The 56,352-nt window shown below is 67.8% G+C and carries 51 protein-coding genes (1 of these 51 only partly in view); 23 read left to right on the top strand and 28 right to left on the bottom strand.

What is annotated here, in order from left to right; genetic code table 11:
• The 8 genes from ACK4S9_RS08710 to ACK4S9_RS08675 all read right to left on the bottom strand — a co-directional run.
• Positions 1-509 carry the start of a tripartite tricarboxylate transporter permease gene (locus tag ACK4S9_RS08710; RefSeq protein WP_409724260.1) on the bottom strand. It extends 994 nt beyond the left edge of the window, so 509 of the gene's 1,503 nt are visible here — the first part of the coding sequence; its start codon is at positions 507-509; its stop codon lies off the left edge, out of view.
• Positions 510-512: 3 nt separating this feature from the next.
• Complete coding sequence (locus ACK4S9_RS08705) at positions 513-989, bottom strand: tripartite tricarboxylate transporter TctB family protein (protein ID WP_409724257.1); 477 nt, start codon at positions 987-989, stop codon at positions 513-515.
• A 90-nt stretch (positions 990-1,079) separates the two neighbouring features.
• The gene (locus ACK4S9_RS08700) at positions 1,080-2,057 is read right to left on the bottom strand and encodes a tripartite tricarboxylate transporter substrate binding protein BugD (protein WP_409724255.1); all 978 of its coding nucleotides are present in this window, start codon (positions 2,055-2,057) and stop codon (positions 1,080-1,082) included.
• Positions 2,058-2,273: 216 nt separating this feature from the next.
• The gene (locus tag ACK4S9_RS08695; protein ID WP_409724252.1) at positions 2,274-4,595 is read right to left on the bottom strand and encodes a xanthine dehydrogenase family protein molybdopterin-binding subunit; all 2,322 of its coding nucleotides are present in this window, start codon (positions 4,593-4,595) and stop codon (positions 2,274-2,276) included.
• Complete coding sequence (locus tag ACK4S9_RS08690) at positions 4,592-5,623, bottom strand: FAD binding domain-containing protein (protein WP_409724249.1); 1,032 nt, start codon at positions 5,621-5,623, stop codon at positions 4,592-4,594. Before ACK4S9_RS08690 ends, ACK4S9_RS08695 begins: the two co-directional genes overlap by 4 nt.
• Positions 5,620-6,147 (bottom strand): (2Fe-2S)-binding protein, encoded by a 528-nt coding sequence (locus tag ACK4S9_RS08685; RefSeq protein ID WP_409724246.1) that lies wholly within the window; start codon positions 6,145-6,147, stop codon positions 5,620-5,622. The genes ACK4S9_RS08690 and ACK4S9_RS08685 overlap by 4 nt, the downstream gene beginning before the upstream one ends.
• A gap of 90 nt (positions 6,148-6,237) precedes the next feature.
• On the bottom strand, positions 6,238-7,023 hold the full coding sequence (locus ACK4S9_RS08680) for a DUF2145 domain-containing protein (RefSeq protein WP_409724244.1): 786 nt from the start codon (positions 7,021-7,023) through the stop codon (positions 6,238-6,240).
• Entirely contained in the window at positions 7,020-7,436 is a 417-nt protein-coding gene (locus ACK4S9_RS08675) for a hypothetical protein (protein WP_409724241.1), read from the bottom strand. Before ACK4S9_RS08675 ends, ACK4S9_RS08680 begins: the two co-directional genes overlap by 4 nt.
• A gap of 187 nt (positions 7,437-7,623) precedes the next feature.
• On the opposite strand from ACK4S9_RS08675, the gene ACK4S9_RS08670 reads away from it, so the two are divergent.
• Positions 7,624-9,402 (top strand): ABCB family ABC transporter ATP-binding protein/permease, encoded by a 1,779-nt coding sequence (locus ACK4S9_RS08670; RefSeq protein ID WP_409724238.1) that lies wholly within the window; start codon positions 7,624-7,626, stop codon positions 9,400-9,402.
• Positions 9,403-9,844: 442 nt separating this feature from the next.
• Here the strand turns inward: ACK4S9_RS08670 and purU are convergent, their stop codons facing one another.
• The 5 genes from purU to ACK4S9_RS08645 form a co-directional block, all read right to left on the bottom strand.
• Complete coding sequence (gene purU, locus ACK4S9_RS08665) at positions 9,845-10,750, bottom strand: formyltetrahydrofolate deformylase (protein WP_409724235.1); 906 nt, start codon at positions 10,748-10,750, stop codon at positions 9,845-9,847.
• Between the two features lie 176 nt (positions 10,751-10,926).
• Positions 10,927-11,298 carry a response regulator gene (locus tag ACK4S9_RS08660; RefSeq protein WP_409724232.1) on the bottom strand — a complete coding sequence of 124 codons (372 nt, stop codon included), beginning with the start codon at positions 11,296-11,298 and terminating at the stop codon, positions 10,927-10,929.
• An 8-nt stretch (positions 11,299-11,306) separates the two neighbouring features.
• Positions 11,307-11,459, bottom strand: coding sequence for a hypothetical protein (locus ACK4S9_RS08655; protein WP_409724229.1), 153 nt, complete (start codon positions 11,457-11,459; stop codon positions 11,307-11,309).
• A gap of 111 nt (positions 11,460-11,570) precedes the next feature.
• The gene (locus tag ACK4S9_RS08650; RefSeq protein ID WP_409724226.1) at positions 11,571-12,317 is read right to left on the bottom strand and encodes a LytR/AlgR family response regulator transcription factor; all 747 of its coding nucleotides are present in this window, start codon (positions 12,315-12,317) and stop codon (positions 11,571-11,573) included.
• Positions 12,314-13,516: a sensor histidine kinase gene (locus tag ACK4S9_RS08645; RefSeq protein WP_409724223.1), complete on the bottom strand. Its 1,203-nt coding sequence runs from the start codon at positions 13,514-13,516 to the stop codon at positions 12,314-12,316. Before ACK4S9_RS08645 ends, ACK4S9_RS08650 begins: the two co-directional genes overlap by 4 nt.
• Before the next feature lie 164 nt (positions 13,517-13,680).
• On the opposite strand from ACK4S9_RS08645, the gene ACK4S9_RS08640 reads away from it, so the two are divergent.
• Positions 13,681-14,235 carry a GNAT family N-acetyltransferase gene (locus ACK4S9_RS08640; RefSeq protein WP_409724220.1) on the top strand — a complete coding sequence of 185 codons (555 nt, stop codon included), beginning with the start codon at positions 13,681-13,683 and terminating at the stop codon, positions 14,233-14,235.
• On the opposite strand, the gene ACK4S9_RS08635 is transcribed toward ACK4S9_RS08640, so the two are convergent.
• The 3 genes from ACK4S9_RS08635 to ACK4S9_RS08625 form a co-directional block, all read right to left on the bottom strand.
• A complete protein-coding gene (locus tag ACK4S9_RS08635) occupies positions 14,201-14,653 on the bottom strand; it encodes a hypothetical protein (protein WP_409724217.1) in 453 nt (150 codons plus the stop codon). The two genes, ACK4S9_RS08640 and ACK4S9_RS08635, sit on opposite strands and share 35 nt — an antisense overlap.
• 57 nt (positions 14,654-14,710) lie before the next feature.
• Positions 14,711-16,591 (bottom strand): putative bifunctional diguanylate cyclase/phosphodiesterase, encoded by a 1,881-nt coding sequence (locus ACK4S9_RS08630; RefSeq protein WP_409724214.1) that lies wholly within the window; start codon positions 16,589-16,591, stop codon positions 14,711-14,713.
• 101 nt (positions 16,592-16,692) lie between these two features.
• Positions 16,693-17,214 carry an ankyrin repeat domain-containing protein gene (locus ACK4S9_RS08625; RefSeq protein WP_409724211.1) on the bottom strand — a complete coding sequence of 174 codons (522 nt, stop codon included), beginning with the start codon at positions 17,212-17,214 and terminating at the stop codon, positions 16,693-16,695.
• Between the two features lie 236 nt (positions 17,215-17,450).
• Between ACK4S9_RS08625 and ACK4S9_RS08620 the strand changes: the two genes are divergently transcribed.
• Positions 17,451-18,152 carry a pirin family protein gene (locus ACK4S9_RS08620; RefSeq protein ID WP_409724209.1) on the top strand — a complete coding sequence of 234 codons (702 nt, stop codon included), beginning with the start codon at positions 17,451-17,453 and terminating at the stop codon, positions 18,150-18,152.
• 15 nt (positions 18,153-18,167) lie between these two features.
• On the opposite strand, the gene ACK4S9_RS08615 is transcribed toward ACK4S9_RS08620, so the two are convergent.
• Positions 18,168-19,121: a LysR substrate-binding domain-containing protein gene (locus tag ACK4S9_RS08615; RefSeq protein WP_409724206.1), complete on the bottom strand. Its 954-nt coding sequence runs from the start codon at positions 19,119-19,121 to the stop codon at positions 18,168-18,170.
• A gap of 163 nt (positions 19,122-19,284) precedes the next feature.
• Here ACK4S9_RS08615 and ACK4S9_RS08610 point away from each other — a divergent pair, with 163 nt between their 5' ends.
• The 3 genes from ACK4S9_RS08610 to ACK4S9_RS08600 all read left to right on the top strand — a co-directional run bounded on the left by ACK4S9_RS08610 (position 19,285) and on the right by ACK4S9_RS08600 (position 24,021).
• Positions 19,285-19,887: a DedA family protein gene (locus tag ACK4S9_RS08610; protein ID WP_409724204.1), complete on the top strand. Its 603-nt coding sequence runs from the start codon at positions 19,285-19,287 to the stop codon at positions 19,885-19,887.
• Positions 19,888-19,985: 98 nt separating this feature from the next.
• Positions 19,986-21,119, top strand: coding sequence for a hypothetical protein (locus ACK4S9_RS08605; RefSeq protein WP_409724201.1), 1,134 nt, complete (start codon positions 19,986-19,988; stop codon positions 21,117-21,119).
• A 1,057-nt stretch (positions 21,120-22,176) separates the two neighbouring features.
• Positions 22,177-24,021 (top strand): family 43 glycosylhydrolase, encoded by a 1,845-nt coding sequence (locus ACK4S9_RS08600; protein WP_409724198.1) that lies wholly within the window; start codon positions 22,177-22,179, stop codon positions 24,019-24,021.
• On the opposite strand, the gene ACK4S9_RS08595 is transcribed toward ACK4S9_RS08600, so the two are convergent.
• A complete protein-coding gene (locus ACK4S9_RS08595) occupies positions 23,944-24,945 on the bottom strand; it encodes a DMT family transporter (protein ID WP_409724195.1) in 1,002 nt (333 codons plus the stop codon). The genes ACK4S9_RS08600 and ACK4S9_RS08595 overlap by 78 nt on opposite strands.
• 135 nt (positions 24,946-25,080) lie before the next feature.
• On the opposite strand from ACK4S9_RS08595, the gene ACK4S9_RS08590 reads away from it, so the two are divergent.
• The 7 genes from ACK4S9_RS08590 (at position 25,081) to ACK4S9_RS08560 (ending at position 34,240) form a co-directional block, all read left to right on the top strand.
• A complete protein-coding gene (locus ACK4S9_RS08590; protein WP_409724192.1) occupies positions 25,081-26,376 on the top strand; it encodes an extracellular solute-binding protein in 1,296 nt (431 codons plus the stop codon).
• Between the two features lie 9 nt (positions 26,377-26,385).
• The gene (locus ACK4S9_RS08585) at positions 26,386-27,270 is read left to right on the top strand and encodes a carbohydrate ABC transporter permease (protein ID WP_409724189.1); all 885 of its coding nucleotides are present in this window, start codon (positions 26,386-26,388) and stop codon (positions 27,268-27,270) included.
• Positions 27,267-28,112: a carbohydrate ABC transporter permease gene (locus ACK4S9_RS08580; protein ID WP_409724186.1), complete on the top strand. Its 846-nt coding sequence runs from the start codon at positions 27,267-27,269 to the stop codon at positions 28,110-28,112. The genes ACK4S9_RS08585 and ACK4S9_RS08580 overlap by 4 nt, the downstream gene beginning before the upstream one ends.
• Before the next feature lie 26 nt (positions 28,113-28,138).
• A complete protein-coding gene (locus ACK4S9_RS08575; protein ID WP_409724183.1) occupies positions 28,139-29,245 on the top strand; it encodes an ABC transporter ATP-binding protein in 1,107 nt (368 codons plus the stop codon).
• Positions 29,242-30,291 carry a LacI family DNA-binding transcriptional regulator gene (locus tag ACK4S9_RS08570; RefSeq protein ID WP_409724181.1) on the top strand — a complete coding sequence of 350 codons (1,050 nt, stop codon included), beginning with the start codon at positions 29,242-29,244 and terminating at the stop codon, positions 30,289-30,291. The genes ACK4S9_RS08575 and ACK4S9_RS08570 overlap by 4 nt, the downstream gene beginning before the upstream one ends.
• Before the next feature lie 64 nt (positions 30,292-30,355).
• On the top strand, positions 30,356-33,256 hold the full coding sequence (locus ACK4S9_RS08565; protein ID WP_409724177.1) for a TonB-dependent receptor: 2,901 nt from the start codon (positions 30,356-30,358) through the stop codon (positions 33,254-33,256).
• Positions 33,257-33,265: 9 nt separating this feature from the next.
• Positions 33,266-34,240, top strand: coding sequence for a glycoside hydrolase family 43 protein (locus tag ACK4S9_RS08560; protein ID WP_409724175.1), 975 nt, complete (start codon positions 33,266-33,268; stop codon positions 34,238-34,240).
• An 11-nt stretch (positions 34,241-34,251) separates the two neighbouring features.
• Here the strand turns inward: ACK4S9_RS08560 and ACK4S9_RS08555 are convergent, their stop codons facing one another.
• Complete coding sequence (locus ACK4S9_RS08555; RefSeq protein WP_409724172.1) at positions 34,252-36,507, bottom strand: ATP-binding protein; 2,256 nt, start codon at positions 36,505-36,507, stop codon at positions 34,252-34,254.
• A gap of 106 nt (positions 36,508-36,613) precedes the next feature.
• Positions 36,614-39,406 carry an EAL domain-containing protein gene (locus ACK4S9_RS08550; protein WP_409724169.1) on the bottom strand — a complete coding sequence of 931 codons (2,793 nt, stop codon included), beginning with the start codon at positions 39,404-39,406 and terminating at the stop codon, positions 36,614-36,616.
• 484 nt (positions 39,407-39,890) lie between these two features.
• On the opposite strand from ACK4S9_RS08550, the gene ACK4S9_RS08545 reads away from it, so the two are divergent.
• Positions 39,891-40,328, top strand: a complete 438-nt coding sequence (locus tag ACK4S9_RS08545) for a hypothetical protein (protein ID WP_409724166.1) — start codon at positions 39,891-39,893, stop codon at positions 40,326-40,328.
• Between the two features lie 7 nt (positions 40,329-40,335).
• Here ACK4S9_RS08545 and ACK4S9_RS08540 read toward each other — a convergent pair whose 3' ends face one another.
• Positions 40,336-40,902: a GNAT family N-acetyltransferase gene (locus tag ACK4S9_RS08540; protein ID WP_409724163.1), complete on the bottom strand. Its 567-nt coding sequence runs from the start codon at positions 40,900-40,902 to the stop codon at positions 40,336-40,338.
• A 72-nt stretch (positions 40,903-40,974) separates the two neighbouring features.
• On the opposite strand from ACK4S9_RS08540, the gene ACK4S9_RS08535 reads away from it, so the two are divergent.
• From ACK4S9_RS08535 to ACK4S9_RS08520, 4 genes are all read left to right on the top strand, one after another.
• Entirely contained in the window at positions 40,975-41,607 is a 633-nt protein-coding gene (locus ACK4S9_RS08535; protein WP_409724160.1) for a TetR/AcrR family transcriptional regulator, read from the top strand.
• A gap of 240 nt (positions 41,608-41,847) precedes the next feature.
• Positions 41,848-42,072: a DUF4236 domain-containing protein gene (locus ACK4S9_RS08530; protein ID WP_409724157.1), complete on the top strand. Its 225-nt coding sequence runs from the start codon at positions 41,848-41,850 to the stop codon at positions 42,070-42,072.
• Between the two features lie 80 nt (positions 42,073-42,152).
• Complete coding sequence (locus tag ACK4S9_RS08525) at positions 42,153-43,037, top strand: DUF4236 domain-containing protein (RefSeq protein ID WP_409724154.1); 885 nt, start codon at positions 42,153-42,155, stop codon at positions 43,035-43,037.
• A gap of 58 nt (positions 43,038-43,095) precedes the next feature.
• Positions 43,096-43,446 (top strand): hypothetical protein, encoded by a 351-nt coding sequence (locus ACK4S9_RS08520; RefSeq protein ID WP_409724152.1) that lies wholly within the window; start codon positions 43,096-43,098, stop codon positions 43,444-43,446.
• Between the two features lie 332 nt (positions 43,447-43,778).
• Here the strand turns inward: ACK4S9_RS08520 and ACK4S9_RS08515 are convergent, their stop codons facing one another.
• From ACK4S9_RS08515 to ACK4S9_RS08490, 6 genes are all read right to left on the bottom strand, one after another.
• Positions 43,779-44,285, bottom strand: a complete 507-nt coding sequence (locus ACK4S9_RS08515; protein ID WP_409724149.1) for an outer membrane beta-barrel protein — start codon at positions 44,283-44,285, stop codon at positions 43,779-43,781.
• A gap of 13 nt (positions 44,286-44,298) precedes the next feature.
• On the bottom strand, positions 44,299-44,820 hold the full coding sequence (locus ACK4S9_RS08510; RefSeq protein ID WP_409724146.1) for an outer membrane beta-barrel protein: 522 nt from the start codon (positions 44,818-44,820) through the stop codon (positions 44,299-44,301).
• A gap of 237 nt (positions 44,821-45,057) precedes the next feature.
• On the bottom strand, positions 45,058-46,470 hold the full coding sequence (lpdA, locus tag ACK4S9_RS08505; protein ID WP_409724143.1) for a dihydrolipoyl dehydrogenase: 1,413 nt from the start codon (positions 46,468-46,470) through the stop codon (positions 45,058-45,060).
• Between the two features lie 4 nt (positions 46,471-46,474).
• A complete protein-coding gene (locus ACK4S9_RS08500) occupies positions 46,475-47,824 on the bottom strand; it encodes a dihydrolipoamide acetyltransferase family protein (protein ID WP_409724141.1) in 1,350 nt (449 codons plus the stop codon).
• Between the two features lies 1 nt (position 47,825).
• Complete coding sequence (locus tag ACK4S9_RS08495) at positions 47,826-48,875, bottom strand: alpha-ketoacid dehydrogenase subunit beta (RefSeq protein WP_409724139.1); 1,050 nt, start codon at positions 48,873-48,875, stop codon at positions 47,826-47,828.
• A 2-nt stretch (positions 48,876-48,877) separates the two neighbouring features.
• Complete coding sequence (locus ACK4S9_RS08490; protein ID WP_409724136.1) at positions 48,878-50,110, bottom strand: 3-methyl-2-oxobutanoate dehydrogenase (2-methylpropanoyl-transferring) subunit alpha; 1,233 nt, start codon at positions 50,108-50,110, stop codon at positions 48,878-48,880.
• Between the two features lie 244 nt (positions 50,111-50,354).
• Between ACK4S9_RS08490 and ACK4S9_RS08485 the strand changes: the two genes are divergently transcribed.
• Positions 50,355-51,935, top strand: a complete 1,581-nt coding sequence (locus tag ACK4S9_RS08485; protein WP_409724133.1) for an EAL domain-containing protein — start codon at positions 50,355-50,357, stop codon at positions 51,933-51,935.
• Here ACK4S9_RS08485 and hcaR read toward each other — a convergent pair.
• Positions 51,932-52,846 carry a DNA-binding transcriptional regulator HcaR gene (hcaR, locus tag ACK4S9_RS08480; RefSeq protein ID WP_409724130.1) on the bottom strand — a complete coding sequence of 305 codons (915 nt, stop codon included), beginning with the start codon at positions 52,844-52,846 and terminating at the stop codon, positions 51,932-51,934. The two genes, ACK4S9_RS08485 and hcaR, sit on opposite strands and share 4 nt — an antisense overlap.
• 136 nt (positions 52,847-52,982) lie before the next feature.
• Between hcaR and hcaE the strand changes: the two genes are divergently transcribed.
• From hcaE to hcaB, 4 genes are read left to right on the top strand one after another with little or no spacing between them, the layout of a single operon-like run.
• Complete coding sequence (gene hcaE, locus ACK4S9_RS08475; RefSeq protein WP_409724127.1) at positions 52,983-54,347, top strand: 3-phenylpropionate/cinnamic acid dioxygenase subunit alpha; 1,365 nt, start codon at positions 52,983-52,985, stop codon at positions 54,345-54,347.
• On the top strand, positions 54,340-54,876 hold the full coding sequence (gene hcaF, locus ACK4S9_RS08470) for a 3-phenylpropionate/cinnamic acid dioxygenase subunit beta (protein ID WP_409724124.1): 537 nt from the start codon (positions 54,340-54,342) through the stop codon (positions 54,874-54,876). Before hcaE ends, hcaF begins: the two co-directional genes overlap by 8 nt.
• A 5-nt stretch (positions 54,877-54,881) precedes the next feature.
• On the top strand, positions 54,882-55,202 hold the full coding sequence (hcaC, locus tag ACK4S9_RS08465) for a 3-phenylpropionate/cinnamic acid dioxygenase ferredoxin subunit (protein ID WP_027863998.1): 321 nt from the start codon (positions 54,882-54,884) through the stop codon (positions 55,200-55,202).
• On the top strand, positions 55,202-56,032 hold the full coding sequence (hcaB, locus tag ACK4S9_RS08460) for a 3-phenylpropionate-dihydrodiol/cinnamic acid-dihydrodiol dehydrogenase (RefSeq protein WP_409724120.1): 831 nt from the start codon (positions 55,202-55,204) through the stop codon (positions 56,030-56,032). Before hcaC ends, hcaB begins: the two co-directional genes overlap by 1 nt.
• The last annotated feature ends 320 nt before the right edge of the window (positions 56,033-56,352 follow it).

Below are 56,352 nucleotides of genomic sequence, written 5' to 3'. Positions count from 1 at the left end.
ATCGCGTTGAGCAGAGAACCGCTGGCCAGCACCACCGAGGCCACCAGGCCCAGCACCATCAGCGAGAAATACTCGGCCGGGCCGAATTTCAGCGCCAGGTCGGCCAGCGGCGGCGCGAACAGGGCCAGCAGGATGGTGGCCACCGTGCCGGCGAAGAAGGAGCCGATCGCCGCGGTGGCGAGCGCCTTGCCGGCCTGGCCGTTCCTGGCCATCTTGTAGCCGTCCAGGGCGGTCACGACCGAGGACGATTCGCCGGGCAGATTGACCAGGATCGCGGTGGTCGAGCCGCCGTACTGGGCGCCGTAGTAGATACCCGCCAGCATGATCAGCGCCGACACCGGCGGCAGGCCGAAGGTCGCCGGCAGCAGCATGGCGATGGTGGCGATCGGGCCCAGGCCCGGCAGCACGCCGACCGCGGTGCCGACAAAAACGCCGATCAGGCAGTAGAACAGGTTGGTCAGGGTGAAGGCCGTTTCCAGGCCCAGTCCCAGGTTGGTGAAGATCTCCATGTCTTACATCCCTCCCAGCCAGGGTCCGACGACCGGCATCGGCAGGCCGAGCAACTTGACGAACAGCAGCACGGCGAAGATGGACAGGCCGACCGCGAGCAGAAGCGAGCCCTTCAGGCTGAACTGCTTGCTGGCGAAGGAGCTGAGCATGACCAGCACGAAGGCGGCGGCGGCCAGGCCGGCCCCGCGCATCAGGACGCCGAACAGGATCACCGCGCCCAGGATGATGACGATGTCCTTGATGTGGAAGGTGCCGATCGCGTCATGCGCCTCGGAGCGGCGGCCGATGAAGGCGCGGATGATGCCGGCCAGGCCCACGACGGACAGCAGGCCGCCCAGGACGGTCGGGAAATAGCCCGGACCCATGCGGCCAGCGCTGCCCATTTCGTTGTCCCCGATGAGGACGATGGCGGCGATGCCGAAACACAGGAAGATAATGCCGATCCAGAAATTCTTCGGATGGCGGACGATGGAAGCCACTGCGAACCCCTTGTTGCTTGTTGTTGTGTGATAACGAAACGGCTGCGCGGGACGCATCCCCGCGCAGCCGGCCGCGTCCGTGCTGCGCGGTCAGTCGGCGTACTGGCCGGCCTTGGTGATGATCGGGCCCCAGCGGTCGATCTCGGCTTTCAGGTGGGTACGCAGGGCTTCCGGCGTAGCGCGCTTGTCCGCCACCGGCTCGGTGCCGAGGTCGGCGAAGCGCTGCTTGACGGTCGGGTCTTTCAGTGCGGTGCGCAGGGCGTTCGACAGGGTGTCGATGACCGGCTTCGGCGTGCCCTTCGGCGCATACATGCCGTGCCACACGGCCACTTCGAAGCCCGGCAGGCCGGCTTCGCTCATGGTCGGCACGTTCGGCATCGAGGCCAGGCGCCCCTTGGTGGTCACGCCGTAGACCTTGACCTTGCCGCTCTTGATCTGGCTGGTGGTGTTGGTGGTCTGGTCGCACATCAGGTCGACCTGGCCGCCCAGCATGTCGTTCATGGCCGGGCCGGTGCCCTTGTAGGGAACGGTGGTCAGGTCGACGCCGATGGCGGTCTGGAACAGCATGCCGCACAGGTGCGAGGCCGAACCCAGGCCGGCATTGGCATAGGTGACCTTGCTCTTGTTGGCCTTCACGTAGGCCAGCAGTTCCTTGAAGTCCTTGGCCGGGAAGTCCTTCTTGGCGATCAGGGTCATCGGCACGTCGGTGACCAGGCCGATCGGTTCGAAGTCGCCCATCGCGTTGTAGCTCAGCTTGCGGTACAGGGCCGGCGCGGTCGAGTGGCCGATGTGGTGCAGGAAGATGGTGTAGCCGTCGGGAGCGGCCTTGGCCACGCGCGCCGCACCGATGGTGCCGCCGGCGCCGCCGACGTTCTCGATGATGATCTGCTGCTTCAGGGTGTTGCCCATCGACTGGGCCACCAGGCGCGCCACGGTGTCGGTCGGTCCGCCGGCGGCGAAGGGCACGATCATGGTGATGGTCTTGGTGGGGTAGTTCTGGGCGTGCGCTGCGAACGCCGCGCCGACCAGGGCGATGGCCGCGACGCTGCGCAGGAAGGTGGTTTTCATGGTGTCGTCCTCTAAACTCGTTGAGCCAGGTTTTTAGTATGGGCGATGCAGGAACACACTCGAGAAGCCGGGACGCAGGCCACAAGCCGGCAGGCCTGCGCACGCCGAGCATGTGCATACGCAGGCTTTGTTGTACCAGTAAATAGACGGGTTAGCAACTACGTGGAAACCCGTAGAGCATGGCGGAACAGTAGTTGTTCGTTAGGAAATGACCCCCTATCTAGCCTGGGCCGGCTCCGGCACCGGTATCTCGTGTTCGCCCAGCAGCAGCTTGTCCGGGGTGATCGGGGTGCCGCGCAGGCGCCTGCCGGTGGCGTGGAAGATCGCGTTGCTGATCGCCGCCGCCACCGACACGATGCCGATTTCGCCCACGCCCTTGGCGCCGAGCTGCTCGCTGACGATGCGGTCCTCCTCGTCCGCGAAGATCACCTCGATATCGTGCACGTCCGCGTTCACCGCCACGTGGTATTCGGCGTAGTTGTGGTTCATGAAGCGCCCGAAGCGGTGGTCGGTGAAGCTTTCCTCGTGCAGCGCCTGGCTGATTCCCCACACCACGCCGCCGACCACCTGGCTGGCGGCGGTCTTGGCGCTGATGATGCGGCCGGCCGCCACGGCGCTCACCACGCGCGTCACGCGCACGATGCCGAGCTTCTCGTTGACCCGCACCTCGCAGAACACGGCCGAGTGCACGGCGCGGGTGTACTTGCGCTGCTTGAGCAGCGAGGGCTTCATGAAGAACTTTTCCTCGACCCGGTCGACGCCGGCCGCATCGAGCACCTCGCGCAGCTGCACCGCGGTCTCGCTCCGGTTGCGCAGGCGTACGGTGCCGTCGGCGAATTCCAGGTCCTGGGTGCGCGCCCTGGCGAGCGGCGAACCAGGCATGTTCTTCGCCATCTTGATCAGGGTTTTTTTCAGCTTGTCGCAGGCGCCCTGCACGCCGCCGCCGACCGTCGTCACGTGCGAGGAGCCCCCCTCGACCGGCGCGAAGGGCAGGGTCGAGTCGCCCAGCTGGAAAGTGACCCGTTCCATGGGCAGGCCCAGCGCTTCCGCCGCGATCATCGACATGACCGTATAGGTGCCGGTGCCGATGTCCGAGGCCGCGCTGCTCACCACCAGGCGTCCGTCCGCATGCAGCACGGCGCTGACCCGGGCCAGCATCACCAGGGAATCCCACATGCCGGTGGCCATGCCCCAGCCGACCAGCTCCTCGCCGTCGCGCATCGAACGCGGTTCGATCGGCCTGTCTTGCCAGCCGAAGCGTGCGGCCCCCTTGTCGTAGCACTGGCTCAGCTCCTTGGTCGAATAAGGCTTGTCCTCGAGCGGATTGCGGTCGGCATAGTTCAGGCGCCGGAATTCCAGCGGGTCCATGCGCAGCTTGTAGGCCAGTTCGTCCATCGCCACCTCCAGGGCGTGCATGCCGTGCGCCGCGCCGGGAGCGCGCATGTCGATCGGCGAATGGCGGTCGTGGGCCACCAGCTTGTAGCCCAGCTTGATGTTGTCGCAGGCGTACAGCTGGCCCGACCAGTTGACCACCACCTCGACATAGTCTTCCAGGCGCGAGGTCTCGTGGATGGCCTCGTGCACGATGGCCTGCAGCTTGCCCTCGCTGTTGGCGGCCAGCTTGACCTTCTGCCAGGTCTCGGGGCGGTGCCCGAAGCTGAACATCTGCTGGCGCGTCAAGACCACCCGCACCGAGCATTTGAGCTTGAGCGCCGCCATCACCGCCAGTGGCAACTGGTACTGGGGGCGCAGGCCGGACCCGAAGGCGCCGCCCACGTAGGGGTTGCGCACCGTGACCTTCTCCTTCTTGATCCCGAAGGCGCGCGACACGTACCAGCGGTTGTTCTGCGAGCTCTGGGTCTTCTCGTAGATGGTCAGGTGGCCGTCCTCGCCATACACCACGGTGGTGGCGTGCATCTCCATCGGGTTGTGGTGCTCGACGCCGTGGTAGAACTGCGATTCGATCCTGACCTCGGCCTGTTCATAGGCCTTGTCGGCGTCGCCCGTGGAGCTGGGCGGCGTGAAGCCGGCCTTCAGGGCGCGCGGCTTGTAGGCCTGGTCGAGCGAGGCCAGCAGGTTGGTCTCGTGCGCTTCCTCCTCGTAGCCGACCTCCACCAGCCGGGCCGCGTGGCGCGCCGCCTCGAAGGTGTCGGCGATCACCAGGGCCACAGGCTGGCCGCTGTAGAAGATGCGGTCGCTGAACAGGGGGCGGAAGGGCGAGCCGCCCGGGGCCGTCATGTCCTTGTAGGCCAGGTCCCAGGAACGGACCTTGGGCCGGTTCAGGTGGGTGAGCACCTCCACCACGCCGGGGGTGGCCAGGGCGGCGCGGGTATCGATGCGCGTGATGCGCCCGCGGGCGATGGTGCCGCTCACCACCACGCCGTAGCGCAGGTCCGCGGCCTCGTGTTCGGCCGCGTATTTGGCCGCTCCCGTCACCTTGGCGCGGCCGTCGACGCGCGATACCGGCATGCCGCTGCGGACCCGGCCGGTGCCCTCGGGCGCGCTCGGGGTGCGCAGTTCTGGAATCAGGTCGCTCATGTGCGTTCTCCTCGCTGTTCTCCGCTCGCGTACCGGGTGCCGCGCGCGGCGGTGCTCAAGGCCTGCTCGATGGCATTGCGCGCCAGCGTGAGCTTGTAGTCGTTCTGGCCGTAGCCCCGCGCGCCGCGCAGCACGATGTCGGCGGCGGCGCCGAAGGCCTCCAGGCCGGGCGTCTTGCCTTCGAGCGAAGCCTCGGCTTCCTCGACCCGCCACGGCTTGTGGGCGACGCCGCCCAGCGCGATGCGCGCGGCGCGGATTTTTCCGTCCTTGCCGCCTTCGAGGTCGAGCGCGGCGGCCACCGACACCAGCGCGAACGCATAGGAGAGGCGCTCGCGCACCTTCAGGTAGGTAGAGTGACCGGCGAAGCGGACCGCCTCGGGCAGCGTGATGTGGGTGAGCAGCTCGCCCGGTTCGAGCGTAGTGTCGAGCTCGGGGTGCTCGCCCGGCAGGCGGTGGAAGTCGGCGAACGGGATCTGGCGCTCGCCGTTCTGGGAGCGCACGTGGACCACGGCGTCGAGGGCGCGCAGGGCCACGCACATGTCGGACGGGTGGGTGGCGATGCAGTGCTCGCTGGTGCCGAGGATCGCGTGCAGGCGGTTCAAGCCGTCCTTGGCTGGGCAGCCGCTGCCCGGCTCGCGCTTGTTGCAGGGCGTGCCGACGTCGTAGAAGTAGTAGCAGCGGGTGCGCTGCAGCAGGTTGCCGCCGTTGGTGGCCATGTTGCGCAGCTGCGGCGAGGCGCCGGCCAGGATCGCGGCGCTCAGCAGCGGGTAGCGTTCGCGCACCAGCGGGTGGTAGGCGGTGTCGGCGTTGCGGGCCAGGGCGCCCAGGCGCAGGCCGCCGCCGTCCGCTTCTTCCACCTGGTCGAGTCCGAGGCCGTTGATGTCGACCAGCTCGCCAGGCTGCATCACGCCTTCCTTCATCAGGTCGAGCAGGTTGGTGCCGCCCGCGATCGGACGCACGCCCGGCATTGCCAGGCGGGCCAGCGCGGCGTCCACGTCGCTGGCCTGGGTAAAGGTGAACGGGTTCATGCGAGCACCGGACCGGTCGTGAAGGGCTTTTCGCCTTCGCCGGGCTTGCCCTCGATCCCCATCACCTGCATCACCGCCTGGGTGATCTGGGGGTAGGCGCCGCAGCGGCACAGGTTGCCGCTCATGAGTTCGCGCACGTCGTCGACGCTCCTGGCCTGGCCCTCGGCGATCAGCCCGGCCGCGGAACACAACTGGCCGGGAGTGCAGTAGCCGCACTGGAAGGCGTCGCACTCGATGAAGGCCTGCTGCAGCGGATGCAGTTCCTCGCCCTTGGCCAGCCCCTCGACCGTGGTCACCTCGTGGCCGTTGTGCATCACCGCCAGGCTCAGGCAGGAATTGATGCGCTTGCCGTCCAGTAATACCGTGCAGGCGCCGCATTGCCCGTGGTCGCATCCTTTCTTGGTGCCGGTGAGGCCCGCGCGTTCGCGCAGCAGGTCGAGCAGCGTCACCCAGGCGCCGACCGCAAATTCGCGGTCCTGGCCATTGATGCGCAGCCGGATCGGGTATTCCTGGTAGTGGTCCATGGCCGTCCTTTCGTGTGCGAAGCTGCTACCTTAACCGCCGGCCCGATCCCGTTCGGTTAGTTCACACACGTAGATTCGCGCGCGAGCGCTTCAATCGATGGTCAAGGTACGGGCCTGCGGGTCGACCATGCGCAGCATGCGCAGCACGGCATCGGTGCTCACCGTGTCGATTTTCCCGGCCATGCGGCGCTCGAAGGGATGGTCGTCGAAGGCGACGTTGGCCCGGAACATGCGCGCGCCCAGGCGCACCGCCGCCGGCACCTCGACCGTGGGCGGCTGGTAACCGATCGAACGCAGCCATGTCTGCGCCTCCGCCCGGGTTTCGACCTGCCCGGGCGGGGCCGCGGCGGCGGCCAGCAGTTCGAGCACCCACTGGTTCGAGTTCTGGTACCTGGTCGCGTACACATACGACAGCATGTTGTAGTTCGGCTCGTGCAGGCGGAGCAGCGTGCGGGCGGCCGCCAGTTGCGCCAGCCTGGCCTGCAACTCGGGGCCGGGAATTGCCAGCTGGGCTTCGTGGCGGTACAGGTCGGTGAGGAAGAAGTTGCCCATGCCCTCGTCGTACAGGCTCGAGACCGCGCTGCCGCAGTCGTTCAGCGCGTGCACGACGGTCCAGCGGCCTTTCGGATGGTCGCGCACCGCGATTCCCATGTGCGAATAGCGCAGGCGGTAGCGGCTCAGGTCCTGGCCGGCGCGCGCGACCAGGGCGACCCGGGCGCCGCTGGCCTCCAGGGCCTGCACGGTGCGCTGGGCCAGGTCCATCGACAGCACGACTTCGTGCGCGGCCAGCGGACGCTCCTCGCAGGACTGGCCGGCCCGGCTTGGCGCGGCCGCGGCCAATGCCAGCAGGGCGGCGGCGACCAGACGCAGGCTCATGAGCCTGCCCTCGAATGGTGCAGCAGGGCCTTGCCGGCCTCGTTCGGGAGGAAGGCCAGGGCCTTGCCCGACATCACCAGCACGTAGCCGGTCGACGCCGTCACCACCTCCAGGGCGCTGCCGGCGGCGAGCGAAACGCCGGCGGCGCCCCGGCCGGACAGGCGCAGCGTGGCGCGGCTGGCGTCGGCCGCGCTCTCGAGCACCACTTCGAGGCCGTCACCGACCGTCCTGACGCTGGCCACCACGACGCTGCCCGTTGCGGCCAGGGTCAGGATGGAGCCGCCGACGACGACGCCGGACAGGTTGGCGCCGGCATGCGACAGTTCCGACTGGCCGGCATGGCCCGCGTGAGCGGCTGCTTGGCCGGCGCTGCAGGCCAGGCCGAGCAGGGCAAGGAGGACGAGACGTTTCATGTTGATCTCCGGTATGAAGGTGGACGCATCGTGCTGGACCGCCGGGCTGCGCGCAAGCACGGCGCGCGCAGTAGCGCCGGCCGGGCTTTCCGGTATCGGGCGGCGATACCGGGGCCTGCTCGAGTCGGGCCGGAACGTTGTGGCTGCGCGCCCGGTCCAATTCCCATCGGGGTGCGGGAGATGCGCGATGGCGGCCGATGATGGGGAAGCGGGGCGGAGCGTCCGGATCGGCGCCGAACTGTGGCAGGTGCTGGGCCGGCACCGCTGGCGCATCGTGGCGGCGGTCGTGCTGCTGCTGGTGGCCAAGCTGGCCACCGTTGCGGTGCCGCTGCTGCTCAAGCGGATCATCGACGCCTTTTCGCAAGTAAACCTGCCGGCGACCTTGCCGCTGTACCTGCTGGTGGGCTACGCGCTGCTGCGCTTCTCGTCCACCCTGTTCAACGAGTGGCGCGATCTGCTGTTCGTGCGGGTGACCCTGGCGGCGGTCTCGGCCTACGCGCAGAAGACCTTCTCCCACCTGCACGCGCTGGGGCCGCGTTTCCACGCGCAGCGCAAGCTCGGCAGCCTGCTGCCCGACATCGACCGCGGCACCAGCGGCATCGCCTTCCTGCTCGGGGTCGGCCTGTTCACGATCGTGCCGACCCTGGTCGAGATCGGGTTGGTGCTGGCGATCATGCTGAGCCGCTATGCGGCGGGTTTCGCCGGCATCATCCTGGCGACCTTCCTGGTCTACGCCGGCTTCACGCTGGTGTTCACGGCGCGCCGCGTGGTCTACCAGCGGCGCGTCAACAAGCTCGACTCCACCGCCAAGGGACGGCTGGCGGACAGCCTGATCAATTACGACACGGTCAAGTATTTCAGCGGCGAGGCGCGCGAGGCCGAACGCTTCGCCGCCATCATGGACGACTGGCGCGAGGCCGGCCGCGCCAACCAGCGCGCCCTGTTCACCCTGCACGTGGGGCAGAGCGCGGTCATCGCCCTGGGCGTGGCCGCCATCATGGTGCTGGCCGGCCAGGCCGTGCTGGCCCGCAGCATGGGCGTGGGCGACCTGGTCCTGATCAATGCCTACGCGCTGCAGGTCTGCCTGCCGCTGAACGCGCTCGGCTTCGTCTACCGCGAAGCGCGCGACGCCTGGGTGAACGCCGAGCGCCTGTTCGAATTGCTGCGCGAGCGTCCCGAGATCCCCGATCCGCCCGGCGCGCCGCCCTTGCGTCCCAGTCGCGGCGAAGTCGTGTTCGAACACGTCAGCTTCCACTACGAAGCGGCGCGCCCGGTGCTGGTCGACGTCAGCCTGCGCATCGCGCCGGGAACCACCCTGGCGGTGGTCGGGCGCAGCGGTTCGGGCAAGTCGACGCTGGCGCGCCTTCTGCTGCGCTACTACGACCCGGCCAGTGGCCGCATCCTGGTGGACGGCCAGGACATCCGCCAGTGCCAGGCGGCCAGCGTGCGCATGGCGATCGGCGTGGTGCCGCAGGAGACGGCGCTGTTCAACGACACCATCGGCAACAACATCGCCTATGGACGCAGCGGCAGCACGCGCGAGGACGTGGTGGCCGCCTGCCGCGCCGCTCACCTGGACGAGGTGATCGATTCGCTGCCGGCCAAGTACGACACCCCGGTGGGCGAGCGCGGAGTGAACCTGTCGGGCGGGGAAAAGCAGCGCATCGCGATTGCTCGCGCGGTGCTCAAGGATCCGCCCATCCTGATCTTCGACGAGGCCACCTCGGCGCTCGACGCCGACTCGGAACACGCGATCACGCGCGAACTCGACCGGCTGTCGCGGGACCGCACCACCCTGGTGATCGCGCACCGCCTGTCGACCATCGTGGGCGCGCACAGCATCGTGGTGATGGACCGCGGCCGCATCGTCGAGCAGGGCAGCCACGCCGAACTGCTGCGCCGCAAGGGGGCGTATGCGCGGCTGTGGCTGCTGCAGCAGCGCATGGACAAGGATGCGGGGCGCTGAGATGCCGATACAAGCAGCTCGCGGCCGCAAGACCGTCGCCCCGGCGAAGGCCGGGGCCCAGGTTTGCGTGCAATGCCGTGAAACTGAAGCAGTAGGCCGCGCAATGGAACTGGTCCCGGCCTGCGCCCACTGCTGTCCGGGATAATTTCATCTAGCCGGAAATCGTCGTTCCCGCGTAGGCGGGAACCCAATTTTGGGTGAAATATCCTGGCCTGCGATAGCGGCCCGCAACAGGATTGGGTTCCGGCCTTCGCCGGAAGTCGTAGGCGCCAGTGGCGCGTACGACGAGTTAAGTGCTTAAAGTTTGCTTGTTGGATACGCTTACACCGCCGCCGTTTCCCTAAACCCCTATTAATGTAGAGTTAGCGATTATCCCGGACAGCAGTGGGCCTGCGCCGGGACGACGTGCAAGCGCTATGGCTTATTCAGGCCAAACCGCTGGTCACGGCCCCCGAAACACAATCGTCTTGTTCCCATGCAGGAAAACCCGGCGCTCGATGTGGAACTTCACCGCCGCGGCCAGCGCCATGCATTCGTTGTCGCGACCCACGCGCACCAGCTGCTCGGGACGGAAGTTGTGGTCGACCCGGGTGACGATCTGCTCGATGATCGGGCCTTCGTCCAGGTCCGGCGTCACGTAGTGGGCGGTGGCGCCGATCAGCTTGACGCCGCGGTCGAAAGCCTGGTGGTAGGGCTTGGCGCCCTTGAAGCCGGGCAGGAAGGAGTGGTGGATGTTGATGCAGCGGCCCGTCAGCCGGCGCGCCAGCTCGTCGGACAGGATCTGCATGTAGCGCGCCAGGATCACCAGCTCGGCGCCGGTCTCCTCGACCACTTCCAGCAGCCGCGCTTCCTGCTGGGCCTTGTTTTCCCTGGTCACCGGCAGGAAGATGAAGCGGATCCCTTCGCGCTCGACCATGGGACGCAGGTCGAGGTGGTTCGACACCACCGCCATGATCGACATGTTCAGTTCGCCGTTGCGGCGGCGGTAGAGCAGATCGTCGAGGCAGTGGTCGTCCTTCGACACCATGATCACGGTCTTGACCGGGACCAAAGGGTCGTGGATCTTCCATTGCATCTGGAGCCGGGCGGCGCAGCCTTCGCCGAATTGCTCGCGAATGTTCTCGATGCTCGGCGAGCCGGCCTGCAGCCGGAACACGGCACGCATGTAGAAGCGCTCGGTGGAATCATCGTCGAACTGTTCCAGCGCGCAGATGTAGCAGTCGCGCTCGGCCAGGAAAGTGGCGACGGCGGCGACGATGCCGATGCCGGCGCGGCAGCTGGCATTGAGGATGTATTCGGTCGCGTGCGGCGGCCGGGCGCGTTCGTTCGGAGTCGAGTTCGGGGTCATGCGTTCGTCCTGTTCTTGCGGCGATGGAGCGGTAGGTAGTGTGGCGCCTGCGCTGTTGCGGACGGCATGGCCGGCAGTGCGAGGGGTGGCCGCATGCCGGGGGACGCCGCCGTGCAAGCCTTGTGGACGATGCAGACGTTGTTATTCTATCAGCATGGCGGATGCGGGCTGCGCCGTCAAGAAGCGCACGTCTGCCCAGGGAGCAGCGCCAGCGCCACCGCGTCGACCAGGTCCTGCGGCGGCAAGGGCTTGTTCAGCACACGCACATTGGCCGCCACCGGCCCGACTTCGGCGCCGTAGCCGGTCACGACCAGGGCCGGCAGCCCGGGATGGCGCGCGCGCAAGCCGGCGATCAGGCTGGCGCCGGTCATGCCCGGCATGCGGAAATCGGTGACGAGCATGTCGACGCCCCCGGCGCTGCCGATGGCCAGCGCAACGTTCGGATCGACCACCGCCGTCACCCGGTAGCCGGCCCGTTCCAGGTAGCGCTTGAAGACGTACACGATGGCCTCTTCGTCGTCGACCAGAAGGATGTGCTTCGCCCTCATGGCTCGCGTCAGCCCTCGTGGGTGAAGCCCGTTGCCGGGTTCACGCGTTTCTCGACCTTCAGGGCCAGATGCCCGCCGTCGATCCCGCCCCGCCAGTGGCGGATGATCGGGTCGCCGAGCGGCAGGCATTCCCGTTCGTCCTTGCTGCTGCCCGTTGTCATGCGCCTCCCTGTTCAAGACGAAGGCTCGCGCCCATGTGTGAATTATATAACAGAGGCAATTTTACAAGTCCAGAAATGACGAGATCGCGGCCTCCCCCGGGCTTGCCCCGGTTACTCGCGGAACAGGTGGGTGAAGGTCCGGCTCACCGCCAGTTTTTCGGCGCAGCCGCGCAGCAGCACCTGCATGCGTTCGGCATCGAGCCGCTCGACGGCCGCGATGGCGCCGACGTTCACCAGGGTGGCGCGGTGGATCTGCCAGAAGCGGTCGCGGTCGAGCCCTCCCAGCAGGTCCTTCAGCGGGATGCGCACCAGCGCTTCCGAATCCGGCAGCACCACCCGGGTGTACTTGGTGTCGGACTGGAAGAACAGCACCTCGTCGACGTCGATCAGGCGGATCTGCTTGCCGACCGTGGCCTTGATCCACTTCATCTTCTCGGTGCGGGCGCCGGGCAGGGCGGTCTTGAGGTGGCGCAGCAGGTCGCCCAGGTCGGCCGGCGGCTGCTTCAGCTTGGCGCGGATGCGGGCGAGCGCCCGTTCCATGCGGTCTTGCTGCACCGGCTTGAGCAGGTAGTCGACCGCGCCGGCATCGAAGGCTTCGACCGCATACTGGTCGTAGGCGGTGACGAAGACCACGTGGGCACCGTCACCGATGCGCTCGGCCACTTCCAGCCCGGACAGGCCGGGCATGCGGATATCCAGGAACACGACTTCCGGCTCGTGCTCGAGAAAGCCGTCCCAGGCATCGTTGCCGTTCTCGGCCTGCAGCACCACCTCGGCCTCGGGCCAGCATGTGGCCAGCATCCCGGCCAGGCGCTCGCGCATCAAGGGTTCGTCTTCGGCGATCAGGACGCGGGTCATGCGCTCTCCTTGCTGGACGGGGGAATCGAGAGTTCGGCGACCAGGCCCGGCTCGGCGTCGCGCAGCGCCAGGCCGGCGCGTTCGCCGTAGGCCAGTTCGAGCCGGCGCCGCACGTTCTCCAGGCCGGCGCCATTGCCCGGCGTGGCGCTCATCCCGACGCCGCCGTCGTGGACGCGGATGCGCACGCTGTCGCCATCCGCTTCGGCGCTCACGCGGATCCGGCCACCGCGCAGGGAGGGTTCGATGCCGTGCTTGATCGCGTTCTCCACCAGCGTCAGCACGATCATGCTCGGCACCTCGCGCTGAGCCAGCGCGTCGGGCAGGTCCAGTTCGAAGCGCAAGCGGGCGCCCATGCGCGCCTGCATCACGCGCAGGTAGGCGTCGATGGTGGCGAATTCGCTTTTCAGGCAGACCTGCTCGCAGCGCATGTCGCTGAAGCTGGCGCGCAGGAAGGCGATCAGGTCGGCCGTGAGCGCGGCGGCGCGCGGCGCGCCGTCGGCGGCAAGTTGCTGCACCGCGCCCAGCGTGTTGAACAGGAAGTGCGGCTCGATCTGGGCGCGCAGCATGCGCAGTTTCGATTCGCTCAGTTCGCGCGCCAGGCGTTCGCGCTCGGCGTCGCGCTGCAGCTGTTCCATGAGCGCGGCGTGCTGGCGGCGGCGGTACAGCCCCAGCATCAGCAGCGGGACGCCGGCCAGCACCCCGACCAGCGCCACCAATGGGACGATGCGCATCAGCTTGGGCATCTGCTCGGCCAAAGGCCGCGCGTCGCCCAGCGCAAGGCCGACGAATGCGCCTGCCACGCCGCACAGCACGCCGATCATGAAGCGGCGCACGTTCATGGAAGCCTGGCCGGAATTGAACCAGACACCGATGGCGCCCGCGAGCAGGCCGAATCCGGCCATGTTGGCCGCGACGATCGGGGCGATCCAGGTGCCCTTGCCGAGGATCAGCTCCATCAGCACGCCAATCAGCGTGAAGACGGCGGCGAGCTTGGCGATCGCGAGCCAGAGACGCCGGCCGCGGTAGGTCAGCGAGAAGTCGAGCAACTGCCGGCGGTCCACCGGCGACATCGCCGCGATGTTGTCCGCGAGCTTGCGCCGGTAGCCCGGCGCCACCTGCGCAGCCAGCTCCGGCCGCTCCAGGATGGCCAGGTGTTCACGTTCGAGGTCCTGGTACCAGTCGATGATCTTGCGCCACATGCTGTTCTCCTTGCTGTTCAATATAAGGCAATGTGGCAAGTCTAGGAAAGCCGTCCATGGCGTGAAAGTGCGGGGCGACGAACGACGAGGGTGGGACGACGAACGACGAACGACGAGGCGCCCGGCGGCGTGCTACCATCCCCGGTTTTCATTCGCCCGACATCATGCAGTTCGCATATCGCCACGACATCCGCGCCATGCGCCCGGCCGACCTCGACGCCATCCTCGCCGTGCAGGCGGCCTGCTATCCGCCCGCGATGCAGGAAGCGGCCGGGGTGGTGCTGGCGCGCATGGCGCAAGCCGGCGACAGCTGCGTCCTGGCAGAAGACGGGGAAGGGGTGTGCGCCTACCTGTTCGCCTACCCGAGCAGGCTGGGCAAGGTGACGCCGCTGGGCGCGCAGTTCGACCCTGCCGCGCACGCCGACACGCTCTACCTGCACGACCTGGCGGTGGCGCCGCGTGCGCACGGCCGCGCCCTGGCCCGCAGCCTGGTCGGCCACCTGCTGGCGCAGGCGCGCCGGCAGGGATTGAGCTCGTCGGCGCTGGTGTCGGTGCAGGACACCGCCGCCTTCTGGTCGCGCCTCGGCTACCGGGCAGCCGAGGCGCAAGGGCCGGCGGCGCGCGCCGCCCTGGCCAGCTATCCGGGCCAGGCGCGCTACATGGTGCGCGCCCTCGACCCCGACATTACTGGACCCGGCGCACCTTCGCCGAACTGTTAGTTCCTTCCACCTTCAGGAACAGGGTGCCGAACACGTTGCGCTCGATGCTGACCCTGGGGTTGCGCATCGGCGCCAGCACGGCTTCGCTGCCGTCGACGATGCGCCAGACCTGGCCGTTGGCGAGGCGGATCTGCGAAGACGGGCCCCAGCCCTGGAAGTCGCCGGCGATGGTCGAGCTGATCGACTGCGGCTCCGATTCGCGCTGCTTCTTCGCTTCGATGCCGAAGTTCTCTTCCCTGCTGCGGGCCGGGGCCGCCGCCGGCGCGGCCGCCACCTGCGGCCGGGCGCCGACCTGGATCGCGTCGTAGCAGGCCAGGCGCGCGCCGGTGTCGGCGAGCGTGCGGCATTTGAGTATGGAAGCATCGTCGGCCAGTGCGGCGCCGGACAGCAGCAGCAGGGAGAGGGGCAGGGCTTTCATCGTCATCCTTTGGTGTGGTTACGCAACCGTGGGATTATATCGGCAAGCGTGCCCCGCTCATGCCCTGGTCGGATCGGCCGCATAGCGGCGGATAAAGGCGGCGCAATCCCGGGCTTCCAGCGGCCGCGAATAATAGTATCCCTGGATCTGGTCGCACTCCGCCTTGCGCAAGGCCGCCACCTGGTCGGCCGTCTCGACGCCTTCGGCGACCACGGTCAGTTGCAGGCGGTGCGCCATCGCGACGATCGCCTGCACGATGGCGGACGACTCGGCGCTGTGCGCCATGTCCTGCACAAAGGACTTGTCGATCTTGAGCTTGTCGAGCGGCAGGCGGCGCAGGTAGCCGAAACTCGAATAGCCGGTGCCGAAATCGTCGATGCTCAGCATGACGCCGAGTTCGCCCAGGCCGCGCATCACGACCACGCTGCGTTCCGGGTCGGCCATCGACACGCTTTCGGTCAGTTCCAGTTCCAGCAAGCCGGGCGCGAGTTTCGCCTCGTCCAGCAGGCCGCCGACCGTGGCGACCACGTCGCTTTGCAGGAACTGGCGCGCCGACAGGTTGACCGCCACCGGCACCGGCGGCAGGCCCTCGGCGCGCCAGGCGGCCAGCTGGGCGACCGCGCTGCGCAGCACCCACTCGCCGATCGGCACGATCATCCCGCTCTCTTCGGCGATCGGGATGAACTCGTCGGGCGCGATCAGGCCGAAATCCGGATGGCGCCAGCGCACCAGGGCCTCGAAGCCGGCCAGGCTGCTGCCGCGCAGGTCGGCTTTCGGCTGGTACAGCACCAGCAGTTCGTCCTGGGCGATGGCGCGCCGCAGGTGGCTTTCCAGGGTGAGATGGCGCCCGTGCTCGGTGCGCAGTTCGGGCTTGAAGCGTACGATCGCGCCGCGGCCCTGGGCCTTGGCATGGCGCATCGCGGTGACGGCGTTGTTGAGCAGCGCATCGGCGTCGTCGCCGTCCTGCGGCAGCAAGGTGGTGCCGATGCTGCAGGTGAGGGCGATCTCGCCGTCCGGCGTCGGGATCGCGCGATTGCTCGCTGCCATGATGCGGTCGAGCGCGCGCTCCGGTTCGGGATGCTCGCCGCGCGCATGCAGCAGCACCAGGAATTCGTCGCTGCCGGCGCGCGCCAGCATGTCGCCTTCGCGCAGCAGCGACTGCAGGCTGGTCGCCAGGCCCACCAGGATCTCGTCGCCGGCCCGGTGGCCGAGCGTCTCGTTGAAGCGCTTGAAGCGGTCGATGTTGATGCAGGCCACCAGGGCCGGCGTGCCGTCCTGGCGCCAGCCGGCGATGCTGCGCTGGATGGCGCGCAGCATCGCCTGGCGGTTCGGCAGCCCGGTGAGCAGGTCGTGGGCAACCAGCCACGCCAGTTCGCCCGTGGCCGGGGTGCGGCCAGGCGCCTGCGCGGCGTCCTGCAGTCGCTCGCTCAGGGATTGGGCGGCCATCGCGAGCTGTCGATGGTAGACCAGTTGCTCGACCATGCGGGCCAGGTCGCGCAAGGCGTCGAGTTCGCCGGGGTCGAGATGGCGCGGCTTGCTGTCGATGACGCACAGGGTGCCGATCTTCTTGCGGTCGACGGAATACAGCTGCACGCCGGCATAGAAGCGCAGCTGCATCGAGCCGGTGACGAGCGGATTGTCGACGAAGCGGGCGTCCTGGGCCGCGTCCGGCACCACCATTGGTTCGTCGGAGAGGATCGCATGGCCGCAGAAGGAGATGTCGCGCGGCGTTTCGCAGGCGTCCAGGCCGGTGCGCGACTTGAACCACTGGCGGTCCCTGTCGATCAGCGACACCAGGGCGATCGGCACGCCGAGCAGGCGCGCCGCGATGCGGGTGATGCGGTCGAAGGTCTCTTCGGGCGCGCTGCCGAGCAGCCGGGTGGCGTGCAGGGCGGCGAGCCGCTGTGCTTCATCGAGCGGAATGCGTGGTCGTTCCATTGTGTCTGCCGTGCCGAACCGATGGGTTCCTTGAATGTATTACGCCAGAACCGGAGGCAGTTTGCAATCTTGCCACACGCAAACGAACGCGACCGTCGGAGTCAGCCCAGGTCGGCCAGCAGGGCCGCCGTGTCCTGCGCGCCCATGCGCCGCGCCGCCGCCAGGGCGCTGATGCCATCGGCGTCGAGCGCGTGCGGGTCGGCGCCGCGCGCCAGCAGCAGGCGGGCGATGTCGAGCCGGTTGAACATGGCGGCGAACATCAGCGCATTCTTGCCGTTCGGGCCGGCGCTGGCGACCCTGGCGCCATGGTCCAGCAGCAGGGTAGCCACCGCGAGATCGCCCTTGAAGGCGGCCCCGGCGAGCGGGGTCTGGCCGGCATCGTTCATCAGTTCCGGGTCGGCGCCGTGCTCGAGCAGGACGCGCGCGGTGTCGGCATGGCCGTGGTAGCAGGCCAGCATCAGGAGGCTGTCGCCCCGCTCGTTGCGCAGGTTCGGCGGCAGGCCCTGTGCCAGCAACGTGCCCAGGGCCGCGGTGTCGCCGGCACGCGCGTGCTGGAACACCGTTCGCACGAAGGCGAGCGTTGCCTCGTCCAGCGTGTTCGGGTCGGGTCGGGCGGTGTCCATCGTCGGCTCCAGGATCATCTTGCCACGATTAGACCACATGGGAGAAACGCCCGGTGCACGCCCGTCCTCCAATGTTCGAAAATTTCGATGATTAGGCGGCAAATTACTCGTTTTTCGACGGCTTCCCGAGGGCGCATAATGGCTCCATCGCATCGAACAACTGCGGCGCAAGCCTTCACGGCACAGGACGTCGACAATCGAAGGGTTCGATGACAACCCAACACAAGGAGCATGCCATGCTGAACGTACGTAAAAGCAATGAACGCGGCGCCGCCAGCTTCGGCTGGCTGACATCCCTGCACAGCTTCTCGTTCGGACACTACCACGACCTGAAGCACATGGGCTTCGGACCGCTGCGCGTCATCAACGAGGACCGGGTCGCGCCGGGGCGCGGCTTCGATGCGCACGGCCACCGCAACATGGAAATCATCTCCTACGTGCTGGAAGGCGCGCTCGAGCACAAGGACAGCATGGGCAACGGATCGGTGCTGCGCTACGGCGACGTGCAGCGCATGAGCGCGGGCAGCGGCGTGGTCCACAGCGAGTACAACCACTCGAAGGATGAGGGCGTGCACTTCCTGCAGATCTGGATCGAGCCGAACACCGCCGACGAGCCGCCGGGCTACGAGGAAAAGCACTTCGATGCCGCCTCCAAGGAGGGCCGCCTGCGCCTGATCGCGTCGAACGACGGGCGCGAGGGTTCGGTGTCGTTGCGCCAGGATGCGTCGATCCACGCCACCATCATGGACGGCGACGATGCCCTGAGCCATCCGCTGGCGGCGGGCCGCCAGGCCTATGTCCACGTGATCCGCGGCCGCGCCACGGTCAACGGCGTGCAGTTGCAGGGCGGAGACGCGGTCAAGATCAGCGCCGAGGACGCGGTGCGCCTCGAGGGTGCCGATGCGGCCGAGATCCTGGTCTTCGACCTGCCGGGTTGACCGGCCAGGACAGGGCTAGGTCGAACGGCCGGCTTGCCGCTTCATCTGTGCTTCATGGCAGTGGCGCGCGATCAGGCGGGGCAGCGGCGGGTGCTCGCGCATGCGCTTGAGCCACCAGGCCAGGGCCGCGCCTTGCTCGCCGCTGCGCCAGGCCAGGTAGAAGGTCTCGTCCGGTTTCGGCTCGACCACCGGCTTCTCCACCAGTAGCCCGGCCTCGATGGCGGGCCGGGCCCAGGATTCGGGCAGGAAGCCGAAGCCGGTCCCGCGCAGCTGGAAGGCGAACTTGGACTCCATGTCCGGCACCGCCAGCGTGTCCTGGCCAAACGACAGGCCCACCGTGCGCGGGCCGAGCTGGCGCGCCGAATCCGACACCGCGACCGCACGGTAGTCGAGCAGGTCGGCCTTCTCCAGGGGACGGTCGATGGCGGCGAGCGGGTGGAAGGGTGCCACCGCGAACACGAAGCAGATGGTTCCCAAGGGCTCCGCGGTATAGCCGCCGCCCGAGGGGCCTTCGCCGGCCGCGCCCACCAGCAGGTCGACCCGGCGGTCCAGCAGGGCGTCCCAGGTGCCGGACAGGACTTCGCTCACCAGGCGCAGCCGGGTCTGGTCGGCCACTTGGTAGAAGGCTTCGATGTCGGGCTGCAGGGCGCTCGGCGCAAGCATCGAATCCATGCCGATCGCCAGTTCGGTCTCCCAGCCGGAAGCGACGCGGCGCACGCGCGACTCCAGGTCGCCGGCGGCGCGCAGCAGATAGCGGCCTTCCTTGAGCAGTTCCTTGCCGGCCGCCGTCAGGGCCACCTTCGGGCCGAAGCGGTCGAACAGGCGCACGCCCAGGTCCTCTTCGAGCTTGGCCACCGTGTAGGAGATGGTGGAGGGGACGCGGAACAAGTCTTTCGCGGCGCCGGCGAAGGAGCCCTTGCGGGCGATGGTTTCGACGATCTCGAGTGCGTCCAGGCTGAGCTTCAGCAATTACGGTCCTTTGTCCTGTTGTCGAAAATCCAGCAGCGGATCTTGCGCATGGTACCGGAGCGGCCCGGCCGGCGCCACGTGCCGGTGCCGGCTGGCTGGCGAGCGCTAGCGTTCTTGACAACATGCTAGGGTGGCATCCGTACCCCTCAACGAGCGATCCGCCATGTTCGAATTCATTACCGACTTCCTGGGAAAGAGCGGCTATATCGGGGTTTTCCTGCTGATGGCCGTCGAAAACATCTTTCCGCCGATTCCTTCCGAGCTGATCATGCCCTTTGCCGGCTTCGTCGTCGCACGTGGCGACTTGAACCTGGTCGGCGTGCTGGTCGCCGGCACCGCCGGTTCGATCGCGGGCGCCTTGCCCTGGTACTGGGGCGCGCGCAAGTATGGCAAGGAAAGACTGAAATCATTCGCCGACCGGCATGCGCGCTGGATGACGGTCGGCAGCGAGGACATCGACAAGGCGATTGCCGCCTTCGACCGGCACGGACGCTCGGTGGTCCTGTTCGGGCGCCTGATCCCGGCGATCCGCACCCTGATCTCGGTGCCGGCCGGGCTTGCCTGCATGTCCTGGGGCCAGTTCTTGCTGTATTCGACGATCGGGTCGCTGGCCTGGACCGGCATCCTGACCGGCGCCGGATTTGTGCTTGAAAGCAATTATGAACAGGTAGGAAAGTATGTCGATCCGGTGTCGAAGGGGATCTTCGGCATCCTGCTGGCCTGGTATGTCTACCGTGTGATCACGCACCGCCCGGCCAAGGCTTGAACACTGCGCGAGTCGGCTGTGGTGCGCGTGCCGCACCGCAGCACGCATGATTCCGGTGATTCGGCTACACTCGGCCTGTTCGCAAGCAGGTCCCGCCCATGAAGAACCGATTGTTGGAAGACTTCGGCGACAGCCAGTCCGCCGTACCGGTGCGTCCGGTGCGCCGCACCCAGGTGACCGCGCCGCCGGCGCCGCCGCCACAGGCCGAGGTCGCGCCACCCCATGCCCCGGCACCGGCCGCGGCGCCGCCGATTTCCAGACGCCAGCGTGCCGGCGTCTGGCGCAGCCGTGCATTAGCCGCATCAGCAGCCTCTGCGCCGCACGCGGCGCCGGCGCAGGGCTTCGCTGCGCCCCGCGTCGAACCCACCATGGCGCCTTCGGCCGCACCGGAACCGCCGCGCCCCGCCTCTGGTGCTTTGCCGGAGTTCGCTTCCTTCTCCAGTCGTGAGCCGGACTGGTCGCTACCGCTGCAGCCGGAACCGCCGCCCTGGAGCGAGCGCTGGGGCCGCAAGGCCCTCGGCTGGACGATCGGCCTTGCTGCAGTCGTGGCGGTGGCCGGCACGGCGGCGTGGATGGTGCAGGAATCCCGGGTAGAGTCGACGCTGGCGGTGGTGGCCGACCATACGCCGGCTCCGGTCGTGGCGACCGCGCCGGCGCCGGCCGCCGCACCTGTTTACGAAACCACCGCGGAGTCGCTTCCTCCACTGAGATTACTCACGCCGGCCCCGCCTGTGGCGGCACCGCCCACGGCAGTACCGACGTCTGCGGACCGGCCGGAGGAGGCGCTGGCGACAGCAGCGCCGGACAGCGCTGCTGAGCCGGCAGCCGGGCAGGTGGACGCTGCGGCGGCGGTGACCGCAGCGGCAAGCACGGCGGCAACCACGGCCGCCGCCGCTGCCAGCCCGAAAGCCGCCGCGCGCCCGCCTGCGCAAAAGAGCACGGCCAAACGGGCTCAGGAGCGCCGCGTTGCCGCGGCGTCGCCCGCCAAACGCACCAGTCCGGAAACGAAGAAGCCGCAGCCCAAGCCTGCGCGCGAAACGGCGGCGGCCCGTGCGGCCCGTGCGCCGGCGCCGCCCACGCTGCCCGCGCGTCCCGTGTCCGCCGAGCAGCCAGACCCGGAAAGCCCGCTTGCCGAAACCCTGCGTCTGTGCCGTGCGGCCGGCTACCACGCCACCGCCTGCCTCAAGCGCGGCTGCGAAGCGACCCGCTTCGGCCTGGTCTGCCGCGGCTAGCCCATATCCGCCCTCAGGCTGGCTCCTGTCCGGCCTGCGCCCCCGGGGATAGTTTCGGCGCCAGCAGCCTGAGCGGCGCAAGGGCCTCCGTGCATTCGATCTCGGCCAGCGCGCGCCGCCGAAGCGCCTGGGGCGATCCGCCCCAGGCCGGCCAGCACCGCCTCGACAGCGGCCACCATGGCCGGCACCTGCACCCCGAGCCGGTCGAGCCGGCTGCTGCGCAGGTCCAGTTCCAGGTGGCTGGCGACGGCGGCCAGGTCGAGTGCGCCCACGCAGGCCGCGCCCGACCTGGGCTTGTGGGCCAGCGACCGCAAGCGCTGGTGGTCGCGGCCTCGAGCGATGCACGCAGGATGGCGGGCGCCGTCCCGTCTTCGCGCACGAAGCTGGCGGCGCGCTTCTGCAGCCGATCGTGCTTTCCGTCGACGCTCTCGAGCGCCAGGCGCCAGTCGATGCCGGACACGGCCGGGAGCGCCTTCAGCGGTGACGACGGCCAGCGCCGCGGCCGGCACGGAGGGCAGCGACCTTGTCGCGCGGCGGTTGTCCCTTCAGTACGCTCATGGCGACTGCGTGCGCGACGCGGTGGAGAGGGTGCGCCGGGTCGTGACCGCCACTTCCGCCACGGCTTCGCCCCGTTCCTGGCCGGCCGGCGCTTCCCACGCCTGCACGGCCTGGGCGCCGCCCGGGCTTCAGGCAATATCCGATGCTGCGACGGCCAGCCATGTCTGTGCCGCACGGACCTGCCGTGCTCTCCTGAAGGACTTCCCCTGGTTGCTTGCCGGCGGGGCATCCCGCCTTGCATCTCTCTTCTTTTATTATGGCAACATGGCTTGCGCTGGGATGCGATCCCGGCAGTCTAGCAGGCAGTGATCACGGGAATAGTCCTGCAAAACGATATTGAACAACAATGGCAGGCTGCCGCCACGCCGGGTCGCGCGATATGGCAGACTCGGCAACATCTGCCCCGGCCGCCTCGCGTGCGCCGCATCGAGCTTGTTTTGGCTTAATTTTCAGCCAACAACATGTTCGCCGCCCGCTCGGCAAACGACAAGGAGACCGCATGACACGATCCTTTCCAGGCCGGGCAGGAATGCTGCTGGCCGCTTCCCTGCTGGCCGCGCCCCCGCCGGCGCCGGCTTTCGGCACGGCCGGCGCGGGAGCGTCGACCTATACCAATCCCCTCGCGCTGCGCCTGGCCGACGGCAGCCTGGCCGAAAGCTGCGCCGACCCGTCCCTGCTGCGCGACCGCACGTCGAGCCCGGCGGTCTGGTACATGTACTGCACGATGGATCCGGTCAGCCGCAAGGAGCGCGAGGGCAAGGGCTGGAAGTTCCGCATGATGCCGGTCTACCGCTCGGTGGACCTGGTCAACTGGTATTTCGTGCGCGACTCCTTCGAGCAGCGCCCGCCCGGACTGGCCAGGCCGAAGTCCGGGCTGTGGGCGCCCGAGCCGGTCTACCAGAACGGCAGCTATTACCTGTACTTCACCGTCACCGACGTGGCCGACCGCCACAGCCCGGAGCCGGGCTGCGAATCGGACAGCGCGATCGCGGTCGCCACCAGCGCCTCGCCTGCCGGACCGTGGAAGCCGGCCGAAAACCTGGTGGTGCCGCCGCGCCGGGCCGGCGCGGGCTGCAACTTCCACTGGACCTTCGACCCCGACGTGGTCGAGACCGAAGAGGGTGACCGCTTCCTGTACTACGGCAGCTACGGCGGCGGCCTGTTCGTCCAGCGCCTGTCGAAGGACGGCCTGCGGGTGGAGGGCGATCCGGTGCGGATCGGCGCCGCCAACCGCTACGAGGGCGCCGAGGTGGTCAAGGCCGGCAAGTACTGGTACCTGTTCGCCTCCAGCACCGACTGCTGCCGCGGGCCGCTGACCGGCTACGCGCTGTTCGTGGGCCGCGCCACGGGTCCCGAGGGGCCCTTCCTCGACCGCGAAGGCAATGACATGGCGGCCGCGCGCGTGGGCGGGACGCCGGTGCTGCCCCAGAACGGCAACCGCTGGGTGGGCGCCGGCCACAATACCGTGTTCCAGGATGCGGACGGCCAGTGGTGGACCTTCTATCATGCGGTGGACCGGCATCAAGGCTATTTCAGCGTCGAGGACAAGCTGACCCGGCGCCCGCTGCTGCTCGACCGGATCGACTGGGTCGACGGCTGGCCGCTGATCAACGGCGGCGCGGGTCCGTCGGACAGCCCGCAACGCCGTCCCGCCATCGCCGCGGGGCCGGCCCCGGCGGCGGCAGTGCCAAGCACGCCAACGCCGCCATCAGTACCATCGGCGCCGCCCGCGACGCCGCTCTGGACCGAGCGCTTCGAACGCGCCCGATTGGACCCGCGCTGGAGCTGGATCCGGCCGCATGCCGCCGGCAGCTGGTCGGTGGGCCATCCGGGCCTGCGCATGTCGACCCGGCAGACCGACCTGCACGTGGACACCAACGACGCCGCGGTGCTGGCGACCGGGCTGCCGGAAGGGAACCTGAGAATCCTGGCGCGCATCCGGCTCGATGCGCCGCTCGATTGCTGCGCCAGGCCGGTACAGGGCGGGCTGGTGGTGATGCGTGACGACGACAACTACGTCAAGCTGGTGGAACTGGCCCACGACGGCCTGCGCCAGGTGGAATTCGGCAAGGAGCTCGCGCCCGTGGAGCGGGGCTATCCCCGTTACGGCAACACGGTGGCGGGCACGCCGGGCGAATGGACCTGGCTGCGGCTCGATGTCCGGCGCACGGGTGCGGAAGAGCGCTATACCGCCTGGTCGATGGCGGAAGGCGGCGGCTGGGTGGGCGGCACCACCTGGACCCACCGCCTGGGCGGCAAGGCCAGGCTAGGCCTGGTGGCGATGGGCGGCGCCGGCCACGCCGTCACCTTCGGCGAAGTCCGGGTCGAGCGGTTGGCGGACTGATGTCGCGTCGCGGGCCGCGTGGGCGTGCACAGCCCAGGTCACGCCGGCCACGAGCAGCACGATGGCCGCCAGTTCGAGCGGGCGCGGACCCTGGCCGCGGTACAGGAAGCCGTACAGCAGTGCGAACAGGGTCTCGAACAGGATCAGCTGTCCGGTCAGGGTGACCGGCACCCGCCGGCTCGCCACGTTCCACAGTTGGTTGCCGATCACCGAGGCGCCCAGGGCGAGCAGGGCATTGCAGGTCCAGAACAGGGTCCAGTCGCGCCCCGGTGCGGCCGGGGCCTGCTCGGGGAGCAGCCAGGCGCCGGCGCCGATGACGAGCGCGATCGCCCCGGTGGCAAGTCCGTACAGCGCCGACCACTGGGCGCTGGAGAACTGCGGGTTGTTCTTCAGGTAGCGTGCGTTGTCGGTGGCGTACCAGCTCCAGCACACCAGGGCGCCGGCGGCGCAGGCCACGCCCAGGGCGATGTCGCCGGCGGACGCGCCCGGGCCGGCATGCAGGAAGCTGTCGACATTGATGCAGGCGATACCGGCGCCGACCAGCAGCAGCGGCAGCGCCAGGCGGGCGAGCGGCAGCGCGCCGTGGTCCTTGCGGCCCAGCAGCGTCACCACCACCGGCACCATGCCGACGATCAGCGAGGTCGGGGCCACGCCGGCGTATTTCACGCCCATGGCGAGCAGCACGTAGTAGACGATGTTGCCGGCAAGCGCATGGCGCACCAGCGCCGCGTAGTCGCCGGGCGCCAGGGTGGAGAACAGGGACTTCAAGCGCGGCAGCAGCAGGCCGAAGGCCATGGCGCCGTAGGCGAGGTAGCGGCCGACAGCCAGTTCCAGCGGCGAAAAAGCGCTTAGCATCTCCGGCACGATGAACACCAGGCCCCACAAGGCCCCCGCCAGCAGGCCGCACAACACGCCACTCCACATACCCGATCCACCGGCCAAAGCGAGGATTGTACCGCGCAAGGCGGCGGGCTGCAGTCATGCCTACAGGACAGCCCCTGTTAATAATTATTTGCTAGTATTAATGATAAAAGAGCTAGAACGACCCAGGAGACAGGCTTGACCCCAACCACGGTGCGCCTCGCCGGCGCGGCGCTAGCAAGCGCATTGTGCGCGCCCACGTCCGCCCACGGGCAAATCGAGGTGCGCATGTGGACGCTGCTGAGCGGCGGCGACGGCGCGCGCATGGCGGCGCTGGTCGATCGTTTCAACGCCAGCCAGCGCGAGGTGCGCGTGACCAGCACCACGCTGAAATGGGGCGAACCCTTCTACACCAAGCTGATCACCTCTTCGGTGGTCGGGGCGGGGCCGGACATCGCCACCGTGCACCTGTCGCGCATGACCAACCTGGCCGGCGGCGGCGTGCTGCGTCCGATCGCCCCGCACGAACTGGCGGCAAGCGGTCTGGATCCGAACGACTTCTATCCGCGCCAGTGGCAGAAATCCCAGCACGCCGGCCGCACCTATGCGATTCCGCTCGACCTGCATCCGCTGGTCCTGTACTACAACAAGACCCTGGTCGGGAAGGCCGGTCTGCTCGACGCCTCCGGCACGCTCAAGCCGATCCAGGGCATCGATGCGCTGGGCGACGCCTTCCGCGCCGTGCGCCAGGCCACCGGCCGCCCCGGCATGACGATGGAGAGCAGCCAGAGTTCCTACGCGATCTGGCGCCTGTGGATCTCGATGCTGGCCCAGCGCAATGCGCCCCTGATCCAGGACGGGCGCTTCGCCTATGGTCCCGCGGGCGTCGATTCGCTCGCACGCGTGGCCCGCTGGTTCCAGCAGGGCTACGCCCAGCCGGGCCTGGACTACGCGGCCTCCACCAGCCAGTTCATGGGCGGGAACGCCGGCTTCATGATCAACGGCGTCTGGGAGGTGCCGGAGATGGTGCGCGCCACCCGGCGCGGCACCCTCGGCTTCGAGTACGGCATCGTGCCGCTGCCGCGCATGTACGGCAACGACAGCGTCTGGGCCGATTCGCACGCCTTCGCCATCCCCGCCAACGAGGGGCGGCCGCTGTCGCCCGACAAGGCGCGCGCGGTGATGCGCTTCATCGCGTTCGTGAGCAAGCATTCCTTCGGCTGGGCCGAGGGCGGGCACGTGCTGGCCTACCGGCCGGTGGCGGAGTCGCCCGCGGTGCGCGCCCTGATGCCGAACCGGCTGTACGCCGAGGTGCCGCGCCACGTGATCTACGACCCGGACGCCTGGTACATGGGCGCGGCCGGGCCGCTCGAGGCGATGGCCTCGAAATACCTGCCGGCGGCGCTGTCGTCGCAGCTCACGCCCGCGCAGGCCCTGCGCATGTTCGAAACCGAGGCGGCGCGCATGATCAAGAAGCGCGCGCCGCGCTACTAGGGAGAGCCGATGCCACGTGCCCGCTCCAGCCAGGTGCGCCGCGGCGATGCGCTGCCGGCGGCGATGCTGCTGGCCCCCTTCGCGATCGCCTTCCTGCTGTTCTTCTTCCTGCCGGCGCTCGACACCTTCTACATGAGCCTGACGGAGAGCAGCCTGACGCGCACCAATGCCTTCGTCGGCATCGACAACTATGTGACGCTGGTGCAGGATCCCTCGTTCTGGGCCGCGGTCGGCAACACCTTCTATTTCGCGCTGCTGACGGTGATTCCCCTGACCGCGCTCGGCCTCGTGATGGCGCTGCTGGTGAACCGCTTCACCCGGGCGAGCGCTTGGCTGCAGGGCGCTTTTTTCCTCCCCTATGTGCTGCCGATCTCGGTCATGACCCTGATCGCCGACTGGATGCTGCAGCCCTCGTCGGGCGTGGTCAACTACGTGCTCGGGATGCAGCGCGCCTGGTTCGCCGACCTGACCTGGGCCATGCCGATGGTGGCGATCGGCACCATCTGGTGGACCGTGGGCTTCAACATGCTGATGTTCCTGGCCGGACTGCGCAACATCCCGGCCGAACTGTACGAGGCGGCGAGCCTGGACGGCGCGCGCGGCTTCACGCTGTTTCGCGCCATCACCTGGCCGGCCCTGCGCCCGGTGGTCGGGATGGCGCTGGTGCTGCAGTTGATCGCCTCGATGAAGATCTTCGGCCAGACCTACATCATGACCACGGGCGGGCCCTTCAACACCACCCGGGTCACCCTGCACTACATGTACGAGACCGCCTTCACCCAGAGCGACGCCGGCTACGCCGCCGCCATCGCCGTGGCTTTCGTGGCGATCGTGATCGCGCTGTCGCTGGCACAGGCCGGCCTGGTGCGCTGGCTGGCGCGGAGGGAAGCATGAGGCTTGACGCGAAAACGCCCGGGAACCTGGGCTGGACCGTGCTCGGCGCGGCGGCCGCGCTGCTGCTGGCGGCCATGTGGGTGGCGCCGCTCCTGTGGGCCTTGAGCACCGCGCTACGTCCCGAGCACGAGACCGTCTCGAGCGTGTTCCACTGGCTGCCCCGGGACTGGACCCTGGAAGCCTTCGCCAAGGTGCTGGCCGCCGGCAACGTCGGGCGCTGGCTGTTCAACAGCGCCCTGGTGGCGCTGCTGGTGACCCTGGTGACCATGGCACTGTCCCTGATGGCGGCCTACGCCTTTTCGCAACTGCGCTTCAAGGGCCGCACCCTGGTGTTCGGCATCACCATGCTGGCCTTCCTGGTGCCTTTCGAGGCGCTCCTGGTGCCGCTGTTCCGGATGATGAACCAGCTCGGCCTGATCAACAGCTACGCCGGGATCGTGCTGCCCCAGGTGGTCGCGCCCGTGGTGATCTACGTGTTCAAGCAGTTCTTCGATGCGATCCCCGCCGATTTTCGCGAAGCGGCCGTGATGGACGGCGCCGGACCGCTGCGCATCCTGTGGAGCGTCTACCTGCCGGTATCGGGCAACATCGTGTGGGCGATGGCGATCGTCACCTTCATCGGGGCCTGGAACAACTTCCTGTGGCCCTTCATCATCGTCACCTCGAACGAGATGATGACGATCCCGCTGGGCCTGACCCAGACCTACGATGCCTTCGGGGTGCGTTACGCGCAGCTGATGGCGGCGGCGCTGATCGGCGCGCTGCCGGTGGCGCTGGCCTACGTGCTGTTCCAGCGCCGCGTCACCCACGGCTTCCTGGCCGCCACCGGCCTCAAGGGCTGACATTTGTAGAACGGAGCAAAGAATCCATGTCATCTGTGCGCCTGCAGGGCATCACCAAGCAGTACGAGGACAACCTGGTCATCAAGGGGATCGACCTGGACATCGCGGACGGCGAGTTCGTGGTGCTGGTCGGGCCCTCGGGCTGCGGCAAGTCGACCCTGCTGCGTATCGTCGCCGGCCTGGAGGACGTCAGTTCCGGCACCGTGGAGATCGGCGGGCGCCTCTGCAACGACGTCGAGCCGTCCAGGCGCGGCATCGCGATGGTGTTCCAGAGCTATGCGCTGTACCCGCACATGACGGTGGCCGAGAACATGGGCTTCGCGCTCAAGCTGGCCGGTGTGCCGCGTGCCGAAGTCGCCGAGCGGGTGGCGCGCGCCGCCGATATCCTGCAGATCAAGCACCTGCTCGAGCGCCGGCCCAAGGCGCTGTCGGGCGGCCAGCGCCAGCGCGTGGCGATCGGCCGCGCCATCGTGCGCAAGCCCGAGGTCTTCCTGTTCGACGAGCCGCTGTCCAACCTGGATGCGGCGCTGCGCGGCCAGACCCGGGTCGAGCTGGCGCGCCTGCACCGGGACCTGGGCGCCACCATGATCTACGTGACCCACGACCAGGTCGAGGCCATGACCCTGGGCCAGAAGATCGTGGTGCTCAACGGCGGGCGCATCGAGCAGGCCGGCACGCCCCTGGACCTGTACGAGCGGCCGGCCAACCGCTTCGTGGCCGGCTTCCTGGGCTCGCCGCGCATGAACTTCCTGCCCGGGATGCTGGCGGGCGAGGAGGGGCCGGCGGTGCACGTGCGGCTGGCCGGCGGCGCGCTGGTCGATGTGGCCGCCGATGCCTCGCGCGCCGCGCCCGGCGCCCCGGTCACGCTGGGCGTGCGGCCCGAGCACCTGCGCTTGGCGGACGAGGGCGGCAACGGCCTGCCCGCCACCGTGGCCCTGGTCGAGTACCTGGGCGACTCCGCCATCGTCCATGCTCAGGTGGACGGCGTGGCCGACATGGTCTCCCTCAAGTGCCGCCCCGACGCGCCGTGCCCGGAGCCGGGCGCGCGCGTGATGCTCGCCTTCGAGCCGGGCCACGGCCACCTGTTCGATACCGACGGCGTCGCGCTGCCGCGCGCGGCGCGCGGGGCATGACCGAGCCGGGCCGCACGCGGCGGCCCACCATGACCGACATCGCCAAGCTGGCCGGGGTGTCGCAATCGACGGTCTCGCTGGTGATCAACCACATGAGCGGCGCCAAGGTCTCCAGCGCGACGCGCAACAAGGTGCTGCGCATCGCGCGCGAACTCGGCTACCCGGTCGAGCGCATGGGCCATCCGGCGCCCGCCCAGGCGCGCAACCTGGTCGTCTACCTCACCGACGAGCTGTCCACCAGCCCGCATGCGATGACCACCATCGACGGCGCCCGCGACGGCGCCTGGGAGCACGACTGCCTGCTCTCGGTATACGCCACCCGCAACGATCCGGAGTACGAAGGCGCGATCCTGGCGCGCGTGCTGGCCGATTCCTCGCTGCTGGGGGTGGTGTACGCCACCATCTTCACGCGCGCGGTCACGGTGCCGGCACTGCTGGCGGGCGTGCCGACCGTCCTGCTGAACTGCCATCCGAAGGAGCGGCGCGACAAGCTGTACTCCTCGGTGGTGCCGAGCGAGGTGCTGGGCGGCTACGCGGCCACCATGCACCTGATCGAGGCCGGCCACCGGCGCATCGGCTTCATCAACGGAGAGGGCTGGATCGAGGCCGCCGGCGAACGCTTGAAAGGCTACCGCCAGGCGCTGTCGAGCCGCGACATCCCCTTCGATGCGCAACTGGTGCGCGAGGGTGACTGGCAGGTCAGCAGCGGCCACGCGCACGCGAGAAGCCTGCTGGCGCTGCCCGACCCGCCGAGCGCGCTGTTCTGCGCCAACGACCTGATGGCCATCGGCGCCCTCGAGGCGGTGCGCGAACTGGGCCTGGACGTGCCGGGCCAGGTCTCGGTGGTCGGTTACGACGACCAGGATATCGCACGGTACACCCAGCCGCCACTCACCACAGTGTTGTTGCCAAACTACGAAATGGGCCGCTGGGCAGCAGAAAATTTAATTGCACAAGTGAACGGAGGCATCTCCCGACGCACCGCCATGAAGATGGATTGCCCTCTGGTGGTACGCGATTCGGTGGCCTCGCGCGGGCTGTTCTGAAGCGGGCTCGAGTGCGCCATCGCGGTGCGAAATCGGATAGCTTTTGTCATATTGGTCATAAATTATGACTAATAACGATGCCAATATCGGCCGGCCCGTCCGCATGCCCAGCAAGGCGGCGGACGCAGGCACGGCCATCGACCAGGAGACCTCGATGAGCACCTTGAAAGTCCGGCCGGTCTGCGCGGCCGTCATGCTGCTGTGCGCCCACATCGGCCTTGCCGCCGCCCAGGATGCGACCCAATCCACCTCCCAGGCCCAGTCCGGCCAGGCCGGCCAGCCCACCGCCGAGAGCACGGCGCGCGAAGCGGCGGACCAGGGCACGCCGGCAGGCGGCATCGCCACCGTGACCGTCGCGGGCATCCGCAGCAGCATCCGCTCCGCCGAGCAGATCAAGCGCGACAGCGAGCAGGTGGTGGACTCGATCAACGCCGACGACATCGGCAAGTTCCCCGACCGCGCCGCCGGCGACGCCCTGCAGCGCATCGCCGGGGTGCAGGTCGGACGCGACCGCGGCGAGACCAGCAGCGTGATCATCCGCGGCCTGCCGGACGTCGCCACCACCATCGAGGGCAACGAGATCTTCACCGGCACCGGCCGGCGCCTGTCCTACCAGGACCTGCCGGTACAGTCGATCGGCGGGCTCGACGTGTACAAGTCGGCCACCGCCAACCAGTTCGAGGGCGGTATCGCGGGGGCCGTCAACGTCCGCCTGCGCGCGCCCTTCGACTTCAAGGGCTACACCGTCAGCGGCTTCCTCGAGGGCCGGCGCCAGTATGTCGAGGGCAGCGAAGCGCGCAAGGAAAAGACCAATCCGGGCGGCGGCATCCTGATGAGCAACCGCTGGCAGACCGGGGTCGGCGAGATCGGCGTGCTGGTCGACGTCGCCTACAACAAGGAAAACTGGGCGATGCCGGTGCAATGGGTGGACCGGCCAGACCGCATCTTCTCGGTGAGCCCGGACGGCACCGCCACGCGCCTGAACGACGACCAGCCGATCGCGCCGCTGCGCCCGGGCGACCGCCTCGGCGAGCTGCCCAACATCGGCGGCATCTACAACGCGGGCGACCGCGAGCGCGGCAGCCTGCATGCCGCGGTGCAGTGGAAAGTCAGTCCGCAGCTTGAAGCGTCCGCCCAGTACCTCGGCACCGGCTACGGCACCCGCAACGAAGTCGACTACATCCTCAACATCGCCACCTGGACGCCGCGGCTGACGAACGTGGTGCTGGCGCCCCAGGGCGACTACTGCAATACCCCGGCCGGGGTGATCTGCCCGATCCAGGCCGCCAGCGCGCCGGCCGCCCGCTTCGGCGGCCCCTACGACTGGGATCCGTACACCGCCACCAGCACCTGGGGCGTGAAGGAGCACACCGCGACCCACTTCCTGAACTTCGGCGCCAAGTACCGCGAGGGCCCGCTGTCGGTCGACAGCAACCTGGCCTTCACGCGCTCGGACTACGTCAACGACACGGTGATCGTGGACCAGCAGATTCCGGGCGCCAGCTCCTCGGTCTACACCTACGGGCGGGACGGCCACGGCGGCTACAACGCGATCACCACCCCGACCAGTTCCAACGCGCTGCGCGATCCCAACCAGTTCGTCCTGCGCGGCATGGTGCAGAACTGGGGCGAATCGCGCGGCGAACAGACCCAGTTCCGCCTCGATGCGGTGTACCGCCTGGGCGACGGCTTCATCAGCGCGCTGACGGGCGGCGTGCGCCTGTCCAGCCGCGACGTCAGTTTCCACGGCGGCGAACGCGCCAACGACCTGCCTGGCGGCGTGCGCCCGTCCCCGGTGGCGGCCTTCGGATCGTCGTTCCAGAGCCTGGTGCCGGGCCTGGACCGCCTGGGCGGCCCATGGTACACCCCCTCGCGCGACTTCCTGATCGACCAGGCCGACACCGTGCGCGCCTTCTACGGCCAGCCGGCGGGCAGGGTCGCGGACGACCCGATGCGCCTGTTCGAGCAGCGCGAGCGCACCGCCACCTTGCACCTGGGCGCGCGCTGGAAGGCGCAGCTGGGCACGGTGGGCGTGACCGGCAACCTCGGCGGGCGGCTGGTCAAGGTCGACCGCAAGCTCGAGGGCAACCTGCGGGTCGGCGACACGATCACCCCGATCGACGAGGACAGCGACGAAACCAATTTCCTGCCGAACCTGTCGGCAGTGGTGAACTGGACCGATCGCCTGCAATCGCACCTCAGCGTCGGCAAGACCATCACCCGGCCCGCGTTCACCGACCTGAATCCCGCGCTGTCCCTGATTCCGCCGACCGTGAACGCGCCCGGCACCGGCGCGGCGGGCAATCCGCGGCTTGCGCCGACCGAGTCGATCAACAGCGACGCCACCCTCGAATACTATTTCGAGGACAACGGCTTCGCCCAGATCGCCCTGTTCCACCGCGATATCGACGGCTACCTGCAGCGGATCGAAGGCAACGAGACGATCAACGGCGTCAACTACCGCGTGCTGCGGCCGCAGAACTCGGGCAAGGGCAAGCTCAGGGGCGCCGAATTCGGGATCCAGAAGTTCTTCGACTTCCTGCCGGGCGCCTGGAGCGGCCTGGGCGCGCAGTTCAACTACACCTGGACCGACGGCGAGAACCAGACCCGCAACGCGGCCGGCGAGTATCGCAGCACGGCCCTGATCGACGTGGCCAAGAGCAGCTACAACTTCACGCTGCTCTACGAATACGGCGGCTGGACCGGCCGCCTGGCGGCGACCCGGCGCGGCAAGTACGTCGAGCAGATCGCCGAGCCGCGCTTCGGCCAGGACCGCATCGTCAAGGCGTCGACCTACGTCGACCTGAGCCTCGGCTACGCCCTCACACCGAACCTGACGCTGAACTTCGACGCGATCAACCTGACTAAAGAGCGTTACGAGAGCTACCTGGGCGACCCGATCCGGCCGCGCGACATCCGCTACAACCCGACCACCTACGGCCTGAGCCTGCGCTACCAAATGTAAGGGGCCACCATGCAAAAGACCTACTGCAACCCGGTCTATCCGGACATCATGGCGGATCCCTTCGTGCTCAAGCACGAGGGCCGCTACTACGCCTACGGCACCGCCCCCGACGGTCCCGGGGGCGGGCGCTTCCCGGTGCTGGTGTCGAACGACCTGGTCGACTGGCACCGCGCGGGTTTCGCCATTTCGGCGCCGGCCGATCCGGGCAACGACCACTTCTGGGCGCCGGAAGTGGCCCACAGCGAAGGCAAGTTCTGGATGTACTACTCGCGCGGCGACGCCGAGGGCAAGCACCAGAAGCTGCGGGTGGCGGTGGCCGACAATCCGGTCGGTCCCTTCGTCGACCAGGGCGTGCTGCTGGTGCCGGGTCTGCAATTCTCGATCGACGCCCACCCGTTTTGCGACAAGGACGGCCAATGGTACCTGTACTATTGCGTCGACTTCCTGGAACTCGAGGACGACCACCGCATCGGCACCGGCATCGTGGTCGACCGCCTGGTGGCGATGGACCGGCTGGCGGGCGAGCCGCGCACGGTGGCGCGCCCGCACGCCGACTGGCAGCTGTTCAAGAAGCAGCGGGCGATGTACGACGCGGTCTACGACTGGCACACGGTGGAGGGCGCTTCGGTGTTGAATCACGGCGGCAAGTACTACTGCTTCTACAGCGGCGGCGCCTGGGAAAAGGAAAACTATGGGGTCAGCTACGTGGTCGCCGACCACCCGCTGGGGCCGTTCACCCGGCCCGAAGGCAGCCACGAGGCGCTCCTGATGCGTTCGCGCCCCGGGAACGTGATCGGCCCGGGCCACAATTCCTTCACCACCTCGCCGGACGGCAGCCAGGACTGGATCGTGTACCACGCCTGGGACACCGCCATGACCGGGCGGCGCATGTGCATCGACCGCCTGGTCTGGGAGGGCGGCCGCCCGGCCACGGCCGGGCCGACTTTCACGCGCCAGCCCGCCCCGGCCGGGCTGGTCCTGTAAGCGCTGGCGCGCTAGCTGCACGCCAGCGGCTGCGCCCGGCGTTCCAGCAGGCGCATGAGCACCTCGGTATCGACGGGTTTCGCAAGGTGCTCGTCGAAGCCCGCAGCCAGCGCACGCCGGCGATCGTCCTCCTGGCTGTAGCCGGTGACGGCGACCAGCAGCGCATCGCGCATGCCGGGCAGCGCGCGCAGGCGTCCGGCGAGTTCGTAGCCGTCCATGACCGGCATGCCGATGTCCAGCAGGCAGATCCTGGGCGGGTGGACGCGCGCCCGCTCCAGCGCCGCCAGCGGACCGTATTCGACCATCACCTCGTGGCCGAGCGAGCAGGCCAGCAGGCCGAGGGTGTCGGCCGCGTCGGTATTGTCGTCCACGATCAGCACCAGGCCGCCCGCCCGCGCTTCGGCGGGCGCGGGCCGCGCTTGCACGGGCGCGCAGGACGGCGCAAGCTCCGTCGACAAGGGCAGCGACACCGTGAATTCGCTGCCCATGCCCTGGCCGGCGCTCCTGACCGTCAGTTCGCCTTCGTGCAGCGCCACGAGCCGCTTCGACAGCGCCAGGCCGACACCCAGGCCACCCATGCTCAGGTCGGTCTTGCGGGTTTCCTGCGTAAACAGTTCGAAGGCGTGCTCGATCAGGTCCGCCGACATGCCGATGCCGTTGTCGCGCACGCACAAGAGCGCGCGGCCGCCGTCGATCGACAGGGCCAGGTCGATCCGCCCGCCCTCGGGAGTGTACTTGGCCGCATTGTTCAGCAGGTTGGCGACCACCTGCACCAGCCGGGTGCGGTCGCCCGGCACCCATACCGGGACCGGGACGATCGCCTGGGCCAGCAGGTGCTTCTTGGACGCCATCAGGGGCATCACCTGCTCGACCGCTTCCGCCACCACGTCCTGCAGTCCGGTGGGGCGCCGCTCCAGCTTGATCTCGCCGCGCGTGACGCGCGAGACGTCGAGCAGATCGTCGATCATGTCGGTCATGTGGCGCACCTGGCGCCCGATCATGGCGCCGTAACGCTTTTGCTGGACGGCGTCGGGCGGCGCCAGCGACAGCAGCTCGGCGGCCACCGAGATCGGCGCCAGCGGGTTGCGCAGTTCGTGGGCGAGGGTGGCGAGGAATTCGTCCTTGCGGCGCGCGGCCTGGCGCATGGCGCCTTCGTTGGCCTGCAGCTTGCCGATCAGCGAGCGCAGCGCGATGCGCAGCATGCCGATCTCACGGTAGCCGCCCCGCACGTCCTCGATGTCCTGGATCTCGCCGGCTTCGATGCGGCGCGCCGTCTCGGCCAGCACGCCCAGCGGCTGCGAGATGCGGCGCGCCAGCAGCGCGGCGAGCAGCGCCGCCAGCAGGGCGATCACCAGCCCGATGACGATCACCTGGCGCCGGAACTGCGCGATCGGCGCATAGGCCTCGTCCGCTTCCTGGCGCACCAGCACCGTCCAGTCGAGGCCGGGCGCGAAACTGTGGCCCTGGCTGCGGCTGTAGCCCACCAGGTAGGTCTTGCCGTCGCCGAAGCTCTCGACCGCGTAGCCGTTCTGCCCGGCGCCTGCCAGGCCCTTGCGGTTCGGGACCAGGCGCGTGCCGACCAGCTGCGCGGGACCGATGATGACGTTCATGTCCGGCCCCACCACCAGCGCCTCGAGGCGGCGCCGGGTCATGAGCGGGCGCATGACCGACTGCTCGATGTCGCTCGCCCAGTCGATGCTCAGGTGGGCGCCCAGCACGCCGGCGACCCGGCCCGCCGCGTCGCGGTAGGGAAAGGCGATGTCGATGAAACGCATCGGCTCGCCGCCGCCGGGCTGCAGGAGTTTGCTGAGCAGCACCGCCTCGTGCACGTCGGTCAGGTGCTTGCCCTTGAAGGCGTTGGCGTACCAGGGCCGCGCCGCCACGTCGGCGCCTTCCAGCAGGCGGTTGGCGGAGACCAGCACCCGGCCGTCGGGATCGGTGATGCCGAGCCAGGCGTAGTACGGGTAGGTCTTCTGCATCTCTTCGAGGAAGCGGCGCTTGGCGGCCACGTCGAGTCCGCCGCCTGCGAGCCCGGCCTGGATCGAGAGCAGGCGCACTTCGCGGTAGCGCTCGAACAGGGTGCGGTCCAGTTTGTCGGTGGTCTGGAGGGCGATCTCGGCGAACTGGTGTCCCAGCTCCTCTTCCGAGCGTTCGGTGGCGAGCCGGTTCAGGACCAGGGCCAGGACCAGCACGGTCCCCAGGGCCAGGCCCGCGAACAGGAGCATCAATTGGGTGGAGATACGGGTACTGCGGGCGGTCCTGTTCATGTCGTCGATTCCGGAGCCGCGCGGCAGCAGTGGTGATGAGGGTGGTGATGGGGAGCCGCCATCATACCGTGTTCGTCTTGTCGGACGGAAAACAGCCCCGTTGCGGTCATGCGGCCGCCGCGTGCGCGCCGACCAGGGCGCGCAACTGCGCCAGCGGCATCGGCCGCGCCAGGTAGTAGCCCTGGGCCTGGTCGCAGCGCGCCGCGCGCAGGAAGGCCAGCACCTCGGCGGTCTCGACGCCTTCGGCCACAACGGCCATGCCGAGCGCGTGCGCCATGTCCACGAAGGCCTTCACGAAGTCGACCGTGGCCACGTTCTCGTCCTGCTGCATCAGGAAGGAGCGGTCGAGCTTGAGCACGTCGATCGGGAAGCGGCGCAGGTAGGCCAGGCTCGAGTAGCCGGTGCCGAAGTCGTCCACGGCAAGGTGAACGCCCAGCCCCTTCAGCTCGCGCAGCACCGTCGCGGTATGCTCGATGTCCTCGATCAGGGCGCTCTCGGTCAGTTCCAGTTCCAGGCAGTCGGCCGGCAGGCCGGAGCCGGCCAGCGCCGTGCGCACCTCGGCGGCAAAACCGGCCTGCGCCAGTTGGCGCGCCGAGACGTTGACCGAGACCACGACCTTGCGGCGGCACTCGCGCATCAGCTCGGCCGTGCGGCTGCAGGCTTGCTCCAGCACCCAGCGACCGATCGCGACGATCAGGCCGGTCTCCTCGGCGATGCCGATGAACTGCTGGGGCGGCACCTGGCCACGCTCAGGGTGGTTCCAGCGCACCAGCGCCTCCATGCCGTACAGGGCCATGCCGTCCGGACTCGCCGCGGACAAGCAGTAGCGCGGCTGGTAGTGCAGCTCGAACTCGCCGCGCGCCAGCGCCGGGCGCAGCGACACTTCGAGCGCCATGCGCGCCTGGGTGGCCAGCGTCATCTGCGGCTCGAAGAAGCGGTAGCGGTTGCGCCCGCCGTTCTTGGCGCGGTACATCGCGGTATCGGCGCTCTGGAACAGCATCTCGCGGGTCCGGGCGTCCTGCGGGTACATGCTGATGCCGATCGAGGCGCCGACGATCACGTCGATGCCGCCGATCTCGACCGGCGCGGTGAGCAGGTCGAGCAGCTTCTCGGCGATGCTGGCGGCGGCCGCCTGGCCGCTGGCGCAATGCGCGGCCACCACGAATTCGTCGCCGCCGAGGCGGGCGATGATGTCGGTGGGACGGATCACGCGGCGCAGGCGCGCGGCGACCTCGCACAGCAGCACGTCGCCCATCTCGTGGCCGAAGGAGTCGTTGACTTCCTTGAAGCGGTCGAGGTCGAGGAACATCACCGCCACCGAGCAGCCTTGCGGGCAGGCGTCGAGCATCTGCTGCACGCGCTCGCCCAGCAGGGCGCGGTTGGGCAGGCCGGTCAGGGTGTCGTGGGTGGCCAGTTCCCGCAGGCGGCTCTCGGCCGCCTTGCGCGCGCTGATGTCGGTCATCAGGCCGGTGAGCGAGAGCGCGCGGCCATCCGCGTCGCGCTTGATGCTGCCGTTGAACAGCACGTGGATCGGGTAGCCGTGGCGGTGCCGCAGGACCGCTTCCATGCCTTGCACCGCTATCGGTCCGTTTTCGCCGCCCTCGAGGGAGGCGAAGGGAAAGGCGACGAACAGTTCGGCCAGGCGCAGTTCCAGCAGCATCGCGCGCGGGTAGCCCGACAGGGCGCACAGGGCCGGGTTCACGTCCAGCAGCGCGCCGTCGCGTCCGGCCAGCAGGTAGCCGGAAGGCGTCATCTCGATGACCTCGCGGAAGCGCTGCTCGCTCTCGCGCAACTGGCGCTCGGCCTCGGCGCGGTCGCTCAGGTCGCGGACCACGGCCAGGAAGAATTCCTCGCCTTCGTCGTCGAAACGGGAGACCTGCACTTCGGCGGGGAACACGCTGCCGTCCTTGCAACGCTTGTCGGTGCGCAGCAACCGGGCGTGGCCGGCGCGCAGGCTTGCCAGCAGCGCCCGCCCGTCGGCGAGGCCGACATTGACGTCGGTGGCGAGCATGCCCTGGAACTCGGCGCGGCTGTAGCCGAAACGGGCGCAGGCCTGGTCGTTTACGGAGACGATGCGCATGGCGCCATCGACGATCATGATGCTGTCGCCGGCTTGGTTGAACAGCTTGCGGAAGCGCTGCTCGCTCTTGCGCAGCCTGTGCTCGGCCTCGCGCCGGGCGCTGATCTCGTGGAAGTACACGGAGATGCCGTCCGCATGCGGGTAGACGCGCACTTCCAGCCAGACCTGGCGCGGCGCCCAGAAGGTCTCGAAGCAGTCCGCCTGGCGCGTCGCCATCGCCTCCTGGTAGCGCGGCAGCGAGGGCGAGGCCAGCAGGTCGGGCGCCACGTCCAGCAGCGGCATCCCGATGGCCCGGGCTGCATCGACGCCGACGAAATCGCCGGCCTTCCGGTTGGCGTAGGTCAGGCGCCACTCGCCGTCGACGGAGAAAAAGGCGTCGCCTATGCTTTCCAGCATGCTGTTGAGCGCCGCTTCCGATCGCTCCAGGGCTGCGCGCGCCAGTTGCTGCCCGGTGATGTCGCGGGCAGTGACGAACATGCGCTCGTGCTGCGCCGACCAGCGCGCCGCGATCGACATCAGGATCGCGCGCCCGTCGCTACGGCACAGTCGCAGGGGGATATCGGTGCGCTCCGGCGTGGCGCCGCGCAGGCTCGCCTCGACGCCGCGTGCTTCTTCGTGCTGGTCCGGATGAATGAGGACGGTGTAATGCCGCCCGACGAGTTCGGCCGGTTCGTAGCCGAGCAGGGAACGCGCCGCGGCGTTGACCCGCACGATCCGGCCAAACGGGTCGTGCACGACCATCAGGTCGAGCGCATTGTCGATCAGTGCGGCGTTTTCTTCGGCGAGGCGCGCGAGCCCGTCCGGCGGGGAGGTGTCCAAGATAGTCACGAGTGTGCGGCAGGTGCCGCTGCTAGGAAGGCGCCGTCCGGAGAGGCCGGCCCCGCCAGTATAATGATTCCCGACGGAAACACTACGCGTAACGACTGAATTACGACACTCGTCTATACAACTTTCATCGTCCCATGTTGGCGGGTCACTCCTTCGGTCGGCATCGCGTACCAGTGCCGATCCGCGAGCGGCGCAGCGACGGGTCGGCGAAGACCACCAGGGCGCGAAGATCGGTTGTCATGACGGGTTCCTGCGAAGGCGGACGGCCAATGGCAGGATTGCACGTTTCATCATTGGACTCGTTGTGTCATCGCCGCGCCATGTGGCCGGCCGCGGTGGCGCTGCGCAAGCCCGGCGACCTGGACGACCTGGTGGGGCTGTCCGGACATCAGGCTGCCGCGGCTGGACGCGCCGGCCTGCTCCTACAGGCGCCTTCGGCCCCGGACTATTCGTGCGCAGCACGGGGCGCACTATCATGGAACGCACATTCCACGCCAAGGAGGGCAGCATGTCGATGCAAAGCGAAGGCAAGGACGCCAAGGGGCGCAACTACGACCAGACGACCCGCGACGGGACCAGCAGCGCGGGCAGCATGGGTGTCGGCGGCACCGGCGACATCGGCGCCATGGGGAGCGAAAAGCAGGGCAGCCAGCAGTCGGCCAGCCGCTCGGACGACCTGCTCGCCGGCGACACCACCGACCAGGAGGCCGACCAGGCCTTCAGCGGCGGCAGCCAGGGCGGCCAGATCCAGACCGGGATGGAAGGAATCGGCAAGGGCAGCGGCGCCAGCCGCCAGTCGGGGCAGCAGTCGAATCAGCAGTCCGCCGAGCAGGCAGGCCAGGGCGGTAACATGCCCAGCGGCCAGACCGACGCCGACCAGTACGACCAGGGCACCGCGCCGCGCGAGCGCTGACGCGACTTCAGGCGCCTGCCGCGGCCTCGCTACGGCGCAGGCGGTACAGCACGTGCCGCGACAGCGGATGCTCGGCCGGCAAGGCCGGGTGCGCGAATGCGCCCCCGAGGTCTTCGCGCATGCCCAGCTTTTCCATGAGGGCGCGCGAACGCAGGTTGGCCGGGACGGTGAAGGCGACGATCTCGTCCAGCCCCAGTTGCGTGAAGCCGAAGTCCAGGCAGGCGCGCGCGGCCTCGCCCGCATAGCCCTGGCCCCAGTGCCGGGCCGCCAGGCGCCAGCCGATGTCGGTGCAGGGCGCGAAAGGCAGGCCGCGCTCCCGCTGCGCTTCGTGGCGCTTCAGGCCGACGAAACCGGCCAGTTCGCCGGTCGCCGCCAGCGTCGCCGCGAAATAGCAGGCCCCGCTCCTCGCATGCAACTCCTGCTGGGAGCGGATGAATGCCTCCGCTTGCGCCAACGTCGGCCGGCCCGGCAGGAATTCGGTCACGCGCGGGTCGTGGTGCAGTTCCCAGAAATCCCTGGCGTCCTGCGCTTCCCAGGTGCGCAGCAGCAGGCGTGGGGTGTGAAGGCGGTTCATGGCGGCATTCTAGCGACATTGTCGGAAAAGGAGTGACAAGAAGGCTAACAAGTTTCTGTGTAGAATGTAGCCATGAAAGCAGAGCTCACCACCACCCGCTCCTACCGCGGGCTGTCCCAGGAAGAGCGGCGCGCCGACCGCCGTGCGCGTCTGGTCGCCGCCGCGATTGCGGTCTATGGAGAGCGCGGCTACCACCAGGCCACCGTCAAGGCAGTGTGCGAGGCGGCCGGCCTGACCGAGCGCTATTTCTACGAATCCTTCCCCAACAGCGAAGCGCTGTTGATCGACTCCTTCAATGCGATCATCTATTCGGTGCTGGGAGAGATCACCCGCGCGGCCCGGGAAGCGGGGCGCGGGCGCATCGCGCGCTCGCGCGCCATGCTGCATGCCTATTTCGCGTCGCTGCAGCGCGAGCCGCAGTCGGCGCGGGTGTTCCTGGTCGAGATCCGCGGCGTCAGCCGGGCGGTCGACCAGGCCTTCGACACGGCGCTGCGCGCGGTGGGGCGCGAAGTGGCGCGCATCGTGGCCGCGCCGGGCGCCCCCGAGGACGAGTTGCTGCAGGCCGGGGTCGTCGGCGGCGTGATCCATATCGCGCTGCGCTGGATCGACAATGGCTATGCGCCCGACATCGAGTCGATGGTGGACACGGCGCTGCGACTCGGCAATGTGCTGTCGGCGCCGCAGCGTCGCCGGCGGGCAGCCTAGGGTCTATCAGTGCGAACCTGTAGGCATGCCGACGCCCATATACATCCGGGCATGCATGCCACTGCAAAAAGTGCTGTATAGAGCTTCGCTAGAATTATTGAGTGCGCAACCGCCATTCAATTCTACCGGTGGCCGGTTGATATCCTCAGGTAGACGTCGGTTGCAATACTACTGTTGATAGCTTGCTAAAGAAGCTACACGCCCATATCATCGATTGAATAGTCGAGGATTAAGGTGATCATGGGTTTGCGATTTAGAAAGTCCTTCAAACTTGCGCCGGGTGTTCGGCTCAACGTCGGCAGTTCAGGAATGTCCTGGTCGCTCGGTCTCGTGGCGCGTCAGTCAGCATTGGGAAGCGCGGTACCTATTTCAACGCCAGCATTCCTGGTACCGGGCTGTCTTCGCGAACCCGCCTTGATGCCCCTGCGGCCGTCCCCCGTCGCACGGCTGAACGAGAAACGGTAACGGTATCACTATCGCTCCAAGTCGGTGAGGATGGTGTCGTTCGCTATAGTGACCAGAACGGACTGCCGGTCTCAGAAGAATTGGTTGCACAGGCGCGCCGGCAGCATCCAGATGCGATTCGTCAGCTTCTTGAGCAGCGCTGCGACGAGATCAATAATGACATCTCGGCTCTCGGCAATTTACATTGGCACACACCAGCGCCACTTCTGTCTACTAAGTTCGTTCCTGCGCGATTCGATGCGGTACCGCCTTTGCCCCCAGAAGAGGTAAACCTGGGGTTTGCTGAGCGGTTCTTACCCGGCAAGCGGCAATGGGCAGAGGCCGAGAATCTGCGTCGACAAAGCGGGTATCGCGTCGCACTCGAACAGTACGAACAAGAAAAAACGGCTCACGCCGAGAGGAACGTCCAGGCACGAATGGCATACAGCGCGGCCATGGCCGGCAATCCAGATCCGATGGAAAAGCTGCTGGAGCACCGCCTCAGTGAGATTGTCTGGCCTAAAGAAACATTAATCAGTCTTTCGGTGAGCGAAGACGGCACGGCGCTTGAGCTTGATGTCGACTTGCCTGAGATCGAGCATATGCCTACGATGCGGGCGGCACTCGGAGCAAGGAGCTGGGATTTGACCATCAAAGAAGCTGGCGCTACAGCCACGCGCAAGCTCTATCAGCAACACGTGCATTCACTCGGGTTTCGTATTCTTGGCGAAGCGTTCGCTGCACTGCCCACCGTTCGCAAGATCGTGTTGTCGGGGTATTCCCAGCGGATCGACAGCGCCACGGGACAAACGAAAGAGGACTATTTGTACTCCGTACGTGTGGATCGTGATCAGTGGGATGAGATTAACTTCGCGATGCTCAACCAAATTGATCCCGGCGAAGCACTTGCTGCTTTCGATCTGCGGCGTAATATGACGGCGACAGGAATTTTCAAGCCGATAACACCTCTAACCGTTGGGACGTAGATGATTGCGTCGCCTTAAGCGTCAACAATTTATTAAGAAACCCCGCAGAGAGAACACAATGCAAAAAAATATCATCGTCTGTCTCTTTTCGTCACTAATGATCATTTGCAACACAGCAGCTAGCGCAGAAGTCCAGATTCCTCGTTCTATGGCTGACAAAGGTAGATATTATTTGTTAGATGCAAAAATCAAAGATGGCATTACAACGACGGTGCATAAGCGTGTTGGCGTCAATGAGACCGGCTACTCAAAGACCGAAATTAATTGCAAGACCACGCAGTACCGTGATATGGGGTACAGCGAGAACGGCCCTGACAAGATTACCGGCACACCTAGCAAATGGACTGACATTCTGTCAGGGTCGAGCAAATCTGATTTGGTGAATTTTGTGTGTGCCCAAAAACGATGACGAACTTCGACAGACGGTGTCGACGCGACTCTTGATGTTATCGAACTAAAGGAGTAGAGGATTCCCCGAATGGGGATTAGTAGTGTGGCACCTACCTGATCTTGGCCGGTGGTGGTTTTCGTCCGTTATGTTGCAGCCATACTCAATCCGTAGAGTTCAATTTTTCGCCTATGCGCGCCTAGCTTCGGCATGCCACGCGAGTGCGCTTACACCTGTTGAACGCGCGGCCGGCGAAGCCGACCACCCGACGCGCCGCAGCGGGCATGTCGCGGCAAAGCACGACGGACGAAAGAAAGCCCGGCACAGCCGGGCTTGGAGGAAGACAGATTTGCTTAGAACTGGAAGGACAAGCCGGTGCTCAGGTTGCTCGCCTGCTGGGAGATCTTCTGCACTTCCACGCGCGCCGCGACCGCCGGGGTGATCGCATAGCTCAGGCCGACGCCGTACAGGGCCTTGGTGCTCGAGTCCTTGTTGGTGAATCCGTCGCTGCTGAAACGCTCCTGCAACCGCGCGGCGCCAAGGCGCCCGTAGACGCTGAAACTCTCGCCGATCGGCTGGCTGCCCAGCAGCGACAGCGAGGTCTGGTCGACGCGCATGTTCGCGCCCATGCCGGACCCGCGGAAGTCGCGCTCGAACAGGCGGCGCTGGCCCAGTTCGACGGCGAAGTTCGGATGGAAGCCGTAGCCGACGAAGCCGCCGAAGCTGGTCTCATGGCCGCCGACATCGGTGATCTTGCTGCGGCCGACTTCGCCGCCGGCATAGAAGCTGCCCGGTTGTGCGGCGATGCTGGCCGAGCAGGCGCCGAGCAGGACGGCGGCGCTTGCGATTTTCTTGAACATGTAGCGGCCTTTCTCAGAACTGGAAGGCGACGCCGGCGCTCAGGTTGGTCGCGTCGCTCGACGGCTTCTGCACTTCGAGGCGCGCCGACACGGCCGGGGTGAAGGCGTAGCTCAGGCCGACGCCGTACAGCGCCTTGGTGGTCGAGTCCTTGCCGCTGTAGCCGGCCGCCTTGACCTTGGCTTCCAGGTGGTTCACCCCCAGGCGGCCGTAGAGGCTGAGGTTCTGCGCAACCGGCAGGCTGCCGACCAGCGACAGGTGGGTCTGGTCGACTTTCGCGCTGCCATCCGCGAAACCGATGGCCGGGGTGCCGACCGCGATGTCGAAGTCGGCCAGGCGGCGGTAGCCCGCTTCCACGGCGAAGTTCTCGTGGAAGTTGTAGCCGACGAAGCCGCCGAGGCTGGTGTCGCGCTTGGAGAAGTCGTCGACCTTGGTCTTGCCGACGTCACCGCCGGCATAGAACGTATTCGGTTGGGCGGCAAAGGCGGCCGAGGAAGCGATGAGCAGGGCGCTTGTTACTGCGATTTTCTTGAACATGTTATGTGCCTCTTTCTGTCGTTGATGCGCTGGGGCGATTCCCGAGCGCGAAGCGATTATTGCAGTTGGGATACGTTGACTGCAATTCATCACTTGGCACAAATGTGCAAATAATGTTTGCAAATGTAACTATGTATGCATATTTTGTTTGCCTCCCCCTCAATCCAGTCAAATCCTGATCGGATCGGGCGAAAAAAAAGCCGCCCGGATGGGCGGCTGCGTCCGCGAGAGGCGGGCTCAGATGTGCAGCGCGTGTCCCAATCCGCGCAAGGCGGCCTCCTGCACCGCTTCGCCCAGGGTCGGGTGGGCGTGGATGGTGCCGCCGATATCCTCGAGCTGGGCGCCCAGTTCGATCGACTGCGTGAAGCCCGCCGCCAGTTCGGACACGGCGCCGCCCACCGCCTGCCAGCCGACGATGCGGTGATCGCTCTTGCGCGCGACCACGCGTACGAAACCATCCGTGCTTTCGATGGTCATCGCACGCCCGTTGGCGCTGAACGGGAAGCTGGCCGTGACGATCTCGACACCGGCCTTGTCGGCCTCCAGTGGCGACATCCCGACCACCACGATTTCCGGATCGGTGAAGCACACCGCCGGTATCGCGCCCGGCGCAAAGTGACGGCGCTTGCCCGACACGATCTCGGCCACCATCTCGCCCTGGGCCATGGCGCGGTGCGCCAGCATCGGCTCGCCGGTCAGGTCGCCGATTGCCCAGACATTGCGCATCGAGGTGCGGCACTGGTCGTCCACCTTGACCGCGCGCCCGTTCATGTCGAGCATCAGGTTTTCCAGGCCCCAGCCCGTGGTACGCGGCTTGCGGCCCACCGCCACCAGCACGCGGTCGGCGTCCAGCAGGGCTTCGACGCCGGAGGCGTCGCGCACCCGCACGCGCTGCTGCCCATCCTCGCCGTCCAGGCCCTCTACCTTGGTGCCCAGGCGCAGTTCGACGCCCAGGCGTCCCAGGCTCGCCGCCACCGGCTTGACCAGGTCGGCGTCGTAGGCGGGCAGGATCCGGTCCGCCGCTTCCACCACCGTGACCTGGCTGCCGAGCTTGCGATACGCGGTGCCCAGTTCCAGGCCGATGTAGCCGGCGCCCACCACCACCAGGCGCTGCGGAATCTCACCGGGCGAGAGCGCTTCGGTCGAGGAGATGACCGTGCCGCCGAAGGGCATGAAGGGCAGTTCCACCGCCTCGGAGCCGCTGGCCAGCAGCATGTGCTCGCAGCGGATGCGTACCGAGGCTTCGCTTTCCCCCTCGGCGCGCACCTCGACGGTCTTGCCGTCCAGGACGGTGGCCCAGCCTTGTACCAGCTTGACGCCGTTCTTCTTCAGGAGCGCGCCGACGCCGCCGGTGAGCTTCTTGACGATGCCGTCCTTCCAGGCCACCGTGCGCTCCAGGTCGATGCGCGGCTCCGCGCTGGTGATGCCCAGCGGCGAAGTCTCGGCCGCATAGCTGCGCGCCTTGCAGAACTCCTCGGCCGCGTGGATCATCGCCTTGGACGGGATGCAGCCGATGTTCAGGCAGGTGCCGCCGGGCGCGGCGCCTTCGACCAGGATGGTCGGCACGCCGAGCTGGCCGGCGCGGATGCCGGCCACGTAGCCGCCCGGGCCGCCGCCGATGATCAGGAGGGTTGTGTTAAGAGTCTCCATCTGTTCACTCCACGAAGATGGTCGCCGGGGTTTCGAGGTAGCCGCGGATGGCCTGGATGAACTTGGCCGCCACCTGGCCGTCGATGACGCGGTGGTCAAACGAGGACGACAGGTTCATCATCTTGCGCGCCACCATCGCGCCATCCCGGATCATCGGGCGGTCGACGATGCGGTTGGGGCCGATGATCGCCACTTCCGGCCGGTTCAGCACCGGGGTGGTGACGATGCCGCCCAGCGGGCCCAGGCTGGTGATGGTGATGGTCGAGCCGCTCAGCTCCTCGCGGGTGGCGCGGCCGGCGCGCGCCGCATCGGCCAGGCGCGCCACCTCGGCCGCCGCGGCCCAGGGGTCGAGCGTCTCGGCGTGGCGCACCACCGGCACCATCAGGCCGGCCTCGGTCTGGGCCGCGATGCCAAGGTGCACGCCGTCGTACTGGGTCAGCAGGTTGTTGGTGTCGTCGTAGCGCGCGTTCATCATCGGATACTGGCGCAGCGCCAGCACCACCGCGCGCATGAAGAGCGGCAGGAAGGTCAGCTTGCCGCGCTCGGCGCCATACCTGGCGTTGAGCTGGGTGCGCAGCGCTTCCAGTTCGGTGACGTCGACTTCTTCCACGTAGGTGAAGTGCGGGATATTGCGCTTGGCTTCCTGCATCTTCTCGGCGATCTTGCGGCGCAGGCCGATCACCGGCGCCGACTGTTCGCCTTCGCGCTTGGCGTAGCGCTCGTCGCGGCCCGTGCCTTGCGCGCCACCGCGGCGGCCCGCCACGTGGGCGTCGAGGTCGGAATGCAGGATGCGTCCCGCCGGGCCGCTGCCGTGCACGAACTGCAGTTCGATGCCGAGGTCCCAGGCGCGCTGGCGCACGGCCGGCGCGGCCAGCGGCTTTTCGCCTTCGGCACGCATCGGCGCCGGGCCGTTCTGGTAGCTGCGTTGCGGTGCTGCGGACGGCTTCGGCGGCGGGGCCGCCGGGGCAGGCGCGCGCGCCTGCGCACCCGCCGCGCCTTCCGCCTGCGCCACCGCTTCGAGCTGCGGTTCCGCGACTTCTTCGGCCGGCGCCGTGGCGGCCGCCGACTTCACCGGTTCCTGCTTCGCCTTCTCGCCGGAGAAATTGCCGGCGCCTTCGACCTCGAGACGGATCAGTTCCGCGCCCACGGCCAGCGACTGCCCGACCGCGCCGCCCAGGCTGGTGATGACGCCCGCCACCGGCGAGGGGATCTCGACCGTGGCTTTATCCGTCATGACGTCGGCCAGCACCTGGTCTTCCTTGACCGTGTCGCCCGGCTGCACGTGCCAGGCGACGACTTCGACCTCGGCGATGCCTTCGCCCAGGTCCGGCATCTTGATGACATGAATGCCCATGTTATTTACCCTCCAGCGCACGTTTCAGGGCCGCGCCGACACGGTCGGGCCCCGGGAAATAAGCCCATTCCTGCGCATGCGGATACGGGGTGTCCCAGCCGGTGACGCGCTCGATCGGCGCTTCCAGCTGGTAGAAGCAGTGTTCCTGCACCAGGGCCGCCAGCTCGGCGCCGAAGCCGCTGGTGCGGGTAGCCTCGTGCACGATGACGCAGCGGCCGGTCTTCTTGACCGAATTGACGATGGTCTCCAGATCCAGCGGCCAGATGCTGCGCAGGTCGATCACCTCGGCGTCCACGCCCGATTCGCGCGCCGCCGCTTCCGACACCCAGACCATCGTGCCATAAGCCAGCACGGTCACGTCATTGCCCGGACGGACGATGTTGGCCTTGTCCAGCTCCACCGTGTAGTGCCCGGTCGGGACGTTGCCCAGCGCGTGGCCCGACCACGGCACCACCGGACGGTCGTGGTGGCCGTCGAAGGGGCCGTTGTACAGGCGCTTGGGCTCCAGGAAGATCACCGGGTCGTCGTTCTCGATCGAGGCGATCAGCAGGCCTTTCGCATCGTAGGGGTTGGACGGCATCACGGTGCGCAGGCCGCACACGTGGGTGAAGAAGGCTTCCGGGCTCTGGCTGTGGGTCTGGCCGCCGTAGATGCCGCCGCCGCAGGGCATGCGGATCACCATCGACGAGGTGAATTCGCCAGCCGAGCGGTAGCGCAGGCGCGCCGCTTCCGACACGATCTGGTCGGTGGCCGGATAAAAATAGTCGGCGAACTGGATCTCGACCACCGGGCGCAGGCCGTAGGCCGCCATGCCGACGGCCGTGCCGACGATGCCGCCTTCCGAGATCGGCGCGTCGAACACGCGCGACTTGCCGTATTTCGCCTGCAGGCCGTCGGTGACGCGGAACACGCCGCCGAAATAGCCGACGTCCTGGCCGTACACCACGACGTTGCCGTCGCGTTCCATCATCACGTCCATGGCCGAGCGCAGCGCCTGGATCATGGTCATCGGCATGGTTGCCGTTTCCTTAGGAATATCGTCTCGCGCCATGCTCACACTCCCAGTTCCTGGCGTTGCCGGCGCAGGTGCTCCGGCATGTCCTTGTACACGTCCTCGAACATCGTCGCTGCGCTCGGGGCGCGCTCGTCGCCCAGGATGCCGTAGGACTCGGCTTCCTTCTGGGCCGCGAGGACTTCCGCCTCCAGTTCGGCCTGCACCCGCTCGTGCTCCTCGTCCGACCACCAGCCCTGCTTGGTCAGGTACTGGCGCAGGCGTTGCACCGGGTCGCCCAGCGGGAAATGCTGGAAGTCGTCGGCCGGGCGGTAGCGCGAGGGATCGTCCGAGGTCGAGTGCGGGCCGGCTCGATAGGTGACCCATTCGATCAGGGTCGGACCCAGGTTCGAGCGGGCGCGTTCGGCCGCCCAGCGCGATGCGGACAGCACCGCCAGGAAATCGTTGCCGTCCACGCGCAGCGACGCGATGCCGCTGCCGATGCCGCGGGTGGCGAAGGTGACGCTCTCGCCGCCTGCGATGGCCTGGAAAGTCGAGATCGCCCACTGGTTGTTGACCACGTTGAGGATGACCGGCGCGCGGTACACGTGCGCAAAGGTGAGGGCGGTCGAGAAATCGGATTCGGCGGTGGCGCCGTCGCCGATCCAGGCCGAGGCGATCTTGGTATCCCCTTTGATCGCCGAGGCCATCGCCCAGCCCACCGCTTGCGGGTACTGGGTGGCCAGGTTGCCGGAAATTGAGAAGAAGCCGGCGCGCCGCACCGAGTACATGACCGGCAGCTGGCGGCCCTTGAGCGGGTCGCGCTCGTTCGACAGCAGCTGGCAGATCATCTCGACCAGCGGCACCTGCTTGGCGATCAGGAGGCTTTGCTGGCGGTAGGTCGGGAAGTGCATGTCGCCGTCTTCCAGGGCCAGGGCCTGGGCCGTGCCGAGGGCTTCCTCGCCGAGCGACAGCATATAGAAGGACATCTTCTTCTGGCGCTGGGCGATGACCATGCGGGCGTCGAAGATGCGGGTTTTCATCATGGTGCGCAGCCCGAAACGCAGCAGTTCGGGATCGACCTCGGGCGCCCAGGGGCCGACGGCGTCGCCGTTCTCGTCCAGGACGCGGATCAGGCCGTTCGCGATGTCGCTCGTGTCGAGCGGCGCCACGTCGACGGGCGGACGCCGGATGGCACCGGCGGGACTCAATTGCAGATACGAAAAATCGGTCTTGCAGCCCGGACGGCCGGTAGGCTCCGGTACATGCAGCGACAGAGGCTTACTCTGACTCATAAACGCTTCCCCTTTGTAAGGTGACTTGCGGCAAGCATGATAAGGCGAACGGCCGCGCACACGAAGTCCTTTTCATATTGCTATGCAGCATAGCGGACCGGGCAGAGAGGGGCGTGCGCTGGTGCATGCTGTATCGGCAGCGGTACAAGGGCGTGTCAGGCGCCTGCCGCCGATTGCGGGCCGCCCGCGGCGTCTGTAGTATGGGACTGCCGCAGCATCCCTTCATGCCCGTGCGCAGGGAAACATGAAAAAGACCGCCGTCGTTCTGCTGACGCTCCTGCTGGCGATCGCCGGGATCGGCGGCCCCATCCTGCTTGCCATCGAGGAATCGCAGCGGCAAGCCTTCAAGGCGGAAAGCGTGCATGCGCTCGGCTACGCGCGCGACGTCGTGATGCGCGGCGACGAGACCGCCGCGCAGGTGGCCGCGGCCGTCAAGCGGCTGGCCCCGTACACGGCCGCACCCTGTGCGCCGGAGAATATCGACCTGATGCGCGAGATCGACCTGGGCTCGACCTATATCCAGGCGGTCGGCTACGTCGAGGGCAACCGGATGGTCTGCTCGTCCATCGTCGGCGCGCGCGTGCTGGAACTGGGCGAGCCCGCCTATCGCAGCGCATCCGGCGCCGTGGTGCGCACCGACGTCCGTTTTCCCTTCGCGCCCCAGGATGCCTTCCTCGTGTTGCAGTACGGTAGCTACGCCGCCATCCTGCATGCGCAAATGCCGATCGACACCGCCAAGAGCGAGCCCGACGTGTCGCTGGCCGTGGTGCCCCTCGATTTCTACGCGCCGATCAGTTCCCGCGGCCATATCGACCCCAGCTGGTCGAAACGCCTCGGCAGTGCGCGCGAGGTGGTGTTCGAGGAGGACGGCCACGTGGTGGCCGCGGTGCGTTCCTCGAGCTTCGGGACGGTCGGCATCGCCGCCGTGCCGCTGCACTACCTGCAAGACCGTTCCCAGGATGTCGCAGCCCGGCTGGTACCGGTGGGGGTACTCGCCGGCCTCGCACTGGCCTGCGCGATCCTGTACCTGGCGCGCCAGCAGATGGCCTTGCCCTGTGCCGTGCGCGCGGCGCTGCGGCGCAGGGAATTCTTCCTGGAATACCAGCCGGTGGTCGAGCTGGGCAGCGGCCGCATGACCGGCGTCGAGGCCCTGGTGCGCTGGCGCCGGCCCACCGGCGAGATCGTGATGCCCGAGCTGTTCATTCCCATCGCCGAGCAGGACGAAACGATCGTCAAGCTGACCCACCAGGTACTCGAACTGGTCTGCCGCGATACCGGCTTCTACCTGGAAAGCCATCCTGACTTCCATATCGGCATCAACGTGGCGCCGGCCGACTTCCATTCGCCCGACTTCCTCGCCAAGCTGCAGGCCACACTCGAGCAGATGGGCGCGCATCCGTCCAGCATCATCCTCGAGGTGACCGAGCGCGGCATGCTCGACCCGGTGGTCGCGCGCGAGACCTCGGGCGCGCTGCGCCGGCACGGTTTCGCGATCGCGATCGACGACTTCGGCACCGGGTATTCGAGCCTGTCCTACCTGGAATCGCTGGAACTCGATTTCCTGAAGATCGACCGCAGCTTCATCGAGGCGATCGGCACCGGGGCGCCGACCAGCCAGGTGGTCGGGCACATCATCGCCATCGCACGCGACCTGGGGCTGCGCATGATCGCCGAAGGCGTGGAAAGCCAGGCCCAGGCGGACTTCCTGCTCAGGCACGGGGTGCAATACGCCCAGGGTTGGCTGTTCGGACAGTCGATGTCCTTCGCCGAGGTCCTGCGCCGGATGGAAGGGGCGGAGGAACTGACGGCGCGCGAGGCAAGCTAGGGCGCTGGCCCGCCGCGCAGTTCGCCGCGCACATCGGCGTGGCGCGCCACCAGCTCGCGCAGCACCGTGAGGGCCGGCGTGTCGTCGCCGGCGCGCCATGCCATCAGGAGATCGATCTCGGGCGCCGCGCCGGCCAGCGGCCGCGAGCAGATCGATGGGTTGGTCAGCGCCGTGACGTAGGCGGGCAGCAGGCCGATGCCCAGGCCCATGCCGACCAGGTTCATGTTGAGCAGGGCGTTGGTGGCGACCTGGGTCACCCTCGGCCGCACGCCATGCTGGGCAAAGTAAGCCTCGACGATCTGGTGCAGTTCGCCGGAATACAGCGGATCGGTATGGACGAAGGCTTCGCCGTCGAGTTGTTCGGGAGTGATTTCCTGGAACTGCGCCAATCGATGCGTGGCCGGCAGCACCACCACCAGCGCTTCGCGCAGCACCACTTCGCTGGCGATGCCGCTTGACGCGATGGGTTTGCGCAGGAAGGCGATGTCGACCTCGCGGTCGAGCAGCATCTTCTCCTGTTCGATGGTGGGATTGCTGCGCAGCTCGACGCTCAGGTCCGGCAGGCGCATGCGCAGGCGCGGCAGGATCGCCGGGAAGATCCGGACCTCGGCGGCCGGCACGAAGCCGATCGTGATCGTCGACTTGCCCTTGCGCCCAACATGGCGCGCCCGCATCACGGCCCGCTCGGCCTGCTCCAGCGTCAGGCGCGCTTCGGTCAGGAACACCTGGCCCGCCTCGGTCAGCTCCACCTTGCGCCGGGTGCGCGTCATCAGCAGCGTTCCCACCTGTTCTTCGAGATCGCGGATCTGCTGGCTCAGCGAGGGCTGGGCCGTGCACAGGCGTTCGGCCGCGCGCGTAAAGCTGAGTTCTTCGGCGACGGCGACGAAGTAGCGCAGGTGGCGCAATTCCATGGGTTCCTCCGGGCGATTGCTCTGTTATCGTTAAAACGTCTTAATTACGACAAACAAAATATTATACAGATAGGGTTCTTCCTACGATGATATGCCGAAGTTCTTCCACCATGAAGCCTCGTAGAGGAGACGCAAAATGTCTGAAAAAGTCATCGACTTCGATGCGCTGGTCGACGCACGGACTGGCCGGGTTGCATCGTCGATCTATACCGACCCCGAACTGTATGAATTGGAACTGGAGCGGATCTTCGGCCGCTGCTGGCTGTTCCTGGCCCATGTCAGCCAAATCCCCAAGGCTGGCGACTTCTTCAATACCTACATGGGCGAAGACCCGATCATCGTGGTGCGCCAGAAGGACGGCTCGGTCAAGGCCTTCCTGAACCAGTGCCGCCACCGCTCGATGCGGGTCAGCCACGCCGATTGCGGCAATACCCGCGCCTTTACCTGCCCCTACCACGGCTGGTCCTACGGCACCGACGGCAGCCTGGTGGACGTGCCGCTGGAACAGCGCGCCTACCCGCACGGCCTGTGCAAGGAAAAACTCGGCCTGCAGGAAGTGACGCGGGTGGTCGAATACAAGGGCCTGATCTTCGGCAACTGGGATCCGGAAGCGCCGTCCCTCGAGGAATACATGGGCGACATCGCCTGGTATCTCGACGGCGTGCTGGACCGCCGCTCGGGCGGCACCGAGATCGTCGGCGGCGTCCAGAAATGGGTCATCGACTGCAACTGGAAGCTGCCGGCGGAACAGTTCGCCAGCGACCAGTACCACGCATTGTTCTCGCACGCTTCCGCGGTGCAAGTGCTGGGCGCCAAGCCGGACGCCGCCGAGAAGGCGCTGGGCGCCGGCCAGACCGCGCGTCCCGTCTGGGAAACCGCCAAGGACGCCCTGCAATACGGCCAGGCCGGCCACGGCAGCGGCTTCTTCTTCACCGAAAAACCGGACGCCAACGTCTGGGTGGACGGCATGGTGTCGCAATACTACCGCGACACCTATCCCGAGGCCGAACAGCGCCTGGGCAAGGTGCGCGCCCTGCGCCTGGCGGGCCACAACAACATGTTTCCCACCATGTCGTGGCTGAACGGCACCGCCACGCTGCGGGTCTGGCACCCGCGCGGCCCGAACCAGGTGGAAGTCTGGGCCTTCTGCATCGCCGACAAGGACGCCCCGGAAGAAGTCAAGCAGGCCTTCGAACGCAGCGCCACGCGCGCCTTCGGTCCGGCCGGCTTCCTCGAGCAGGACGATTCCGAGAACTGGGTCGAGATCCAGAAGGTGTTGCGCGGTAAACGCGCGCGCGCCACCAAGCTGGTGGTCGAGATGGGCATCGGCAACGAAAAGAAACGCGAGGACGGCATCCCCGGCGTGACCAACTACATCTTCTCGGAGACGGCCGCGCGCGCGATGTACCGCCGCTGGGCCGACCTGCTGGCCTGCGACAGCTGGGAGCAGGTGCACGAGCGCACCCGCGCCTACGACGAGGAGGTGCTCAAGCATGGCTGACACCGAGCGTATGCCCCGCGTGCCGATGGAACTGCACCACGAGATCGCGCAGTTCCTGTACCACGAGGCCGAACTGCTGGACGACTGGCGCTTCCGCGACTGGCTGGACCTGCTGGCGCAGGACATCGAGTACACCATGCGCACCACGTCCAACGCCCAGACGCGCGACCGCCGGCGCGGCGTGCAGCCGCCCACGACCTGGATCTTCAACGACACCCACGCCCAGCTCGAACGGCGCATCGCGCGCCTCGAGACCGGCATGGCCTGGGCCGAGGAGCCGCCGTCGCGGACCCGCCACCTGGTGACCAACCTGGTGGTGCGCGCCACGGAGAACCCCGACGAATTCGAGATCCGCCTGAACTACCTGCTGTACCGCACCCAGAAGGAGCGCGACCAGGCGATTTATGCCGGCAAGCGCATGGACCGGGTACGCCGCGCCGACACGGCCGCGGGCTGGCAGATCTGCCGCCGCGAGATCGTGCTCGACCAGGCCACCCTGACCACCCACAACCTCAGCGTACTTTTCTGACAGCCATGACACGTATTCTCGTTTGCGAAGACAAGGCCTTGCCGGACGGCGGGGCGATCAAGATCGACGGCCCGAACGAAGCGCTCGCCGTGTTCCGTTCGAACGGCGAGGTGTTCGCCCTGGCCGACCGCTGCAGCCACGGCAATGCCTCGATGTCGGAAGGCTATGTCGAGGACGACGGCACGGTGGAGTGCCCGCTGCATGCGGCGCGCTTCTGCCTGAAGACCGGCGCGGCCCTGTGCCAGCCGGCCACCGAGCCGCTGCGCACCTTCCCGGTCGCCGTGGTGAACGGCAACATCTACATCGAACTCCCGGAGGCCGCGTGATGCGCGCGCCGCAAGAGGGCGGCTGGCTGCACGGCCAGGTGGCCTTGATCACCGGCGGCGGCTCCGGGCTCGGGCTGGCGCTGGTCGAGCGCTTCGTGGCGGAGGGTTGCCGGGTCGGGGTGCTGGAGCGCTGCGCCGACAAGGTGGCCGCGCTGGAGGCGCGCTTCGGCGCCGACGTGGTCGCGGTGCAGGGCGACGTGCGCTCGTTCGCGGACAATGCCCGCGCCGTGGCCGCCACGCTCGCCCGCTTCGGCAAGCTCGACACCTTCGTGGGCAACGCCGCGATCTGGGATCATGCATCGAGCCTGATGGACCTGCCCCCGGAACAGCTGGACCGGGGCTTCGACGAGCTGTTCCCCGTCAACGTCAAGGGCTACCTGCTGGGCGCCAAGGCCGCCGCCGCGGCCCTGGTCGAGAGCGAGGGCAGCATGATCTTCACGCTCTCGAACGCCGCGTTCTACCCGGGCGGTGGCGGTCCGCTGTACACCGCCAGCAAGCACGCGGCCGTCGGCCTGGTGCGCCAGCTGGCCTATGAACTGGCGCCCAAGGTGCGCGTGAACGGCGTCGCGCCCTGCGGCATGGCGAGCGACCTGCGCGGCCCGGCCGCGCTCGGCCAGGAAGGCAAGCGCATCATGGATTCGCGCTCGCCCGAGGCGATCGCCGGCATCCTGCCGCTGCAGTTCTTTCCCGACCCCGCCGACTTCACCGGCCCCTACGTCATGCTGGCCTCCACCGCCAACAACCGGGTGCTGAGCGGCGTCATGATCAATGCCGATGCCGGCCTGGGCATCCGCGGCATCCGCCACGTGGCGGGCGGCCTGCATCTGTGATGCCGCCTGTAACCCATCGCGAGAACGACACCATGCATCGTCCCGTCTACGTCATCGTCGGGGGCCGCCCGGCCGGCGCCTGTCACCCGCGCTTGCGCGCGGATGCCGGAACTGTGGAGCGGTAAAGCACTTGCATATATGTGCAACGTCGAAACGTCCGCGGTGCATCCTGTGCAACCACGGACCTCTGCCGGATCACCGGCACCGATGACGCGGCGCGCGGGACCGTCAGTCCATGCGCGCCGGCAACAGCGCCAGCACCTGCGAAACGACCGTGTCGATCCCCAGGCCGGTGGTATCGATGCGGACGGCCTCCTCGG

The sequence above is a fragment of the Massilia sp. genome (assembly GCF_046293535.1).
In the GTDB taxonomy this organism is placed as follows: Bacteria; Pseudomonadota; Gammaproteobacteria; order Burkholderiales; family Burkholderiaceae_D; genus Telluria.
This window is presented reverse-complemented; position numbering and strand designations above follow the sequence as displayed.

Coding starts and splice junctions, on each gene's coding strand:
- ACK4S9_RS08520 (WP_409724152.1), top strand. CDS start 43,096: ATGCAAAAAAATATCATCGTCTGTCTCTTTTCGTCACTAATGATCATT.
- hcaC (WP_027863998.1), top strand. CDS start 54,882: ATGACACGTATTCTCGTTTGCGAAGACAAGGCCTTGCCGGACGGCGGG.
- ACK4S9_RS08510 (WP_409724146.1), bottom strand. CDS start 44,820: ATGTTCAAGAAAATCGCAGTAACAAGCGCCCTGCTCATCGCTTCCTCG.
- purU (WP_409724235.1), bottom strand. CDS start 10,750: ATGACCCCGAACTCGACTCCGAACGAACGCGCCCGGCCGCCGCACGCG.
- ACK4S9_RS08675 (WP_409724241.1), bottom strand. CDS start 7,436: ATGAAACGTCTCGTCCTCCTTGCCCTGCTCGGCCTGGCCTGCAGCGCC.
- ACK4S9_RS08595 (WP_409724195.1), bottom strand. CDS start 24,945: ATGTGGAGTGGCGTGTTGTGCGGCCTGCTGGCGGGGGCCTTGTGGGGC.
- hcaR (WP_409724130.1), bottom strand. CDS start 52,846: ATGGAATTGCGCCACCTGCGCTACTTCGTCGCCGTCGCCGAAGAACTC.
- ACK4S9_RS08560 (WP_409724175.1), top strand. CDS start 33,266: ATGCAAAAGACCTACTGCAACCCGGTCTATCCGGACATCATGGCGGAT.
- hcaE (WP_409724127.1), top strand. CDS start 52,983: ATGTCTGAAAAAGTCATCGACTTCGATGCGCTGGTCGACGCACGGACT.
- ACK4S9_RS08670 (WP_409724238.1), top strand. CDS start 7,624: ATGGCGGCCGATGATGGGGAAGCGGGGCGGAGCGTCCGGATCGGCGCC.
- ACK4S9_RS08570 (WP_409724181.1), top strand. CDS start 29,242: ATGACCGAGCCGGGCCGCACGCGGCGGCCCACCATGACCGACATCGCC.
- ACK4S9_RS08495 (WP_409724139.1), bottom strand. CDS start 48,875: ATGGCGCGAGACGATATTCCTAAGGAAACGGCAACCATGCCGATGACC.
- ACK4S9_RS08540 (WP_409724163.1), bottom strand. CDS start 40,902: ATGAACCGCCTTCACACCCCACGCCTGCTGCTGCGCACCTGGGAAGCG.
- ACK4S9_RS08660 (WP_409724232.1), bottom strand. CDS start 11,298: ATGAGGGCGAAGCACATCCTTCTGGTCGACGACGAAGAGGCCATCGTG.
- ACK4S9_RS08580 (WP_409724186.1), top strand. CDS start 27,267: ATGAGGCTTGACGCGAAAACGCCCGGGAACCTGGGCTGGACCGTGCTC.
- ACK4S9_RS08640 (WP_409724220.1), top strand. CDS start 13,681: ATGCAGTTCGCATATCGCCACGACATCCGCGCCATGCGCCCGGCCGAC.
- ACK4S9_RS08700 (WP_409724255.1), bottom strand. CDS start 2,057: ATGAAAACCACCTTCCTGCGCAGCGTCGCGGCCATCGCCCTGGTCGGC.
- ACK4S9_RS08650 (WP_409724226.1), bottom strand. CDS start 12,317: ATGACCCGCGTCCTGATCGCCGAAGACGAACCCTTGATGCGCGAGCGC.
- ACK4S9_RS08630 (WP_409724214.1), bottom strand. CDS start 16,591: ATGGAACGACCACGCATTCCGCTCGATGAAGCACAGCGGCTCGCCGCC.
- ACK4S9_RS08635 (WP_409724217.1), bottom strand. CDS start 14,653: ATGAAAGCCCTGCCCCTCTCCCTGCTGCTGCTGTCCGGCGCCGCACTG.
- ACK4S9_RS08555 (WP_409724172.1), bottom strand. CDS start 36,507: ATGAACAGGACCGCCCGCAGTACCCGTATCTCCACCCAATTGATGCTC.
- ACK4S9_RS08610 (WP_409724204.1), top strand. CDS start 19,285: ATGTTCGAATTCATTACCGACTTCCTGGGAAAGAGCGGCTATATCGGG.
- ACK4S9_RS08565 (WP_409724177.1), top strand. CDS start 30,356: ATGACTAATAACGATGCCAATATCGGCCGGCCCGTCCGCATGCCCAGC.
- ACK4S9_RS08655 (WP_409724229.1), bottom strand. CDS start 11,459: ATGACAACGGGCAGCAGCAAGGACGAACGGGAATGCCTGCCGCTCGGC.
- ACK4S9_RS08680 (WP_409724244.1), bottom strand. CDS start 7,023: ATGAGCCTGCGTCTGGTCGCCGCCGCCCTGCTGGCATTGGCCGCGGCC.
- ACK4S9_RS08690 (WP_409724249.1), bottom strand. CDS start 5,623: ATGAACCCGTTCACCTTTACCCAGGCCAGCGACGTGGACGCCGCGCTG.
- ACK4S9_RS08685 (WP_409724246.1), bottom strand. CDS start 6,147: ATGGACCACTACCAGGAATACCCGATCCGGCTGCGCATCAATGGCCAG.
- hcaB (WP_409724120.1), top strand. CDS start 55,202: ATGCGCGCGCCGCAAGAGGGCGGCTGGCTGCACGGCCAGGTGGCCTTG.
- ACK4S9_RS08490 (WP_409724136.1), bottom strand. CDS start 50,110: ATGAGTCAGAGTAAGCCTCTGTCGCTGCATGTACCGGAGCCTACCGGC.
- ACK4S9_RS08535 (WP_409724160.1), top strand. CDS start 40,975: ATGAAAGCAGAGCTCACCACCACCCGCTCCTACCGCGGGCTGTCCCAG.
- ACK4S9_RS08545 (WP_409724166.1), top strand. CDS start 39,891: ATGGAACGCACATTCCACGCCAAGGAGGGCAGCATGTCGATGCAAAGC.
- ACK4S9_RS08585 (WP_409724189.1), top strand. CDS start 26,386: ATGCCACGTGCCCGCTCCAGCCAGGTGCGCCGCGGCGATGCGCTGCCG.
- ACK4S9_RS08515 (WP_409724149.1), bottom strand. CDS start 44,285: ATGTTCAAGAAAATCGCAAGCGCCGCCGTCCTGCTCGGCGCCTGCTCG.
- ACK4S9_RS08575 (WP_409724183.1), top strand. CDS start 28,139: ATGTCATCTGTGCGCCTGCAGGGCATCACCAAGCAGTACGAGGACAAC.
- ACK4S9_RS08620 (WP_409724209.1), top strand. CDS start 17,451: ATGCTGAACGTACGTAAAAGCAATGAACGCGGCGCCGCCAGCTTCGGC.
- ACK4S9_RS08530 (WP_409724157.1), top strand. CDS start 41,848: ATGGGTTTGCGATTTAGAAAGTCCTTCAAACTTGCGCCGGGTGTTCGG.
- ACK4S9_RS08645 (WP_409724223.1), bottom strand. CDS start 13,516: ATGTGGCGCAAGATCATCGACTGGTACCAGGACCTCGAACGTGAACAC.
- ACK4S9_RS08625 (WP_409724211.1), bottom strand. CDS start 17,214: ATGGACACCGCCCGACCCGACCCGAACACGCTGGACGAGGCAACGCTC.
- hcaF (WP_409724124.1), top strand. CDS start 54,340: ATGGCTGACACCGAGCGTATGCCCCGCGTGCCGATGGAACTGCACCAC.
- ACK4S9_RS08695 (WP_409724252.1), bottom strand. CDS start 4,595: ATGAGCGACCTGATTCCAGAACTGCGCACCCCGAGCGCGCCCGAGGGC.
- ACK4S9_RS08500 (WP_409724141.1), bottom strand. CDS start 47,824: ATGGGCATTCATGTCATCAAGATGCCGGACCTGGGCGAAGGCATCGCC.
- lpdA (WP_409724143.1), bottom strand. CDS start 46,470: ATGGAGACTCTTAACACAACCCTCCTGATCATCGGCGGCGGCCCGGGC.
- ACK4S9_RS08605 (WP_409724201.1), top strand. CDS start 19,986: ATGAAGAACCGATTGTTGGAAGACTTCGGCGACAGCCAGTCCGCCGTA.
- ACK4S9_RS08600 (WP_409724198.1), top strand. CDS start 22,177: ATGACACGATCCTTTCCAGGCCGGGCAGGAATGCTGCTGGCCGCTTCC.
- ACK4S9_RS08485 (WP_409724133.1), top strand. CDS start 50,355: ATGAAAAAGACCGCCGTCGTTCTGCTGACGCTCCTGCTGGCGATCGCC.